We start from the raw sequence: 57269 nt of genomic DNA, 5'->3' as shown, positions 1-57269 counted from the left end.
GGGAAGATCCAGCGCCAGCTTGTCGGCACACAGCAGGATGGCCGACAGCGGCGTGCGCAGGTCGTGGGTCAGTACCGCGGCCATCGTTTCGTTGAGTTTGAGCGCGCGTTCCAGCGCCTCGTTGCGCGCCTTCAGCAGCTGCCGCTGCTGGTACAGCTCGATGAAGACATTGACCTTGCTCAGGATCACCTGCGGCGCCACCGGCTTGTGCAGGAAATCGACCGCGCCGCTCTCGTAGCCCTTGAACACGCGCAGGGGATCATCCGGGGAGGCGGTCAGGAAGATGATCGGCACGTCGCGGCTGCGATGCGAACCGCGCATCAGTTCGGCCAGGGTGAAGCCATCGATCTCCGGCATGTGCACGTCAAGCAGGGCCAATGCCACCTCGTGCTCGAGCAGCAGCTCCAGCGCCTGCGCACCCGAGCCGGCCAGCAGCAGGTTGACCCCTTCTCGCTGCAGCAGGGCCTGCATGGCTACCAGGTTCTGCGGCACGTCATCGACGATCAGCAGGTTGACCGGGGTCTGCGGCTGCGCAGGGTCCGGTGGCAACAGGTTCATGCAAACAACTCCTTCAGGCGGCGACACATCAGTTCAAGGGGCAGCACGGCATCGGCGCCGGCATGCTGCAGGGCGGAAGCCGGCATCATCGACGCCTCGGCCTCCTCGGGACATTGCAGCCAGGCACGGCCACCGGCGGCGCGCACCGCAGCCACGCCTTCACTGCCATCGCTGCTGGCACCGGTCAGCAGCAGGGCCAATACCTGCCCGCCGAACACTGCAGCAGCGGAGTCGAACAGTGGATCGATGGCCGGACGGGAAAACAGCACCGGCGCATCCACCGACAACGCCACCGATCCCTCGTCCTCCACCAGCAGGTGGTAATCCGGCGGCGCGAACGTCACCGTGCCCGGCTGCAACGGCTGCTTGTCTTCGGCTTCGCGCACCGGCAACGCGCAGTACGGCGCCAGCACCTCGGCGATGCGGCTGGTACGGTCACGCGGCAGGTGCAGCACGGCCAGCACCGGTACCGGCAGCGTGCCCGGCAGTGCACCAAGCACCGCCTGCAGGGCGGCCACGCCACCGGCGGACGCGCCGATCACCAGCACGGCTGGACGCGCCTGCAGCGTCATCAGGCCACCTTCCGGTACAGGCGGTGCTCGCGCGAACAGACCTCGAAGGCGTCATGGTGGCACCCGAACTGCAGCGACTCCTTGCTGCCCAGGCCAAGGAAGCCTCGATGCACCAGCGCCTCACGGAACAGGCCCACCGCGCGGTCCTGCAGATCGCGGTTGAAATAGATCAGCACATTGCGGCACGACACCAGGTGCACTTCAGAGAACACGGTATCGGTGGCCAGGCTGTGGTCGGCGAACACCACGTTGCGGCGCAGCTGGCGGTCGAACACCGCACCGTCGTACGCCGTGGCGTAATAGTCGGACAGCGACGCCGTGCCGCCGGCCGCCAGATAGTTGCGGCTGAACTGGGCCATCCGGTCAATGCCATAGGCACCCGCCTCGGCAGTGGCCAGCGCGGCCGGATTGATGTCGGTGGCATAGACGATGCTGCGATCAAGCAAGCCTTCCTCGTGCAGCAGGATCGCCAGCGACCACACTTCCTCGCCGGTGCTGCAACCGGCCACCCACAACTTCACCGAGGGATAGGTGCGCAGTACCGGCACCACCTGCTCGCGCAGCTCACGGAAGTACGCGGGGTCACGGAACATCTCCGAGACCTGCACGGTGAAGAACTGCATGGCCTGGGCGAACAGTTCCGGCTCGTGCAGCAGCCGGTACTGCAGGTCGACCAGCCGTTCGCACTCATAGCGCTGCATCGCCTGACGCATGCGCCGGCGCAGCGATGACACCGCATAACTGCGGAAATCGTAGTGGTAACGCTGGTACAGCGCCTCCAGCAGGACCTTCAGTTCCAGGTCGAACAGGGCCTGTTCGTTCATTGCCGCGAGCACCAGACCCGGCACAGCGAGACCAGCTTGTCGACGTCGATGGGCTTGGCGATGTAGTCGTTGGCACCGGCCTGCAGGCAGCGCTCACGATCATCGGGCATCGCCTTGGCGGTCAGCGCGATGATCGGCAGGTCCTGCAGGTGACGCTGCGCGCGGATCTCGCGCATCGCGGCCAGGCCATCCTTCTCCGGCATCATGATGTCCATCAGCACCAGGTCGACGTCGCGCTCGGCCAGGCGATCCACCGCTTCCTGGCCGTTGCGCGCGATCTCCAGCGTCACGCCCAGCGGCTCGAGCACGCTGGACAGCGCGAAGATGTTGCGCACGTCATCCTCGGCCAGCAGCACGGTGCGTCCATCGAGCACGGTGTCGCGACGGCGCGCCTCGCGCAGCAGGCGCTGCTGGTCGGTCGGCAGGCTGGCCTCGACGCTGTGCAGGAACAGGGTCACTTCATCCAGCAGGCGCTCAGGCGAACGGGCGCCCTTGATGATGATGCTCTTTGAATAGCGGCGCAGGCGCTGCTCTTCCTCGCGGCCGAGCGCGCGACCGGTATAGACGATCACCGGCGGGAAGCCGACGTCATCGTTGCCGGCCATGTGCTCGAGCAGGTCGTAGCCGCTGCCGTCGGGCAGCGACAGGTCCATCACCATGCAGTCGAACGTGACCGTGCTGAGCTGCTCCAGCGCACCGGCCAGAGTGCCCACCGCGACAATCTGCAGCTGATCACGGCCCAGCAGCAGTTCCAGGTTGTGGCGCAGCTCACTGTCGTCCTCGACGATCAGCAGACGCCGCACGTCGCGCTGGCTGGTCTGCTCCAGCTGCTCGATGGCCGACACCAGACGCTCGCGCGTGGTCGGCTTGATCGCGAAACCAATCGCGCCCAGCTCGCGCGCCACCTGGCTGCGGTCCATCGCCGAGACCACGTGCACCGGGATATGCCGGGTATCGGGGTTACGCTTCAGCCGCTCCAGCACGCTCAGGCCGGACACGTCCGGCAAGCCGATATCGAGCAGGATGCCGTTCGGGCGCAGTTCGCTGGCCAGGGTCAGCGCCTCTTCGGCGGTTCCGGCCACCACGCAGTCAAAGTCCAGTTCATGGGCCAGGGCCACCAGCGCTTCGGCGAACGTGGCGTCGTCCTCAACGGCCAGGATCAAGCGGCCAGCGCGTTGGCGACGACCGCGGTCATCGGCCACGCTGGGCACCGTCGTGGTCGGCGCCACCGCAGCCGTTGCAGGTACCGGCATCGCCGGCACAGCGGCCATGGCCGGCGCCGCCACGGGCGCCACGGAGTTGTCAGTGGCGTTCGATGCGGGCGCACCCTGCAACGGCAGTTCCAGGATGAAGCAGCTGCCGCGGCCCGGTTCACTGTCGACCTGGATGCTGCCGCCCATGCGCTCGGCCAGATCGCGCGAGATCGACAGCCCCAGGCCGGTGCCACCGTAGCGGCGGCGGGTGCTGCCATCGGCCTGGCGGAATGCCTCGAAGATGACCTGCAGCTGCTCTCGGGCAATGCCGATACCGCTGTCGCAGACCTCGAACCGGATGCGGCCCTGGCCGCCCGCACGCACGTGCAGGCTGACCTTTCCATGCTCGGTGAACTTCACCGCATTGGCCAGCAGGTTCTTCAGGATCTGCTGCAGGCGCTGGCTGTCGACCACCAGCTGGCTCGGCGCCAGCGCATCGGCCTCGATCTGCAGCACCAGGCCCTTCTGCCGCGCCATCGGCTCGAAGGTCTCGCGCAGGCGCTGCAGCACGCTGTCCGTCACCACCACTTCATCGGCCAGCTCGACGTGGCCGGCCTCGATGCGCGACAGGTCCAGGATGTCGTTGATCAACGCCAGCAGGTCGTTGTTGGACGAAAGGATCGCGCGCGCATACTTCACCTGTTCTTCGGTGAGCGTGCCGTCCTTGTTGTCGGCCAGCAGCTTGGCCAGGATCAGCGAGCTGTTCAGCGGCGTGCGTAGCTCGTGCGACATATTGGCCAGGAATTCGGACTTGTAGCGCGAGGTAGCGGCCAGCTCGTTGCTGTTGCGCACCAGCTGGCTCTGCGCGACCAGCAGCGCCTGCTTCTGCGCCTCCAGCTCGTGGGTTCGCTCTTCCAGCTGGACGTTGCTCTGTTCCAGCTCGGCCTGCTGTTCTTCCAGATGGCTCTGCGACTGCAGCAGGCTGCGGCTCTGCTCTTCCAGTTCCTCATTGGCCACGCGCAGCTCTTCCTGCTGGGCCTGCAGTTCCTCGCCCTGGCGCTGCGACTCTTCCAGCAGAACAACCAGCTGCGCGCGCAGCAGGGAGGCCCGCAGCGCCATGCCGATGGTCTCTGAACATCGCTCCAGCAGCTCGACATCGAGTCGATCCTGTTCGCCGGCACGGGTGCGTCCCAGCTCAATGATGCCCACGACCGCACCATCGCTGCTGATCGGCGCCAGGATGCGCTCGCGCACCGGCAAGCGCCCCAGGCTGGTCTGAAGTTCAAGCACCGCATCGTCGCCCCCGTGCAGGTGGCGGATGCGTTCATCCCGCGCCACCTGCCCGGCCACGCCCTCCTGCAATGCCAGCGACGCCGGCATGCCGGACGGCAATGCCAGCCCGCCGGTCAGCTGCAGCCGCCCGCCTTCCAGGCGGTAGACGGCGGCGACATCCGCCTGCAGCTGGGCCCCCAGGCTGGTTGCCGCGGCCTCGGCGATCTGCTCCGGACCCAGGTCACCGCGCAGGCTCATCGCCACCGCGTTCTCGGCTTCCTGCAGCCACAGCGCCCGCATCGCTTCGCGCCGCGCCTGGATGGCGCGGGAGACGATCAACGCGATCATCAGGAACGCACAGCCACCGATGCTTCGGTTGACGAACGAGAACGCCGAGTTGGAGCTGGCCGGAGCGACGTTGTAGCCAATGATCAACAGGACGCAGGCGACGACGGCCACGATGAACGGCGCGCGCGCACTGCGCTGGAACAGCGTGACGCCAACAGCGAGGAAGTACGCCAGCCAAACGGCATAGCCCAGCGGAACCACCAGTTCCAACGCGATGGTCGCTGCCAGCAGTACGGCGGAGGTCATCCAGATCCAGCGGTCACGCGTAGTCGCACCAGGACGCATGCAGGTCGGTTCCAGAACACAGAGGGTGGGTGATGGTACTCTGTGTCGCATTCAGCCGCACAGGACCATTGGCACGTGCCGCGCCTGCACGCACCCTTCACACTGCACTGCCTAGCTTCACGTCCCTCCCAGGGGTAATGCTCATTTCCACGTGGACGCAGCTGCTTCTACGACGTCCGTGCTGACGGACCCTTCCCGCCAACTGCGACTGCTGATCGACAGCGTGCGCGACCATGCGCTGTACCTGCTTGATCCTGATGGCGTCGTCTGCAGCTGGAACCCGGGTGCCGAGCGCATCAAGGGCTATTCAGCCGATGACGTGGTGGGCACGCACTTTGGCCGTTTCTATCTGGCTGCCGAACGCGAAGCCGGCGAACCGCAGCGCCTGCTCCGCCTCGCGGCGCAACATGGCCATGTCGCCAGTGAAGGTTGGCGGGTTCGCCGTGATGGCTCGTCGTTCCGAGCCAGCGTGGTCATCGAGCCGGTGGTCGAAGCGGGCGAGCTGCTCGGCTTCGTCAAGATCACACGCGACATCACCGAGCAGTGGCAGGCACAGCGGCTGCTGCGCGATGCCCAGCGTGCACTGCGCAATACCCAGCAGTTCGAGACCGTCGGCCGGCTCAGCCGCGGGCTGTCGCACGAGTTCAACAACCTGCTGACCACCATCGGCAACGCGCTGGACCTGCTGTCGCTGCGCGTGAACGGTGACGATGCACGCGCCGCCGAGCTGCTTGATGCGGCGCAGACTGCGACCGATCGTGGTGCGCTGCTGACCCGTCAGCTGTTGGCCTTCAGCACCGGCCAGACCCTGATCCGCGAACCACTGGATATCAATGCGCTGATACGGCAATGGCTGCCGGACCTGCAACGCGCCTGCCCGCCCACGGTGGTGCTGGATGCCCAACTGGCGCCGGGCCTGCCTGCCATCAACACCGATGCGCTGCAGCTGCAGACGGCGCTGGCCAATCTGGTCGCCAATGCCGCGGATGCTACCCTTGAAGGCGGCCGCATCCTGATCGGCACCGCGCTGGAGCATCGCCTCGACCCGGATGCGGACTCCACGCTGCAACGTGGCTATGTCACCCTCAGCGTCTGCGATGAAGGCCACGGCATGGCGGCCGACATCGCCGAACGGGCGACCGAGCCGTTCTTCACCACCAAGGACATCGGCAAAGGCAGCGGCCTGGGCCTGAGCCAGGTGTTCGGATTCACTACCCAGAGCGGCGGCTTCGTCGACGTGTCCACCACGCCCGGTGTCGGCACCACGGTCAGCCTGCTGCTCCCCGCAATGGAGGACCCTGCCGATGACCGATGACCCGATCCGCGTATTGATGGTGGAAGACCAGACCGATCTGCGTGAAATGATCGGCCTGGCCCTGCGCGACCTCGGCATCGACGTGGCCACGACCGCCGACGCGCATGAGGCCGCCGCCCTGCTGAAGGGCGAAGCACGTTTCGACGTGGTGTTCAGCGACGTCAGCATGCCCAACGGCATGTCCGGCATCGAGCTGAGCGAGCATGTGGCGCGCGAACAACCGCAGGCGCGGATGATCCTGTCGTCCGGTTATGCGCGCTCGCAGCTGCCGCCGCTGCCGGAACAGGTGGAGTTCCTGCCCAAGCCGTATCGGCTGCGCCAGCTGGTGCAGTTGTTGAAGCAGGCGTAAGCCACGGCGCCCCGGCCGCAAGCCCCTGCGGTCAATCCTTCATCGCCCCCCGCTGGAACGACGCGAGCAGCGTGGAGGCCGCCGCGGCCGGCGCCAGCCGACCACGTGCGAGTGACCAGGTGATGCCGTAGAAACAGGTCCAGTAGAAGTCCGCGAGCCACACTGCGGTGAAACCGACGTTGAACTCTCCGGCCGCCTGACCACGCAGGAAAAAGGCCTCGAAGCGCTCGCCGATCGGCGCCCAGCGCTCCGGCAGCAGATGCAGGTCGCCCTGGCGCTGCTGCTCTTCCATCATCCGCGCGAACAGCAGCGTCACCAGTTCCCAGTCCGCCAGCAGCGTGGCGGTGACCTGCTCCAGCACGTGGCGTGCATCACCGCCCTCGTCGAACCAGACCGCCGCCGCTTCCAGACGCTCGAAGCCTGCGGCGAACAGTGCTTCGTCTATCGCTTCACGTGTTGGTGCAAACCGATACAGCGTGGCCCGGCTGATGCCTGCCCCCTGCGCCAGTTCGCTGAGCGTGCAGCGCGGATGGCTGACCAGGGTGGCTGCCAGGGCGTGGTGCAGGTCGCGGCGGGTGCGTGCTGCGGCAGGTCGCATGAAAGCGCTGAGGTGTGGGTTCACCCTCACGCTAGCATGAATCATCAATTAATAAACTGAATCACGGATGATTCATCCGAATCACCAATGCGCTAAAACGGGTGTGCGTCCGGTGCGCCCGGGTCGGTGCGCGACAGGGAACGCGTCACAGGCATCGAAGGAGACAACGCCATGCTGCATCCACTACGCGATATCGCTGTACTGTTCGACGCCAGCGACACCGGGAACCGCGTTCTCAACATCGCCGCCCATCTGGCGCAGGCGCAGCAGGCGCATCTGGTCGCAGTCTCCACCGCCCAGCATCCCACCGACATCGCCAACGGCTTCGCGCGCGGCGCCGGCATCGCCGCCGCACTCGACCATGAGGCGCGCGCGGATGCCGCCTGCACCGCACAGCTGATGCAGAACCTGCGTGCCGTGTCCGAGCCGCTGCAGATCAGCACCGAACTGCGCATCGTCTCGGACTATCTGGGCGGCGCCGACCTGGCCCTGCAGTCGCTGTACTGCGACCTGATCATCGCCGGCTATCCGCGCACGCCCGGCGCCCCTTCTGGCTGGCACCCGCTGGGCACGCTGCGCCAGACCGGCGTGCCGATGCTGCTGGTGCCGCCGCATTGGCAAGGCGATCAGGTAGGCCATCGCATTGTGGTGGCCTGGAATGCCAGCAAGCAGGCACGTCGCGCGGTGGCCGATGCGCTGCCCCTGCTCGCACGTGCACAAGCGGTGCACCTGCTGATGGTCGACACGCCCAAGGCCGAGGCCACACCCGGCGCAGAGATGGCCCAGCATCTATCGCGGCATGGCGTTGAAGTGGAGATCCAGACGATCAGCTCGAGCCAGGGCGGCGTTGCCGCAGCCATCCGCCAGCACGTACTCGATGCCGACGCAGACCTGCTGGTGCTGGGCCCTTACAGCCGCAGCCGGGTGGTCGAGCGCGTGCTCGGCGGAGTCACCGAGGATCTGCTCGCCGAAGTACCGGCGCCGCTGTTCGTATCACATTAGTGCCGCCCTGCCCCGCCCGGCGGTAGCCAGTCAGCGATTGACCGGTATGCCGCCGGAAGTAGCGACACAGGTAGGACGCATCCTCGAAACACAGGCGCTCGGCGATGCGACCGATCGGCAATTCGCTGTAGGTGAGCAGTGCCTTGATCTCCAGCACCACCTGACGGTCGATCAACGCCTTCGGCGTCTCGTCGAAGCACTCGCGGGTCAGCTGCGAAAGATAGAACGGGGTGATGCACAGCGCCTCGGCGTAGGACTGCACGTCACGTTGGCGCGTGCTGCGCTGCCCGACCAGCTCCCAGAAGCTCCAGGCCAGGCGCTCGCGTCGGCTGACCTGCGCGGGCGCCCGCTTCTGCTTCGGCAGCAACGTGGCCATCTTCAGGAAGAAACTCTGCAGTAGATTGCGCAGCATCACGTGGCGATGCCGTCCACCGTTGTGCTGCGCGTCCATCATCAGCTGCAACCATCCCTGCAGCAACGGCACATCCAACGGTGGCGGCCGGCAGTGCGGCTGTTCGTGCAGGAACTGGAACAGCGCATTGGGCAACACATAGGCCACCTCCGATGCCAGCGCTTTGGGCATCAGGCAGACCATCGCCAGGAAGCCGCGCGAGCGATGCCGCAGCAGCGCCAGCGTGTCCTCTGCCAGCACCAGCACATCATGACGCTGCACCGCTACTTCGCGGAAATTCAGTGCAAAGCGCGCGCGCCCCGATACGCATACCAGCACCGCCAGATAGGCGTGACCGAACGACAACGGGACGCCCTGCCCTTCGGCCAACGTGCTGACCTCCAGTCGCATGGATTCGTCCTGGTCCAGAAGCTGCGGTACGCGGTCCATGGGCCGATCCGGCTGTATTCCAGGCCCCAGCATACCCGGGCTCGACCATCAGTTGTGAAAAGTACCGAAACCATCAAGGTCCCGCTCTGGGCCGGCCGCGCCTGGCGACCTAGCCTGTGCGCTCACTTTGTCTCCTTGGAATCCAAATGCAGCTGTACACCGAACGCTTGATTCTTCGCCCCTGGCGAGACACCGACGCCGCCGATCTGTACGAGTACGCCCGCGACCCGCGCGTGGGTCCGATCGCCGGTTGGCCGGTGCACACCAATGTCGAGGAAAGTACCGAAATCATCCGCACCGTCTTCAACCAGCCGGAGGTCTACGCACTGCAGAACCGCGAAGACGGCCGCGCCATCGGCTGTGTCGGCATCCTGATCGGCGCTGACAGCAACTTCGAGATCAGCGACCGCGAAGGCGAGATCGCCTACTGGATCGGCGTACCGTACTGGGGCCGCGGCTTGGTACCCGAAGCGGTGCGCGAAGTGATGCGGCATGCATTCCTGCAGCTGGAGCTGGAAGCGCTGTGGTGCGGCTACTTCGCTGACAACCTCCAATCACTCACCGCGCAGAGCAAATGCGGTTTCCAGCATCACCATACCGAAGTGAACAAGTTCAACAGCTTCCTTGGCGACTACCGTACCGAGCACATCAGCCGCATCACCCGGGAGCAATGGTGTGCCCTGCAGGCCGCCACACCTGCTTGAACAGGATTCAGCCCGACGTGCGCTGCATGAACAGAAGTTCCGGCGTTGAGGACGCTTCAACCTGCAGGAAACCGAGATCGCGGTACAGGGCCACGGCGGCCGTGTTGTCACGGTAGACGCGCAGAGTGAGGCGTTGGATACCGCTTTCGCGCAGCGCCTGTGCACTCAAGGACTGAACGAGCAGCCGGCCAAGGCCGCGCCCGCGTGCCAGTGGGGAAACAATGATGCGGCCCAGGTGCGCGGTGCCGGCGCCGGTCATCCAGTACTGACCGAATCCAACACAAACACCCTGCTCGTCCAGCAGCGCCCAGCCCGGGCGCACCTCGAGCTCAAGCACCTGCGCGAACCGCTCCGGCGGTAGTGGAAACGGCACACCCGGGCCTGCCCAGCGCTGGGTGGCCCCGGCGGATTCGGGCCAGCTGGCGACGGTGGCGTAGTTCGAAGGCTGGACGGGGCGAAGGTTGGGTTCCATGACATTCATGGTGCGCCATTTGCACCGGATAGACACGCTGCATGGCCGCACTTGAGCTTTGTCATAGGACAATAAACAATTCCAGACGTCCAGTCGTCACGCCCCAGGCGCGGTGGCACCCAACCCATCCCAGTCCCGGGAGATCCCATGTTCAATGGCCTCAGCGCGTTTCCCCTGACCCCGCTCTCTGAAGCCGGCATCGACTTTCGGGCATTTGCGCAACTGATCGAGCGCCTGGCTGATTCCGGTGTTGATTCAATGGGCGTCCTGGGCTCTACGGGCAGCTACGCCTATCTTGAAAAGCCCGAGCGCAAGCGGGTGCTGCGCGAAGCACTCGCGCATGCCGAGGGCGTACCGGTGAACGCCGGCATCGGTGCACTGCGTACCCGGGATGTGCTGGAACTAGCGCTGGATGCGGAGGATGCGGGTGCTGCTGGCCTGCTGCTAGCCCCGGTGTCCTACCAGCCCCTGAAGGATCATGAGGTGCAAGCGCTGTTCGAAACCGTATGCGCTGCGGTGCGCACACCGATCTGCGTCTACGACAATCCGGGCACCACGCATTTCCGCTTCACCGATGCGCTGCATGGCCGGATCGCCGCACTGCCCAACATCGCCTCGATCAAGATCCCGCGCCTTGCTGATGATCCGGTTGAGGTGGCCGCGCGCGTTGCTGCACTCCGTGCGTGCGTTCCTGCGCATGTGACGCTGGGCGTCAGTGGTGACACCTCGGCGGTGCGTGGACTGCTGGCGGGGTGCGATGGCTGGTATTTGGTGACAGCCGGACTGTTCCCCGAGGTTGCGCTGCAGATCGTGCGGGCCGTGGGAAACAGCGATGCCGAGGGCGCCATTGCCCTCTCTGCGCGACTGGCGCCGCTGTGGTCGTTGTATGACCGGTTTGGCGGGATTCGCGTCATGGCCTGCGCGGCGACCCTGCTGGGGCTGTGCGGCGAGAACTGCATGCCGTTGCCGTTGCAGGGGCTGCGTGGTGGCGAGCGCGAGGAGGTGGCGGCGGTGCTGGGCGGGCTGAGGCTGTTGTAGAAGCCCGGAGAGCGGTTGCCGTGCAGTGTGGCGGGTGGTGACCCCGGCCCGATTCGAACGGGCGACCTTCCCCTTAGGAGGGGGACGCTCTATCCAGCTGAGCTACGGGGCCATTGGCAGCGGGAAAGGATACCTCGTCTGGCTGAATGGACCAAGCGTGGGAGGCAGTGGAACGGAGCTGGTGTCGCTATGATCCCCTGCCCCTACCCATTCAAAATCAGATGCCTGACGTCTGGAAACTGCTATCGAGCCTGGGTGACAGCCGCTGGCTGCTGCCCATGATCGCCATCCTGCTGATCAGCCTTCCTCGCTCGGCATTCAAGTGGCGTGCACTGACGGCTATTGCCTTCACGGCGGCGCTGACCCTCGCAAGCAAGCTTGCCTACATGGGCTGGGGCCTGGGCATGGCCAGCATCGATTTCACCGGGTTTTCAGGGCATGCCGCGATGTCCAGCGCTATCTATCCGGTGGCCGGGGCCCTGTTGGCGGGAACCACAAGACCAGCGAGAACTGCGGGCTTTGCTGCAGGGGCAATCCTGGCACTGCTGATTGGCTCGTCCCGCATTCCATTGCATGCCCACAGTCTCTCGGAGGTGGTCGCAGGCCTGACCCTGGGCTTGAGCGCAGCGGCGTGGAGTCTGCGATCCAGCCCCCTTCCAGCGAGGCCGCATGCGTGGATTCTCGCTGCCGCTTTGGTCGCGGGGCTCGTGCTTCCAACGGCTGCGCCGCAGATGCAGACCCATCAGCTGGTCGTGGAACTCGCGAAGTGGCTCTCAGGGCGTACGGAAGTCATGCAACGTCACAGTTCGTAATGCCGACATTCAGATTTCTTGACATAACACCCTCCAATTGGCGACGATGGCTGCGGAAATTTCCCTCACGGAGTAGGAGACCCCGTAGATGAAGAAGATGATTGCCGCTCTGGCCCTGCTGGGTCTGTCCTCCCCGGTATTCGCTCAGGAAGCCCCGGCTGCCCAGCCGGCCGCCGAAGTTGCTGCCGGTGCTGAAGGCGCCGGCGCTGCCGCCACTGGCACCCTGACCACGGTTGCGACCGTTGGCATGGGTGTTGCTGCCGCCGCTGTTGTCTACAGCGTTGCCAGCGACAGCAGCAAGGACGATGCGGGTAACAACAATGGCGGTGGCACCACCCCGCCGACCGGCACCACCGGCACGACGGGTACCACCGGCACCACCGGCACCAACTGATCGGTCGACCGAAGATGTACCCCCGCCCCCGCCGGGCGTCAGTTCGGCGGGGGTTTTTTCATGCCCGTCAGGGCCAGGATGAATTCTCGATGGACTGCAAGCGTCTCGTTGCCATGACGGCAATCGCCTTTACCCTGTCAGGCTGCATGTGGGCTCCTGGCCAGCATATGCGCTCAAGCGTACTGGCCCGCGACGACCAGCCCCTCGGAAACGATCAAATCGAGTTGATTCCCATCACGCCGAAGCTGATCGCAATGGATCGCGCATCGGACACTACGCCAGCGCTGCCGACTGCGTTAACGCAGTTCCAGCCCGCCCCCTACCGCATTGGCGCCGGTGACGTCCTCTACATAACGGTTTGGGATCATCCCGAACTGACAGTGCCGGCCGGTGCGCAGCAGCAGCTCAATGCCGCCGGCCGCCCGGTGCAGACCGATGGGTCTCTGTTCTACCCTTACATCGGCAAGATCACTGCGGCAGGCAAGACCCCTGGCGAACTCCGCGAAGAGCTGACCTCCAAGCTCGCGCGCTACATTGAGGCACCGCAGGTCGATGTCTCGCTGCTGACGTATGCGAGTCAGCGCGTGTGGGTTACCGGCGCCTCGCGTCAGCCCGCTACAGTGCCCCTCACGGTCGTGCCCCTGACGTTGGGCGATGCCATTAGCCAAGCAGGCCTTGACCCGAACCAAGCAGACCTGTCTGGCGTACGCCTCACGCGCGATGGCACCACCTACACCATCGACCTGGATCGCCTGGGCCGCAACGGTGGTGGCGACACCAACGTATTTTTGGCCGCCGGCGATCATATCTACGTACCTTACCTGGATCGCAAGGAAGTGTTCGTGGTCGGAGAGGTCAATCAGCCCGGCGCACTGAGCTTCAAGACGGGCGACATCTCCCTCAGCCAGGCCTTGGGCCGCGCCCGCGGGCTCTTGCAGACCACTTCCAACGGCAACGCCGTGTATGTTATTCGCGGCTCCAATGATCTGCAGAACACGCCATCTCAGGTGTTCCATCTCGAAGCACGCTCGCCGGCAGCATTCGCCGTAGCAAGCCAGTTCAGCCTGCAGCCTGGCGATGTCGTCTTCGTCGGCGCCGCAGGTGTCACGCGGTGGAGCCGGTTCGTGAACCAGTTGCTGCCGTTCACCGCGATCATCAACAACGCCGCCAGCGTCAAGAACGACTTGGACAATTGACGAGGTTCACCATGCGCGGGAGCGCTTTGGCCAGTCTTGCCCGTTTCGCTGGACTCCAGCCCGCTTGGTTGCTGGCTGCATTGACCGTTCTGATGATGGCGGGCTGCGGCGTAGTCGGTCGCACTAGCATCAAGACGGTACAGCTAGCCATTCAGGGCAAGCCCGATGTAGAACCGACTGCAGCCGAGGTTGCGGCGACACGCTATCCGCAGATCAAGGTCACCGGCCCCACCGGCGGCGCAGTACTTGTGCTGGGTAACGTCGACGGTGAACGCCGCGCGTGGTACAGCGCTGATCGCAGCATCGTTTATCTGACCGATGGCTTGGTCGTCGGCACCTATCGCGGCGTGCCAGAGCTACAGAGGATGAATATTGAGGGCGCGTCCCCGTTCCGGGCACTCCATCAGGTACCGAATGGGACAACGGTACAACGGCGCTACGACGTGATGCCCGGCTACCGCTTCGGCATGGAAGTCACAGGCACGTTGAACACCCTGGGCCGCGAGAACGTTGAAATTCTTGGCAAATCAAGAGAATTGTTTCATGTTCGCGAGCAACTGCGTGGCAGCGGCTGGAGCCGCAACAACGACTACTGGGTAGACCCTTCCAATGGCTTCATCTGGAAGAGCGTGCAAGCCATTGCACCCGACACCAGCTTGGAAATCATTCAGCTCAAGCCCTATTCGCAGGATCTGAAAGCCCAATGATGCTGCGATTGACAGCGCTCATGCTTGGCATAGGCATGGGCTACGGCGCCAGTGCCGCTGCGCCCATTCACGTAGACGTCAGCGGTCATGTCCGCACCGGCGGCAGCCAAGCAATCCCAGCCGGAAGTCGCCTGAGCGTCGCCGCACTGGGCGCTACTCCCACCTCAGATGCGTATCTTCTGGGTGCCGCCCTGCTGCGCCAACGCGCCACACCGTCGCAGACTCGCCTAAAGGCCGGGCTACTGTTCGACCTGGAGATCGTCGCCGGACAACGAGAGTCAGCGGATCTTGCAAATGCTGCACGCGCGCTTAGCGACCAAATCGCCGATCTACCTATTACTGGTCGTGAAGTGCAATTGCTTGATCCACGCGCGCTCGAGGCAAACCCGCAAAAGGATCGCCCTGCGCTAGACGGGGACAAACTTGTCTACCCCACGCGCCCTGAGACTGTGACGGTAACAGGCGCAGTGACTCGCCCCTGCACGCTCCGACACAGCTTCCTCCGCGACGCACTCTCCTACCGAAACAGTTGCGAAGCTCTCCGCCGAGCGGCCAGTCGAGACTACCTGTACTTGATCCAGCCAGACGGCCGCGTACAGAAGCTGGGTATTGCCCTATGGAACCAGGACGCCCCTGCACATCTTGCACCAGGAGCCATAGTCTTCGTTCCATTGGACGAACACCAGATTAGCTCGATCGCCCCTGACATCAATGAAGAAGCAGCCAGCTTCCTCGCCACCCAGGTGCTTACGGCACCCAGAGCCAGCCACTAATGCAGCACCGCCGCCCACCCTTTACGCGCACGAGCATCGCGCTCATAAGCATCAGCATCAGCACTGCACTACATGCGCAGACGCCCCCAGCACCGACAGCGAGCGACTGGGGTGGCATCGGGCTACTGCAGACCCCAACTGCAAGAATGGCTGATGAGGGAGAGCTAAGCTTTACCGCAAGCTACACCACCCCTAACAGCCGATACAACGTTGTTCTTCAGCCACTCCCCTGGCTAGAGGGAGCCTTTCGCTACGTTTCCGTTTCCAACCGACGATACGGACCGGAATGGTTGAGCGGCAATCAGAGCAACAAAGACAAGTCAATCGACCTCAAACTCCGCCTTCTCCGGGAGTCCCGTTGGGTACCAGAAGTTGCAGCAGGCTTTCGCGACATTGGCGGCACCGGACTCTTTTCTAGCGAATACGTCGTCGCAAGTAAGCGTATTGGCGATTTTGACGCCAGCCTGGGATTGGCAACTGGCTATATCGGTAATAGGGGCGACTTCAGAAACCCCTTGGCCGCCATTGATGACAGGTTCGAGGAAAGGCGATCTGGTGTACAGGCGGGAAAGCTGAACAGTAAAAGCGTATTCCAAGGCCCCGTTGGTGTATTCGGTGGCATCGCGTATCAAACCCCTTGGGATCCGCTTCAGATTAAAGTTGAGTACGACGGCAATGACTACAAGCATGAGCCGCAGCAGAACAATTTTCGCCAGAGAAGCCCAATCAATATTGGTGCGAGTTACGCACTGAACAAGAACGTTCAGCTTCACCTCGGTTGGGAGCGAGGTGATACTGCCATGTTCGGTATAACCGTTCACGCAAACCTAGCCAATGCAACAGCAATGCCCAAGCTACTAGACCCGCTTCCGATAGACGGGGGCACCGGCGCGCGTGCAACAGCAGGAACACCGCCGGATGTCGGCATTGATTGGAATCGCATCACAGAGCAGCTAAGCGATAACGCAGGATTGCGCGTAGGCGAGATAAGCCGACGCGGCTCGGAACTTATCATTTCCGGCGAACAACGAAAATTCTTCTATCCCGCACAAGGTCTCGGCAGAGCCTCGCGCATTGTCGCCCAAAGCCTTCCTTCAGACATCAACTGGATCACGATACAGAACACTCGCCTGGGGCTTCCAATCGTAGAAACCAGCATGGAACTAAGCGCATTCCATGATTATCTCGACCATCGAATCGAACTCAATCAGCTAGCAGGCCACATCGAGCAAGCTCCGCCTGCGCAGCAACGACGGACGAATGTATATACGACTCCCATCCACCGATTTGATGGCGGATTTAATATAGGCTACCAACAGTCCCTAGGTGGCCCGGATGGATTCATTCTATTCCAGATCGCAGGGACTTATTCATCCACATTCTATTTCACGAGGAACACCTGGCTGAGCGGAACAGCCAGCTATAACGCGTACAATAATTACAACAAGTTTCGTTATGACGCGCCCAGCAATCTCCCGCGCGTCAGAACAAACGTGCGACAGTATCTGACGACCGCCGACCTTACGCTCCCCAACCTCCAAATTACTAGCACGCGGCAGCTCGGAAGCGACTTGTACGGAATGGCCTACGCGGGTCTTTTTGAATCGATGTATGGCGGCCTTGGGGCTGAAGTAATCTACAGGCCGCTCGGTGAACGATGGGCGATCGGCGCCGAGATGAACTGGGTAAAGCAACGCGATTTCGATCAAAGACTGAGCTTCAGGGATTACAGCGTCGCCACAGGTCACGCCACCTTCTATTACCAGCTGGGCAACGAAAGAAAGATTATATTTTCAACAAGTGCAGGCCGCTACCTGGCGAAAGACTGGGGCGCAACAGTTTCATTGTCGCGCGCGTTCAGCAATGGCGTGTCAATGGGCGCGTACGCAACCAAAACAAATGTCTCTTCTCAGGACTTCGGCGAAGGCAGTTTCGACAAGGGGATATACGTCTCCGTTCCATTTGACTTCATGCTACCCAGATCCACACGGGCGCGAGCAAACTTCCTATGGAATCCGCTATATCGCGATGGCGGAGCTCGACTCTCCCGAAGCTACAGCCTCTATCAAGCGACTTCAGAAAGAGATCCTGGCTTTTTCTTCGACAACCTAAACGCCATCGAAAAGTAACTATCTTGATGTGCAAACGGGCGGCATCCGCAAGGATGCCGCCCGAAGTCATAATTCAAGACCCATGAGCTCGAAGAGTTATACCTCTCGGAGCGAGCCCTGATTTTCCAAAAACCACTCATAGGTGGCAGCAACTCCTTCGCGCAGGCCGATCTTGGCCTTCCATCCCAGATCACTCAGTCGACTGACATCGAGCAATTTCCTGGGAGTACCATCAGGCTTAGTCAGATCATTCACGATACGCCCGGAGAATCCCGTAACTGCGCGGACAAGCTCAGCAAGCTCAAGAATGCTGATGTCCTCCCCCACCCCGACATTAACAATGTCCTCACCACTGTATGTCTCAGCCAAGAAAACAGACGCAGCAGCCATGTCGTCCACATGCAAAAACTCGCGACGAGGCGTGCCGGATCCCCACATGACAACCTCAGGAATCCCGGCGATCTTGGCATCGTGGAACTTTCGGATTAGAGCCGGAAGCACGTGAGAGTTCTGGAGATCAAAATTATCACCAGGGCCATATAGGTTCGTCGGCATCAGACTTATGGCATTGAATCCATACTGCCTCCTATATGCCTGACACATTTTAATTCCCGCAATTTTCGCCACAGCGTACCACTCATTCGTCGCCTCGAGCGAACCGGTCAATAATGATTCTTCGCGAATGGGCTGCTCAGCATGCTTGGGATAAATACAGGAGGAGCCAAGAAACGCAAGCTTCTCAACCCCGAAACGATACGCCCCATCTATAACATTATTCTGAATCTGTAAATTTTCAAACAGAAAATCTGCGGGATAGGTGCTATTCGCATGAATGCCGCCAACTTTTGCTGCAGCCAAGAATACAATTTCCGGCCTCTCACGCTCGAAAAAAGCATCTACTGACTGACGATCTCGAAGATCCAGGACATCTCTACTTGCAAGAATAAGGTTCCGGTAACCTAGCGAGGTCAGGCGACGGACTATTGCGCTACCAACAAGACCACGATGGCCTGCTACGAAAATGCGAGATTCAGGTGTCATGAATTTGCTTCAGAGGAGAGGTGCACGCGCACGGAAACGTCAAATGCAGCCATCGACCTCACCTTGTCAGCACCAGAGAGGTACCAAAGCGCCGCCGCTGCTTCCGTGCTCCTAACCCTCTCAAGCAACGAGAGGGCCTGCAAGTGTGCCATGAGCCGCGGACTAGGCCTACCCCATCCCGGCCCTTTCGGACGACCCTGCAGGTCTGGCAATCCCTGCCAGCAACACACAAGCGCACTCTTCACGCAACTTTGATATGATGACAGATTGCCACGAGGCGCCCTGCAGGAATCCCTGTGGCGATTCGAGGTCCAGCTCACGCGGATGCCCAGACCAGCGTAGATAAGCTGAGCAGACAGTGGCAGTTGCGCGCCATGGTACAGAAGGATCAGATAGATGTTATTGAACACATCAAGGCAGGAAGCCGACGCAGACCAGGACCATTTCGATTATAGGCAAATCCGCTCACTTGAATGCACTGCCACCTTATGCAGGAATTGCAGTCCAGTAAGCGCTACCAGTACGCGCGCGAGGCCGACTCAGCGACCACTCCAACGCAGCACTCGCCCCGCCAATTTTGAGTTGCGGACGGGCGGAAAAAAACTGCCGACCAGCATCCAGTGCCGTCACCTAAGAAACCCAGAGGCCCACGAATGGCTCGCGTTCTGATTGTTGGGATCAACTACGCCCCGGAGGACATCGGCACTGGCAAATATACAGGCGAGATGGCCACCTGGCTTGCGGCGAATGGCCATTCGGTTCGCGTAGTTACCGCTCCGCCATACTACCCGTCATGGAAAATATCAAACGGGTATCGTCGTTGGTGGTGGTCACGCGAATGGATATCAGGAGCAGAGGTTCTCCGTTGCCCTATCTGGGTCCCCGCCAAACCTCGAGGCCTAACGCGCCTGCTGCACCTCGCGTCCTTTGGCCTGACTTGTATCCCAGCACTCGCCGCATCACTCTTCTTCCGAGCCGAAGTAGTGGTAAACATCGCGCCGACAATGGCGAGCGCTCCAGCAGCTTGGCTTTATGCAAAAGTCACGGGCGCCAAGACCTGGCTGCACATTCAAGATTTTGAGCTTGACGCAGCATTGGAAATGGGCGTGATTCGAGCGAACGCCGGCCGCAAAATAGCCTTTGCAATTGAGCTCGCAATAATGCGTCGATTTGATCGCGTGTCGACAATATCCGATATGATGATTGCACGTCTATCCGCAAAGGGTGTCAAAGCAAGCTCACGCACACTCTTTCCAAACTGGGTGGACATTGGCGCAATACGCCCTCTCTCCGACTCAAGCCCTTACCGGAGATTGCTTAATATTTCAGACTCAGCAGTAGTGGCACTTTACTCTGGAAACATGGGCCTTAAACAGGGACTTGAAATTCTGGAGCAAGTCGCGCGCTCTCTGAAAGACATGGAACAACTTCACTTCGTCTTTGGCGGGCAAGGCCCCGGGAGATCGCTGCTAGAACAAAGTTGCGCGGATCTCCCGAATGTGCATTTTCTCGAGCTTCAACCGATCGACAAGCTTAATGATTGGCTGGGACTAGCGGACATACACTTACTACCACAACGAGCCGACGTGGCAGACCTCGTTATGCCATCAAAGTTAACAGGAATGCTTGCTAGTGGGCGTACGGTGGTCGCAACCGCAGCGCATGGCACGGGTGTAGCAAAGGCGCTAGCTCAGAGCGGAGTCGTCGTCCCGCCAGGCGATGCTCACGCAATGGCAAGCGCAATTCGTGAGTTATGCTCCCAACCTGACAGACGGAGAGTGTTAGGCGCCGCAGCTAGATATCAGGCGGAGCACACTCTCGGACTAGACGCGATTCTTGCCGGCTTCAACAGCAATCTTACTTCCATCCTAACGCCGAAAGAATCCAGCGTTTCCACCAACTAGAGACGGACCTAGCATGACCAAACGGGCACTCATTACTGGCATAACCGGCCAAGACGGATCCTACCTCGCAGAGCTATTGCTTGAGAAAGGATACGAAGTTCACGGCATCAAAAGGCGCGCATCATCGTTCAACACGCAACGCGTGGACCATATCTATCAAGATCCCCATGAAGCGGGGGCACGCATGCACCTCCACTACGGCGACCTCACGGATAGCAGCAACCTGACACGTATTATCGCAGAAGTGCAACCAGATGAGGTGTACAACCTCGGCGCACAAAGTCACGTGGCAGTGAGCTTTGAAGCACCCGAGTACACAGCAGACGTGGATGCCCTTGGCACCTTGCGTCTCCTCGAGGCAATACGATTCCTCAAACTCACTGATAAGACGCGCTTCTACCAAGCCTCTACAAGTGAACTTTACGGCCTAGTTCAGCAAGTACCCCAGACGGAGACAACCCCTTTCTACCCACGAAGCCCGTATGGTGTAGCAAAACTCTATGCTTACTGGATTGCCGTAAACTATCGCGAGTCATATGGAATCTACGCATGCAATGGAATCCTCTTTAATCACGAGAGCCCGCGCCGCGGCGAAACATTCGTAACGCGAAAAATCACCCGTGGACTTGCCAATATTGCGCAGGGGCTTGAGAGCTGCCTCTTTATGGGCAATCTAGACGCACTCCGCGACTGGGGTCACGCGAAAGACTATGTGCGTATGCAATGGATGATGCTTCAACAGGATGCCCCGAAGGACTACGTCATTGCGACAGGGGTGCAGTACAGCGTCCGCCAGTTCATTGAGATGGCTGCAAGAGAACTTGGGATAGAACTGAGCTTCATGGGAACCGGCGCTACTGAACACGCAATCGTCCAATCGGTGACCGGCGATAGGGCACCAGGAGTAACGGCTGGCGATGTCATCGTTAGAATCGATCCGCGCTACTTCCGCCCAGCCGAAGTTGAGACCCTACTGGGCGACCCAACATTGGCCAAAACCGACCTTGGATGGGTGCCTCAGATTTCCCTGAAAGACATGGTAAAGGAAATGATTGAGTGCGACTGGACCTTGGCAGCCAAACAGGTCGTACTCCGGGACAATGGCTACCCAATTACGCAAAGCAAAGAGTAACTGATCAGCATGACCTCTGGTAACGGCAGCGCGAGCTTTTCACTTTTTTCAAGGGTAGCTGCCGCTGCCTGCCAAGGAGTTTTCCTAATACTTTTGGCGAGAACGGCCAATCTGGCGCAGTTCGGTATTTATTCTACGACCTGCGCAATTGGAGCCATCCTAATTGGACTTCTTAGCGCTGGACTCCCCAACAGGGCATTGCAGATAACTGAACCCAAAAGTAGCATCGGTGGCAGCTACCTTGCTGCAGCGATCGTATTGTCGGCCACTGCCTTTCTCGCTACGCTTCTTGCAAGCGCCACTTCGCTGGGATCGCTTAGCTGGATAATGGTCTCGGCTGCCGCTTTCACGGCAGCTGAGCTACAAAACAATATCGCACAATCATATCTTTATGGACTAAAGAAGAACAAGGAGGCAGACATCTTCACCCTGCTTCGGAGAGCGCTTCCTCTGGCCGCGATAGCTGCCGCAAGCGTGTTGCGGCCCACCTGGGACAAATTCGCGATTATTAGCGGATGTTTTACCCTTGCCTGGCTCGCCGGCGCCATCCGCTTTCTCGGCCAGTACAACTTCAAGAGTCTACATAAGAATGCCCTGCGAGGGGGCTCCAATTATTGGCTTATCAATATTTGGACCATGCTACAGCAGCTAGATGTAATCTTGATAAATGCATTCCTCGGCTCGCACTTGTCAGGCCTGTATGCAAGTGCCGTACGCCTGGCCAGTCCCGTCCACATCATAACCTCACTCATAGCATCCAGACTGGTACCGAACCTACGACATGCAGAGTCATCGTCGGAAAGGCAGGCCATTTGGGAAAAGACATATAAGCCACTTAGACTAGCGCTTCTGCTCTTAGCAGCAACATCTCCTGCACTCTTCTGGATTGCGCCGATGCTTTTCAACGCTGACGCCTCCTCCCAGAATTTTGTTTATGTGGCCACATTTTGCGCAGCACTCCTGAGCTTACTCTGCCAAATATTGTCTGCATGCCTGTACACAAAAAACCAGGAAGCGGCTGTTCAACGTCTCACAAGACTCTCGGTCTTTACTGGCTTAGTAATTGTAAGTATCGGAAGCTACGCAGGCAGCTTCACAGTGGCAGCATTGGGCATTCTATGTTCGCAGCTAATTCTAGCTTGGTCCCTAACAAAGAGTAACGGCACGAATAGATGGACAGGAAAAGCAGAAGCGTCGTCGTGATCTTCTCCGACAGCGGCCTCGGCGGTACCAGCCGCAGTGCACTTACTTCTTGCGAGTGCTGGATCGCCCTAGGATACAATCCGATCATTCACGCGACGAAGGGCATCACCCCCTCCAGGCGTGCAGTATTTCAATCAAAAGGCCAGATTCTCGAGAACCTGACGGATCTAGACTGGGCAGAGGTGAGCGTAGTCCACTTCCACTACTCGAGCTACTCCGCAGGCCAGCACGCGGCAATTCAGCTACTTCAGCAGACTGTTCGCAGCCTCGGGCCTCACGCGCCGCACCTTATCGTCAACAACATTTTCGCAATCCAAGACAGCACCTTTGCATGGTGGCCGGGAAAATGGTGCACGGCCGTACTTGGTGAATGGGCAGCCATGCAGTATCGACTTTCAGGATTCCCATCCAACAAGGCGCCGTTTGTCATTGGAAACTGTCAGGATACCGACACATTCCGGCCACCAACGGCCGAAGAGCGTGAAGAGTCAAGGAACTCGTTGAACATCGCTGCATGCGACAACGTCATCCTTCGCGTTGGCTCCCCCCATGATGGGAAGTGGTCAAGCTCATATCTCAAGCTCGCTCAAATGATCAAAGGAACATCAACCAAGATGATTCTTATCGGCGCGCCTCAGTCCATATCTTTGAAACTTGAAGGCAATGAAAACTGCCATCTGATCGCCCGCGTAGACGATGATCACAAGCTTCGGCGCTACTACTGGGCTAGTGACTGCTTCGCACTTGATGCCGAGCGAGGGGAATCATTCGGCAACGTCATTCTTGAGTCCCTGGGCTCGGGACTCCCAGTGGTCTATCGAGCAAGAGAGTATCGTGACAACACCCCATGGGAGTTCACTTCTATGGAGGGGTTTTCCTATCAACGAAACGAGAGCACATTCTTAAGCAAAGCAATCTGCAACGCATCTGTCCGTGAGAGCCCAACTTGCACTCGAGCCCGGGAGACTCACAAGATCGTAGCTTCACGCTTTTCTACAGAGGCCACAGCCGCGAAGCTGGAGGCTGTGGTTCAAATTCTGGATAGCGCCAGTACTGATGGGAAAGTATGCAGCACCTCCAACTCAACCATACCAAAGCTTAGCTACGCAAAATCCTTCTTAAGGCACAATCCTCTGATCGCATACCTCAAGAAAGTACGCATGGAGGTTCGCGGATAGTGCAGACCCTGAATATTATTCTTGCCCTAATCACTACTACACTGTGCCTGGCAATGATCGTTCAGGTCGTGAGGAGGGAAACAATAACCTACTGGGCGGGCGTTCAGCTAGGATTTTCTTATTTTGTTGGAGCGCCTATATTCCTTTCCGCGGTCTTCGGCAGAATTCGACAAGTAGACATCCCCATCCCGAATATGACCATTGATGGGAGTCCAGGAGTGTACCTAGTGACCGCCGGAGTTGCGGCCATCATATTCCTAATCCCCAATCGGCATATCGGCCTCCCGAAGATAAAAATCAATCAAAATATAGTCCAGAACAAGAAACTTTTGCATTGGTACACGGCAACCTATCTTGCATTTTCTATCTACGGATTTATTTCCTCAGGGAAGCTCACAGGAGGGCACTGGTACAGCAGCCACGGCGAGTCTATGCAAGGAGATGCTGTTGCGGTTGCTCTCTTGCAGATACGAAATGTAATGCGTTTCACCCTGCCATTTCTGCTGCTCTTCTATAAGCGAAAGGAACTTATTACCACCAGAGCGTTCTGCATTGGCTTAATCTGCATAGCAGGTCTGGAGCTCATCATTTCCGGAAACAGAATTATCGCACTAACCTGCATAATATCTTACGCGCTCGCCTATAAATCGGTACCCAAGAAGGGCTATGCAATCCTACTCCTTGCCGCTCCAATCATAATTCAAGCCAACTCTATATTCCCAATTGTTCGCGGGATGATGTGGAGCAATGGCCTAAACCTCCAGCAAATGAGCTATGCGGTAGACACAGCAGCCCAGCACCTTGCCACATCCGAGGGGCAGGATATTCAGCTAATTCTTTCCTCCGCGTTTGAGGCGAGCAACCTGAATATGGCCAACATGGTCATCGAGAACTATCCGTCCAAGTATAGTTACTTAATGGGCGACACATTCATAGTTCGCCCACTAACATTCTATCTCCCCAAAGCGATCTGGCCGGGACGACCCGAGGGCTTTGGACTGACCCTCGGAAGACTGTCCGGGCTGGATGTGGATGGACTTGCACTGAATTCAACATACATCGGCGAGGCCTACGCAAACTTCGGGCCATTTTCCGTCTTAGCCCTCCCGTTAGTTCTCTGGGGGCTTTCAAATCTGTTTAGAATGTTTGACTCGAACTCAATTCAATACATGACCTTTGCAGTCGGCTTCGCTGGATGGAGATTTGATTTAGTTTTTTCCATTGTGGCAATAATCGTTATCCTAGCCATATGCACTGCGTCAAAGATACGATTTCGAAGTAAGCCAATAACGCAATAATACTTTCTCAGCGAGCGCAAATGAAGGTTTCCGTCATATACCATCAGTTTCCGCATTACAGGGCGCCCGTTCTGCGCGAACTATCTTTGAATGGACGCCATGAGTACGAATTCCACGCATCAAAAGATGAATTTGACGGAATAAAGCCGTATAAGGGCGAGCCCGGCGTGGTTATTAACGAACTCGCGGTCAAACGAACCGATCGCGGATTTAGCTTTAAGAACTACATTCGACTTGCGACTGATAGCTCGGTCGACGTACTATTAATCCTTGGCAACCCAAATATAATTGCGACTTGGGCTCTTGGCATCGTCGGCAGAGCGACCGGCAAGAAGGTAGTTTTCTGGGCCCACGGATGGCTCTCACAAGAGAGAAAAGCAAAGGCCTTGATCCGAAATTTTTACTATTCGATATCCCACCTACTGCTTGTTTACGGCGAGCGCTCCCGAGAAATGGGAATTAGACAGGGGTACCCAGAGTCAAAAATTAGAACCATTTACAACAGCTTGGACTTTGCCGCCTCCTCCTTAATTCTCGAGAGGATAGAGCGTGACGTTTCCCGCGCAGCCGGTCGAGCGCTATTCGAAAACCCGGACCGGCCGTTGATTATTTGCACGGCTCGACTTACGCAGATTTGTAGGCTGGACTTACTTCTTGATGCGGGCGAGCTACTGGGGAAGCGCGGGCTTCCAGTAAATATACTACTGATTGGTGATGGACCCGCCAGAAAGTCTCTGGAAGCGCAGGCCGCTCGCATTGGCGCAAGCGTGCACTTCTTTGGCGCTTGCTATGATGAAGAGATGGTTGGCAGGATGATTTATGATGCTGATGCATGCGTGTCACCCGGGAAAATTGGCTTGACGGCAATTCACAGCCTTACATACGGCACGCCAGCCTTTACCCATGGGGACTTCAGCAATCAGATGCCAGAATTTGAGGCAATTGAACCTGGACGAACCGGGAATTTCTTCGAAAGAGGAAGCTCTGAGAGCCTTGCCGATTGCTTAGAAGCCTGGATGGAACAGAAGCCCGATCGGGCGGAAGTTCGGAATAGATGCCGCGATGTAATTAGTAGGCGATGGAACCCTAGTGTTCAGCGCACCCTCATTGAAGACGCACTTGATGAGATCAGCAAAGAGAGGCGCATGTAATGGGAAGGCGTAATAGGGGTGAAGTTCCAACCGTCCCTGAGCCAGCACGCGTTGCTGGTTCAATCATCAGTATCTGCGGCTCAACCATCGACAGACCGATTAAGAAGATACTGAGGAAGCCAGTGAATTTTATAAAAGCGCTGCGACTTAACCTTGCGCAGGTCGGAGAAGGAGTCCAGTTTGGCCGGAATGTCGACATCCCCGCGGGCAGCAGACTAGGCCGCTACTGCTATGTCGGAGCTGGCTTCGAGTCTCCAAGTCCAGTTTCAGTGGGAGATCTGTGCATGATCTCGACTTCTGTACGCATCGTAGGGAATGATCACGGAATCGAAGATCCCCGTGTGCCAACGCGCCTAGCATTCCGATGGCGCCACTCCATTACCGTTTTTGGTGCGGATGTATGGATTGGTCATGGTGTCATCATCCGATCTGGTGTCCGCGTAGGAGATGGGTCGGTCGTGGCGGCTGGCTCCGTTATTGTGAAGGATGTCCCGGAGAACTCGGTCGTTGGAGGCAACCCGGCACGATTGATCAAGAACCGATTTTCAGATGAAGATTGGGAAATTTATCGTAGAAGCATCGGGTTAGACTGCAATGGAAAGCAATAGCACTCGCAAAGGGCATACCACCTACCCCCTTACTCACAGACTCTTCCGATTAGCGTGGTCATTAACGTGGGCCTTACTTGCCTCCTGGACTCCCACTCCGCTTCATCGATGGAGGGTCTTTTTGCTGAACATCGCGGGAGCACGAGTGCACCAATCCGCCCATGTCTATCCAACTGCCCGCATTTGGTACCCCCCAAATTTAATTATGGAAGAACACACCTGCCTCGGCCCCAAGGTAAACTGCTACAACATGGCAACGGTATTAATCGAGAAGAGGGCGACAGTAAGCCAAGGAGCCCACCTTTGTGCGGGCACTCATGACATCAACGACCCAACCCACCCCTTGGTAACCAGACCAATTTCAATTGGCCAGAGTGCGTGGATCGCAGCTGAAGCTTTTGTAGGTCCTGGAGTGACGATTGCAAGATCCACTGTTGTCGGCGCGAGAGCGGTCGTGTTCCGAGATACCGAGGAATTTGGGGTCTACACTGGAAACCCTGCAAAACTTGTAAAGCATAGGGACCGGGCTTCTGCGGAGTCGACAGATGGCTGAAATTTCGGTAGTGATCCTGACGTACAATGAAGAAATTCATATTGCCCGTGCAATTAAGTCTGTGAAGTCATTTGCAGCAGAAGTGATTGTTGTTGATTCATACTCAAACGACCGAACGACTGAAATTGCGGAGAGCCTTGGGGCCAGGATTTTTTTCAATAGGTTCGTAAATCAGGCAAATCAATTCCAATGGGCGATGGATCACTGCGAAATCCGTTCGCCATGGATCATGCGTCTGGACGCTGACGAGATCATCTATCCGGATCTCTCTGAGGAGATTAATTCCCACCTACCTCAACTTGACGAATCCATTTCTGGCATAAATCTTAAGCGACGACACATATTTATGAACCGCTGGATTAAGCACGGCGGCCGTTACCCCCTACTTATGCTTCGGATTTTTCGCAATGGAAAAGGCACAGTTGAGGATCGTTGGATGGATGAGCATATCCAAGTGTCGGAGGGACGCACGATAACGTTTACCGGAGGATTCGCCGATCACAATCTCTTCGACTTAAGCTATTTCATTGACAAACATAATCGATACGCGACTCGCGAAGCGATTGAAGTCATTAACTCCCGGCATGAACTTTTCTCTCGAGAAGCGCTCTCAGCTGAGGGAAGCTCCGGCCAAGCGTCATTTAAACGCTGGCTAAAAGAAAATGCTTATAACAAGGTACCCTTCACCGTAAGCTCCACTGCGTATTTCTTATGGCGCTACGTCGTTCAGGGCGGATTTCTTGATGGAAGAGAAGGATTGACCTATCACTTTCTCCAAGGATATTGGTATCGCTTCCTCGTGGGCGCAAAGGTCGTCGAACTGGAAGCTGCCATCGCTCATCTTGACGAGAAAGGACATAAAATCGACGAACTAAGTCGTTTAACTGGGCACAATTTAGCAGCAGGCAAACTTTAGCAGTTTGCTGTTGCACGCAAGAGCGCGATTGGTTCAGCCCAGGCCTAGTCCTCCCGAATCCAGAGTTGGGGACTCATAAGATTGGAGTTCCCGACAACTAGACGCCAACTGCCGAGCATGCGATAGCTAGCCGCGCTCTCTTTGCGGATTTTCCACTCGGTACACCCCCAGGGAACTGGTAGTTACCACACCCCTCCGAACCCTAAAGGGCCCGAATGAGGAACGCCAGAATTCTTTCTTCGCCGTCGACAGTTGAGCTCTTCTAGTTCGTCGAATTACCCTTGAGCACCTCCGGATCGAGGAGGCGACTCAGGCTTGCGGCGTACAAGTGTTCGCAAGGCAGCAAATGGCTCACCGGCTTCCAGGACTTCAAAGCGGTCGCCTTGCGAAATCGCGCTTTAACGTCCCCATACGAAGCACGCCGCTCTTAGATGAGCAGTTGAGCCGATCGAAGAGCATCGGCGTATGCTGCGAGCCTACCTCACTACCGGGATTCGGCCACCCTACGGGCCATAAACCAGTGCGCGCCCATGTTCTGAGTAGGCCCTTCCCACTTGAGTCGCCTGGTGATTCGTTACGATTGCGACCACCCAAGTGGCCCGCTGTGCCTAAGCATCAAGAAGCTGTGCAGCCCGTGGCAGCCGCGTCATAGGCACGACCCCACCTGCCACAACGGCGCTACCGGGAACCGATTACACCTGGCACAGATCACTCATTATCGTAGCGTCGCTGGCTTGGCGAAATAGCGACCATTAACGACCACCCACTACCCTACCGCTACCAAAGGCCCAAAGCATGCCGCAGCGGGCCAAGACAGGAAACGCAGCGAAATTGAACAGTTGCCTGAGACCAAAGTGCCTTCGAACAACCGCAAGCACCTTCCGAGCTGCCGTCGCCCGTAAGCATCTCAGGCGCTAGACCCACCAGCACCTTAACGTCCATCCACACTTACAACCGCGCCCTACTCAGCGTCTCCAGCACTTAGGTACTGGACTTGTACTCATAGTATCCATAGCTGTAGTAACCGGTAGCGCGCCGCTCGACAGCATTGAAAATCGCGCCCTTGATCCGGACGTTGTTCTGCTCAAATCTGCGCTTCGCCAAGGCCAACTCCTTGGCTTGATTCAAGCCAAAGCGCGCAACCATCAGACAGGTGCCGGCATGATGCGCAATAATTGCCGCGTCGGTCACAGCAAGAATCGGCGGCGTATCGACAATCACCAAATCGTACTGCGGCGACAGAGTTTCAAGAAGCTGCGTGAAGTTCGCATGCATCAACAACTCGGATGGATTTGGAGGAACGTCACCGCGGGTAATGAAACTGAGGCTGTCTATGCCCGGCAGCGTCCGAACTACGTGAGCCAGATCGGCCTTACCCACCAGAAGATCCGAAAGACCGGGCGACTGCACAGCACCCAACGCTTTATGCAGCGTCCCCTTTCGCATATCTGCATCGATGATGAGGACGCGCTGACCAGCCTGCGCGATCACTGCGGCGAGGTTCGACGAAACGAACGTCTTGCCGGCATTCGGGCTGGCACCAGAAATCAGAACGATGTTGTTCTTTGCTTCAAGGCGAGCGAAATGCAGGCTAGTACGGAGGCTGCGTACGGCCTCAATCGCCAGGTCGGCTGGATCCTTGACCGCCAGTAGATGCAACTTACCATCTGCACGGAACTTGCCACGGACAGAGTCGCTCTGCTGCTGCGCACTTACAGGAATCGAGGCATACACGGGCAGACCAAGTTCCTCAATCTGCGCCGGATCTTCCACGCCACGATTGAGCATCTGCTTCAGCAGAACCAGGGCAATGGAAAGGAAAGCGCCGAGAATAGCGCCAATGAGCACGACGAGCGTCTTACGGGGTCGAACAGGGGTGGTGGAATCAACTTCGGCCGCGTCAACAATACGAACATTACCGACAGTGCCCGCGCGCGCCACATCAAGCTGCTGCGCCTGGTTTAGCATCCCGGTATACATCTCATTGCTGACCTGTAAATCGCGGGTCAAACGAAGCAGTTCCTGTTGTGCTTCCGGCAACTGCTTCACCTGGCCCTGGAAACCACTCTTGCGCCCCTCAAGCTCCCCGATCTGCCGCATCAACGCCTGGTACGCAGGGTGGTCCCGCGTGAACTTGCGATCCATTTCAGCCTGCTGGAGGCGAAGCTGCTGGATACTGGTTTCAACGGCGACCTCCTGGTCGAGGAGTCCCTTGGTCTGCAGGCTCAGATCAACAGAGTTGGCACGGGTCTGGTAGGCCGCCAAGGCCTTTTGCGCTGCGTCCACCTGGTTACGCACGCTAGGCAGCTGCTCCTTGACGAAGGTCAACTGGGCAGAGGCTTCGGCAGAGTTCCGCTCAACATTCTGGCGAACATACGCCTGTGCGACCTGCTGCAGAAAGCGCTGCGCCAGCTCCGCATCAGCGTTCTCGTAGGCAAGCGTAAGAATCCCGGACTCCTTGCCGGACTCACTTACTGCAACCTTCTTCTGAAGCCCGCCAACCACTGTGAGATGACGCTGACGTGTCACTTCAAAGCGCATGCCAGGATGTGCACGCATCTCGGCAATCTGCATCACAACCCCCTTTCCGGAGGCGACCTTCCCAACCTGCCCCTTCAGCAGCTGGCTGCCGGAATCATCCACGAGCTCATACGCGCCCTTCTCACCTGCAATCAGGGTCAGGGGCTTAGCAACCAGATGACGCGGAACATCGAGCTGGAACACATCAAGCTTCTCACCACCCCAACCAAACCTGGACATTCCAAACCGCAGGTCGGCCAACCTCTCCGGGTCCGCACGTTCAGAATTACGGGCAAAATAGCCGCCAATAAGCGGAAATCGATTCGGCTCAACTTCAACATCCAGCTTCAGCGCATTAACAGCACTACCTACCACCGCGCGAGAAGTAATCAATGCGATCTCAGTGGTTGCTTCGGCAGCCCCCCCTCCCATACCAAGGGACTGACTGATATCGGAAAGACCCGGCAGGCTCGGCACCTTCGACTCCACCTGCACGATGGCATCAGCACGGTAGATCGGCGTGGAGAGCAGTGCATACGCCACGGCAACGGCAAAGAACGCGCCAGTGATGCCCGCAATCCACCACTTATGATCAATCAACGTGCCAAGCAACTGCCGCAGGTCGATTTCATCGCTATCGTCCTGCGCCGGATTACGGGTTTCGGTGGTCATCAGTAAAGGCTCTTCAATTGGGTACGGATTAGGGGACAGAGAGAATGCAGCAGCACTACAAGTGCCGCGCCCAACTCTCAACACCCTCAGCCATCAACTTGTATACGTGCTCAAACGCCGGCCGCTGCTGCCGGTACGGGTCAGGAATTTCCTGCTCTTGCTGCCACTTGCCTAGCAGAAACGTCTTGCCCGAGGCCTGCGGCGCGATTTCGGCAATTCGGCGCACGTGCTTGCGCTCCATGGTCAGCACCAGGTCGGCCGCTCCCAGGATGGCGTCATCGATCTGCCGGGCGCGGTGCGCTAGGCCATCCATGCCCTGCTCCGCCAGCAATTCCTGTGCCGTGGCATCAATGCCATGGCCGATCAGTGCCCCCAGTCCTGCGGAGGAGATCTGGATGCCCTTGCCGGCGACGGCCTGCCTCAGCATGACTTCGGCCGAGGGACTGCGGCAGATGTTGCCGACACATACGAATAGAACATTCTTGAACACTGACTTCGATCCTGTGGCATTCCATGCAGCGCCACGGCCCCTAAAGTGGGGCGGCAGCAGCCACACAGGATACCTTACGATGACGTTACACGCGATGAAATGGCCAGTAAATTCATGGCATTACGTCGCACTTCGCCGACCAGCGACGCGTCAATAAGCCGATTTCTGGCCCAGCACCTTGAATGCCGTCATCACGATGATGCGCACATCCAGCGTCGGGCTCCAACGACGGATGTAGTCGATGTCGTACTGCACGCGCTTCTTCATCGATCGCAGCTCGGGCGTCTCACCGCGCAACCCGTGCACCTGCGCCCAGCCAGTAATTCCCGGCTTGACGTAGTGGCGGTGCATGTAGCGCTCGATCACCCGCTCGTAGTGGTTGTTGTGCTGGATCGCGTGCGGCCGCGGCCCCACGACCGACATGTTCCCACCCAGTACATTGAAGAACTGCGGCAGCTCGTCCAGGCTGCTACGGCGCAGGAACGCGCCAAACCGCGTGACCCGTGGATCACCACGCGTTGCCTGGGTGACCTGCCCCTCCCCCTCCGCGTGCACACGCATGGAGCGGAACTTGAGCATCCAGAACTCTTTGCCGCCCAGCCCATGACGCTTCTGCCTGAACAACACCGGCCCCGGCGAGCTCAGCTTCACACCAACGGCCAGCACAGCAAACAACGGCGTCAGCAGGATCACCGCCGCACCCGCGACGACAATGTCCTCGACCCGCTTGAACACGCGGAAGCGATGATCCACCAGACCTTGACGTACGCCGATCATCGGCACATCACCCACCTGGTGCACGCCCGGATTAAGCGCCCCCAAACCCGTAGTATCGGGAATCAGGCGTACCGGCACCGGAAATCGCTCGATCTGTTTCAGCATGTCCTTGATCGCGGCCGCGTGCCCCATCGGCATCGACACCCAGACCTGATCGAATTCGCCGCGGTGCTGATCCATGTACTGCGGAACGTCCTCCAGTCGCCCCAGCCGGCACGGCGCATCACCACCGCGACGGGTGGCAATATCGCCCGCACTGGCGAAGTAGCCGATGACGTCTTTGCCAAGCTCTGGCTTTCCACGCAGAAGGCGATGCAGCCTCAAAGCAGGGGCCCGCAGTCCGACCAGCAGGATTCGCTCGTGGTCCATCCCTCGCGAGCGCAGGCGGTGCAACTGCACCCTCAGCAATACGCGCAGCACCGCCATTGAGGCCAGGCCAAAGGCATACCAGCCAATCAGCCATGTGGCGGGAACCGCATCAGCAAGTCCAACCACCACGGCGTAGAGCGAGAACAACGCAAAGGTGGCAGACCACGCCAACAACAGCAGCCAGAGGTCGGCCAGCAACCCGCGCATCCGCCAGTTCCGATACAGCGGCGCGACAGAGAAGCAGACGATGGCGCTGAGAATCACCGCACCGAACACGATTCGCTGGGAGGAATCCGGCACTGCCGCGCCATACAGAACGATGTGGGAGAGCACCGCCATACCCGGCAGCAGCAGCAGATCGCCCAGCCGCAACCCCAACTCCAGAGCAGCCCGGGCTTCGACGCGGCGGCGGCCTACCCGATTCCGCCCTGCGGAAAGATCTTCTACTGATCCATGTAGCAACGCACTTCTCCATTCTCGGCTCGGCGGGACGCGGAATTGCCTGCATCCACGTGCATGGACTCCCCAGCCGGCACGGAATCATCGAGGTTGTGTCAATCAAATGTGGACGAATTGTGAATGAAGATTGAGCCAAAAGATAGAAATTTCGACAGAGTGCGCGCCCACCCAATCACCCCAAAATAGCACTAACTTGCTGAAATCATTAATGAATTTTCATTTGTCAATTTGCATCGATATGAGTCATTTCACGTCAAAAAATGAACGTCACTGCGCACTTCATGTCGGTTCACTGGCGCTCAACACCACCCCGCACCGCACCATAGCCCAACCACCACCCTCTGCTACCATCGGCGGTTCTGTTCATCGCGTCCCCCACCTGCCCGCGATGGCGCCAAACAACGTAACGAAACACAGGAGTCTGCATGTCTTCCGAGCTGCTCAAGTCCCTTGGCCTGGACGCGATCAACGCTGGCACGTACCTGGGCAACGGGGAGTGGTCGAGCGCGACCAGTGGTGACCTGATCACCCCGGTCAACCCGACCACCGGCGAGCCGATCGCGCAGGTCCGCGCGACCACCGAGGCCGAGTACGAGACCGTCGTCGCCCGCGCCCAGGAAGCCTTCAAGATCTGGCGCACCACGCCGGCCCCGCGCCGCGGCGAAGCCGTGCGCCTGTGTGGCGAAGCACTGCGCAAGCACAAGGACGCGCTGGGTTCGCTGGTTGCCCTGGAAATGGGCAAGAGCAAGCCGGAAGGCGACGGCGAAGTGCAGGAGATGATCGACATCGCCGATTTCGCCGTGGGCCAGAGCCGCATGCTGTACGGCTACACCATGCATTCCGAGCGCCCCGGCCACCGCATGTACGAGCAGTACCATCCGCTGGGCCTGGTCGGCATCATCTCGGCCTTCAATTTCCCGGTCGCAGTGTGGAGCTGGAACTCGTTCCTGGCCGCCATCTGTGGCGACGTCTGCATCTGGAAGCCGTCCAACAAGACGCCGCTGACCGCCATCGCCTCGCTGAAGATCTGCAACGACGCCCTGCGCGAAGCCGGTTTCCCTGACATCTTCTTCCTGATCAACGATGCCGGCACCGCGCTGTCGGAGAAGATGGTCGATGACCGCCGCGTGCCGCTGATCAGCTTCACCGGCTCGACCCAGGTCGGCCGCACCGTCAACGAAAAGGTCGCGCGCCGCCTGGGCCGCTGCCTGCTGGAGCTGGGCGGCAACAACGCCATCATCTTGGACGAAACCGCCGACCTGAAGCTGGCCGTGCCGGGCATCGTGTTCGGCGCCGTCGGTACCGCCGGCCAGCGCTGCACCACCACCCGCCGCCTGATCGTGCACCGCTCGATCTACGCCGACGTGCTGGCCACCCTGGTCAAGGCCTACAAGCAGGTGGAAAGCAAGATCGGCGACCCGACTGATGCCGCCAACCTGATGGGCCCGCTGAACAGCGACGGCGCCGTGCAGCAGTTCCTCGATGCCATCGCCCAGGCCAAGGCGGCCGGCGGCACCATCGAGACCGGTGGCACCCGCATCGACCGCGCCGGCAACTTCGTGCTGCCGGCGATCGTCTCGGGCCTGAAGAACAGCGACGCCGTGGTCCAGCACGAGACCTTCGCACCGATCCTGTACGTGATGCCGTACGACAGCATCGACGAAGCCATCGACATGCAGAACGGCGTGCCGCAGGGCCTGTCCTCGTCGATCTTCACCCAGAACCTGAAGACCGCCGAGAAGTTCCTGTCGGCCGCCGGCAGCGACTGCGGCATCGCCAACATCAACATCGGCACGTCCGGTGCGGAGATCGGCGGCGCCTTCGGTGGCGAGAAGGACACCGGCGGTGGCCGCGAGTCCGGTTCGGATGCATGGAAGGTCTACATGCGCCGCCAGACCAACACCATCAACTATTCGGATTCGCTGCCGCTGGCCCAAGGCATCAAGTTCGACCTGTAACGCTATTTGTAGTGCCGGGCCATGCTCGGCAGGATGTGCCATGAACACCGCAGGAAATGCAGTCGAGCATGGCTCGGCTCTACAGGGTGGCAAGCCGGTGATTGATTTCACCGGCCGCCGCGTGCTCATCGCCGGCGGCAGCAAGGGCATTGGCCGTGAGATGGCGCTGGCGTTTGCCGGCGCCGGAGCGCAGGTATCAGTCTGCGCTCGCGGCCTGGCCGGCCTGGATGCCCTGCGTGCCGATGCAAAGGTACAGGGCGTCGAGTTGCACACGTTTCCTGCCGATCTGGGCGAGGCCAACCAGATCCAGGCCTGGCTGCAGGCTGCCGCCGATACACTTGGCGGCATCGATGTGCTGGTCAACAACGCCACCGGCTATGGCATGGCCGATGACGAGGACGGCTGGGCCGCCAGCCTGCAGATCGACCTGATGGCGGCGGTACGGGCCTCGCGCCTGGCACTGCCGTGGCTGCGCGCATCCAACGATGCCTGCATCCTCAACCTGTCCTCGATCGCCGCCCAGCAGCCGCGTCCCGGTGGCGCGCCCTACGCTGCCGCCAAGGCCGCGCTGTCGCACTACACCACCTCGCAGGCACTGGCGCTGGCCAAGGACCGGATCCGGGTCAATGCCATCGCCCCGGGCTCGATCGAGTTCGATGACGGCCTGTGGGATCGCCGCCGCACCGAAGATCCCGCGCTGTACCACGGCACCTTGGCGAAGATCCCGTTCGCCCGCTTCGGCCACCCGCGCGAGATTGCCGACGCCGCCCTGTTCCTGTGCTCGCCGCTGGCGCGCTGGATCACCGGTCATGTGCTCAACGTGGATGGCGGCCAGGTGTTGATGGGCTGAATTTGTAGAGCCGAGCCCATGCTCGGCTTGCGCGCAAGACGCGGTCGATCCCGCATCAGCCCAAGGGGGCAGCCGAGCATGGGCTCGGCTCTACAGGGCACTGCCCATGGGATTGCCCGGGCAGAGGCACTATCATGTGCACACTGCCAAGGAGGACCCCGATGAGCGTGGCACCCCGACAGACAAGCGCCCTGGCCGTGGTCAGCCTGGTCATGGGCATCGCCAGCTGGACCGTCCTGCCCTTCGTGGCCAGCATCGTGGCCATCATCACCGGCCACATGGCCCGCGCCGAGATCCGCCGCCGCCCGCATGAACTGGAAGGCGATGGCCTCGCCGTCACCGGCCTGGTGCTGGGCTGGGTGATGGTCGGCGCCGTGATCGCCGCCATCCTGGTCTTCATCCTGTTCTTCGGCGGCCTGGCCTGGCTCGCCGCGATGTCGAACTGATCATCATGACCACTTCCGACAGCACTGAACGCTTCAGCAGCCGCGTCGCCGACTATGTCCGCTACCGGCCCGATTACCCGCCCGCCCTGTTGGAGTGGCTGCATGGCCCGATGGGCGTCAGCCACGAGGCCGTGGTCGCCGACATCGGCGCCGGCACCGGTATTTCCAGTCGCCTGTTCCTGGCCAGCGGCCATCCAGTAGTCGCGGTTGAACCCAACGCCGCCATGCGGGGCGCGGCCGAGGAATGGCTGGCACCGCAGTACCCGCAGTTCCGTGCGGTGGACGGCCGCGCCGAGGCCACCACACTGGACGATGCCAGCATCGATCTGGTCAGCGTCGCGCAGGCCTTCCACTGGTTCGACACCGTGGCGGTGCGCGCCGAGTGGCAGCGCATCCTCCGCCCGGGTGGCCTGGCACTGATCTACTGGAACTCGCGCCTGCTCGACGCCAGCCCGTTCCTGATCGGCTACGAACAGCTGCTGCTGGACTACGGCACCGACTACACCGCCGTTGCCGAGCGCTACCAGGACGACGCCACCATGCAGGCCTGGTTCGGCCCCGGTCTGCGCGGCATGGTGGAGCTGCCGAACGTGCAGTATCTGGATTTCGACGCCCTGCGCGGGCGCCTGCTGTCCTCCTCCTACGCACCCCAAGCCGGTCATCCGCGCCATGCGCCGATGATCGCCGCCCTGCAGGACCTGTTCGCCGCCCACGCGGTCGACGGCCAGGTTGCTTTTGAATATCGAACCCGAGCCTTCCTCGGCACGCTGGACTGAACCGACGCATGTATTCGCTTGCCCGCCCCTTCCTGTTCTCGCTCGACGCCGAGCGCGCCCACGGCCTTGGCCTGTCCGCACTGGACCTGGCCTATCGCACCGGCACCACGCCGCTGCTGGCCGCACGCATCGCGCCGATGCCGAGCACCGTGTTCGGGCTGACCTTCCCCAATCCGGTCGGCCTGGCCGCCGGCCTGGACAAGAATGGCGAGCACATCGATGCATTGTTCGCGCTGGGTTTCGGCTTCGTCGAGATCGGCACCATCACCCCGCGTCCGCAGGCCGGCAATCCGCAGCCGCGCCTGTTCCGCCTGCCGAAGCACAACGCGATCATCAACCGCATGGGCTTCAACAATGCGGGCGTGGACGCGCTGGTGCGCAACGTCGAACGCGCGCGCAACCGTCGCGGCCTGCTCGGCATCAACATCGGCAAGAACAAGGACACCCCCAACGAACAGGCCGTGGACGATTACATCGCCTGCCTGGACAAGGTCTATCCGCTGGCCGACTACATCACCGTCAACATCTCCTCGCCCAACACCGCCGGCCTGCGTGAACTGCAGGAAGAAACCGCGCTACGACAGCTGGTCAGCCAGCTGCGTGACCGCCAGGAAGACCTTGCAGCCCGCCACGGCCGCCGCGTGCCGATGCTGGTGAAGGTGGCGCCGGACCTCAGCGAGCGCGACATCGATGCCGCTGCCCGCGTGCTGGGCGAGCTGCAGGTGGACGGCGTGATCGCCACCAACACCACCATCGACCACAGCAAGGTGGCCGGCGATCCGCTGGCCAACGAGGCCGGCGGCCTGTCCGGTGCGCCGGTGCTGGAGCAGTCCACGCTGGTGCTGCGCCGCCTGCGTTCGCGCCTGCCCGAATCGGTACCGCTGATCGGTGTCGGCGGCATCCTGTCCGGTGCCGATGCGGTGGCCAAGATGGCCGCCGGTGCGGCGCTGGTGCAGTGCTACAGCGGCCTGATCTTCCGTGGCCCGGCGCTGGTCTCCGAATGCGTGGAGGCGATCCGTCGCCGCCGCGAAGCACCGAGCCGCGGCGCGGTGGCCCCACTGTGAGCGCGCCCATGGATATCGTCGACGGCAACGCACCGCTGCGCTGGACGCTCACCCGCAATGCGCCGCTGCAGGCGCTGAACACCTTCCATGTGCAGGCCAGCGCAGCGCAGCTGCTGGAGCTGCACGATCCCGCGCTGCTGCCGGACGTGCTTGCTTTGCCCGAGGTGGCCAGCGGCCCGCTGTTGGTGCTGGGCAGCGGCAGCAACGTACTGATCGCCGAAGACCTGCCCGGCACCGTGCTGGTGTTCGGCAACCGTGACATCAATTTCCTGGAACACCGCGCCGACCATGCGGTGATCCGCGCCGGCGCCGGCGTGCCCTGGCATGGCCTGGTGATGTGGTCGCTGCAGGAAGGCCTGTCCGGCCTGGAAAACCTGGCCCTGATTCCCGGCACCGCCGGTGCCGCGCCGATCCAGAACATCGGTGCCTACGGCGCGCAGGTCGGCGAATTCATCCAGGCCGTCGAGGCCTGGGACTGCCAGGAGCAGGCTTGGGTGCGGCTGGACAACGAGCAGTGTGGCTTCGCCTACCGCGACAGCGTGTTCAAGCAACAGGCTGATCGCTACCTGATCACCGCCATCGAACTGAAGCTGCCACTGCTGCACGATCTGCGCATGGACTACGCCGGTATCCGCGAGGAACTGCAGGCACAGGGCGTGGAGCTGCCGAGCGCAGTGGACGTGGCCAATGCGGTGATCGCAATCCGCCGCCGCAAGCTGCCCGATCCGGATGTACTGGGCAACGCCGGCAGCTTCTTCAAGAACCCGGTGCTGCCGCTGGAACAGGTCGACGTGCTGCTGCAGCACTTCCCCGAACTGCCGGTGTTCCCGTCCGACCAGGACGGCAAGCGCAAGGTCTCGGCGGCATGGATGATCGAGTCCTGCGGTTGGAAGGGCTTCCGCGAAGGCGATGCCGGCGTGGCGCCAAGCCACGCACTCGTGCTGGTCAACCACGGCAACGCCACCGGTGCTGAACTGCTGGCGCTGGCGCGACGCATCTCCGCTTCGGTGCTGGAGAAGTTCGGCGTACCGATCGAACCGGAGCCCCGCCTGCTCGGCGCACAGTGGTGAACAGCCCCGCCCTCTCCCCCAGCGCCACCCCGATGCGGGCGGCGCTGCTGATGCTCGGCAGCACCATGGCATTTGGCCTGATGGCGGTGGCCATCCGCTATGCCACGCGCTACGTGCCGACCCAGGAAGTAGCGTTCTTCCGCAATGCCTTTGGCCTGCTCGCGTTGCTGCCGATGCTGCTGCGCCCCGGCCACGCGCCGCTGAAGACCCAGCAGCTGCCGCGCTATTTCGTGCGCAGTGCGATCGGCCTGGGCTCGATGCTATGCGCGTTCTGGGCGCTGGGCCACCTGCCGTTGGCGCAGGCGGTTTCGCTGTCGTACTCCACGCCGTTGTTCGTCACCATCGCCGCCGTGCTGTGGCTGGGCGAGACCGTGCGCGTGCGCCGCTGGGCCGCGGTGGTGGTTGGATTCATCGGCGTGCTGGTGATCGTCCGCCCGGGCACCGCCGGCTTCACGGCCGGCAGCCTGGTCGCTGTCGGTGCGGCCGTGCTCAGCTCGCTGGTGGCGATCCAGATCAAGCAGCTGACCCGTATCGACAGCGCCGATACCGTGGTGCTCTATACCTACGTGTTCTGGGTGCCGCTGTCGCTGCTGCCTGCCCTGTTCGTCTGGGTCTGGCCCACCGGCGTGGCGTGGCTGTGGCTGTTGGCCACCGGCGTGCTCGGCACGGTCGGCCAGCTGCTGTGGACGCGGGCGCTGCGCCTGGGCGAAGTCTCGGCGCTGACCCCGATCAGCTTCCTGCAGCTGCCGCTGGTGACGCTGTGCGGCTGGCTGCTGTTCAACGAAACGGTGGACCGCTGGACGATCATCGGCGCCGGCATCATCCTCGCCGCGAACGCCTACATCGCCCACCGCGAAGCCGTACTGTCGCGGCGGGCCGCAAGTGCAGCGGCCTCGGCAGCGGCCAAGCCCGCCGAGTAGATCCACGCCACACGTGGATGACGCTGCACTCCTCTGTAGAGCCGAGCCTACGCTCGGCTGCTCTTCGCGCCTCCACCGTTGACTGAGCGCGCAGGGTTCATCAACGCATGGCGTGGATCTACAGCGCGCGGTACACCCGCTCCGCCGCATCGAACACATTGCCCGGTGCGAACTGCTCGCCCAGGTAGTGCAGCGACTGCCTGCGCAGTTGCGGCGAACGCTCCTCACCGTCGCTGCCCAGCAGCACCTGCTGGAACTCGATCAGGTCCTGGAGAATGCGCCAGTGCCGGTACCAGGCGATCCAGCGCGGGTCGCCGCGGTCGCTGCCGTAGCCGTCCTCGAAGCCCAGCGGATTCTCGCGCCCCCAGCGCCCGCCGACAGCCGCACCGATGAACATCAAGTCGCGCTCGCGCGGTGCCAGCGACAGGCCATCCCAGTCAATCAGGTGCAGGCCCCCGTCATTGCCCATCAGCAGGTTGCCGGCATGCAGATCGGTGTGGCACAGATGCAGCTCTACCGGCACGTCCTGCAATGCCGCGAGCAGCTCCCGTGCCTGCGCATGCAGCGCCGCGATGCGCGCATGCTGCCGGTCCCATACCGAAACGAAGGCGCGGCCCAGCCCGTCCTTCGCGGCCGCCAGGCCCTCGCCAGCCAGCCATTGCCCAACGGTTTCCAGCGCCGCGGTTTCCAGCCGTACGATCGGCAGCGCTTGCTGCAGGTCCGCTGGCAGCTGCGCGCCGTGCAGACGCCGCAGCACCTCCCCCAGCCGTTTCCACTGCGTGCGGCTCAACGCCGCCTCGAACCCGGACTGGCCTTCCACATAAGGGAACAGGGTGAACTGCAATCCCCAACGCTGCACCGACGCACCACCGGTCAGTGCCGGCCACGGCGCGACGATCTCATCGATGCCCAGCGTGCCGCGCATCCAATGCAGGCTGTCCCACACTGCGGGGTCAACCTGGTAGGTGCGGCATTTCAACCACCACTGCCCGTGCCGCGCATCGACGCGATACACGCTGGCATTGGCGTCGGCACCCACCGGGCGTGGCACCACGGCGGTGGGGGTGATGCCATAAGATTGTTGCAGGACTTCGCCGAGATGCTGCGCCGAAGCGAATGACATGGGTGCAAGCGGAAAGTGTTACCTGCCGCCACTATCGCAGATGCACTCGCCACGACACAGACATGTCCGTCACAACATCGCCTCGGCACGACCAGAGAACTAGCCTGCGATGCGCCGCATCACCGCCTCCAGCGGGCCGCGTGCGAACTGCCACGACCACAGCCATGCCGCGCCGGTCGCCAGCATCAGGAACAGCAGTGCCCACAGCAGCACCGACGCCAGCGATGCACGGCCATCAAGCAGGCCCAGGCTTTCCAGCGTGCCCATGCCCAGCAGGATATGGCCGACATACAGGGTCAGGGTCATGCGCCCGGCCGCGGTGAACGGCTCCAGCCAGTCCCCCGGTCGCACACGCGTCAGCCACAGGCAGGCGGCAATGACACTGCACGCCGCGCCCGCACCCGTGAGTACGTAGGCCGGTCCCGGCGGCATCGGCTGCGTTCCCAGCCACGCCTGCCAGGGCGTTCCCTGCGCAAGCTGCTGCACGCCATGTCCAGCCGCGATCAGCAGCAGGCCCAGCACCAGCAGCGCGCGCTGGACCCGCGGCTGCGACAGTTGCAGGCGTGCCAGCAGCATCCCCAGCAGGAAGAAGCACAGCCACGGCAGCAGCGGATGGAAGCCGTTGAACAGCAGGTTGCGGGCCGCGCCCGGCCATTGCCACAGACCGGTGTATTCCAGCGCCTGCCAGTTCCATCCCTGGCTGTAGTCCCAGTGCAGCAACGCCCAGAACGAACAGGCCGCCAGGCCCACGATGCTGGCCAGCAACACCTGCGGCGAGGCACGCAGCCACAGCACGGCCAACGCGAAATACACCGCGTAGTAGTGCAGGATATCGGCTGGGAACAGGGTCAGGTTGAGTAGGCCCAGCACCATCAGGAACAGTGCGCGCCGCCAGGTCTGCACACTGGCCGGCCACCACCCTTGCCGCTGCGTGGCCAGCACCAGGCCAAGGCCGGCCAGCGTGACGAAGGTCGCCGAGGCCTTGCCTTCCAGCAGATGGAAGAACCCTGCCAGCCAACCCTCACCCTCTGCGGGCACGGCCATCGCCAGGCGGAAGTTGACCAGCACCATGCCGGCCAGCGCCAGATAGCGCGCCAGATCCAGCCCGTGCAACCGCCGATCAACAGCGCTCATGCGCGTGCCCCGAGCAGCAGCGCGAGCAGGCCAAGATCCAGCGATGCCTCATCGGTGCCACCGGCTTCGCCCAGCCCCCGACGCAGCGCGTCGCTTTCGATGGCATCCAGCAGCACCTGCGCCTGCAGTGGCGCTGCAAGCACGGGGCGCCGCCGCTCGCGTTGCGCCACCTGCTGCAGGGCTTCGGCCAGCGTCGCCTGCAATTGCCTGCGATTGGCCGCAAATGCCTCGGCCACGGCCGGATTGCGTGCGCTCTCGGCCAGCACTTCGACGGCAAGCGTCGCCCATTCCGGCTGGCGGCACAGTGCGTGGAAGTCCTGAAGGAAAACCAGTACCTGTGCACGCTCGCCATCGGACGCGGCCAGTCGCTGCAGCAACGGTGCCAGTTCTTCGCTCTCGGCCACCGCCACTGCAAGGATGATCGCTTCCTTGCCCTGGAAGTGGTTGTAGAGATTGCCCAGGCTGACACCGGCCGCCTGCGCGATGTCACGCATGCTGGTCTGGTGGAATCCCTTTGCGACGAAGCACTGCAGTGCCGCCTGCAGGATCAGGGTCACGCGCTGCTCATTGCGGTCGATTCTGCTCATGCCACGAATAGTGAACGAACGTTCGTCCATTTTGAAGATCGTAACCCGGCCACCACCGGGCTTCGTTCAGGCAGCCTTGACCTCAACCGCTGTTGAGGCCCGATGCTGCCCGCCCCGCCCAACGCTCAACCCGGAGTTGCTGCATGCCACGGATGATCTCCACCCTGCTCGACAGCCGCGTGCTGTGGTTCCTCGCCCGACTGCTGCTGGCCGTGGTGTTCCTGTCCTCGGGTCTGGCCAAGCTGCTGGCGTGGGACAACAGCGTGGCCGAAATGCAGGCGGCCGGGCTGCAACCGCCTGCGCTGTTCAACATCGCCAGCGCCGTGGTGCTGCTGGGCGGCTCACTGTGCCTGCTGCTTGATCGCCTGCTATGGCTGGGCAGCGGCGCGCTGGCGGTGTTCATGCTGCTGACCATCGTCATCGTGCATACCTTCTGGACCAAGCACGGCGCGGAACAGCAGCTGGCGCTGTTCTTCGCGCTGGAACACCTGAGCGTGGTCGGTGGCCTGATCTGCGCGGCCATCGCCAGCCATGCGCGGGCTCAGAAGAACTCGTCGAGCAACCGGTAGAACGCCAGCCGGCGCTCATCAGCCACCACGCCATAGCGCCGGAACAGCGGCGCGACCCAGCACGTGTCGCCGAAATTGTGAACCAGGCTGCGCGCGGCCAGCGCCAGGTCCTGGTAGCGGTCGGCCACGCCCAGCCGCCCACAGTCGATGAAACCACTGAAACGCCCCTCGACCGCCATCAGGTTCGGCAGGCACGCATCGCCATGGCTGACCACCAGATCTTCATGATCGGGCCGGGTGCTGCACAGTTCGGCGAACACCTGCTGTGCGCTCTGCCCCAGGCGCTCGTCATCGAAGTCATCGGCGTCGACCAGGCCCGCCTCCACCCTTGCCTGCGCGGCCTGCAGGCGCGAGGCCAATCGCTGGTCGAACGGACAGGCTGCCACCGGCAACGCATGCAGGCCGCGCAGCGCGTCGGCCAGCAGTTCCACCAGCTGCTGCGGCGCGAGTTCCGGCGACGAGGCCAGATCACGGCCGGGCAGCGCACTCATCAGCAACCAGCGCCGGCCCGCTTCTTCGGCGGTGGCAATCACCGTTGGCGCCGGCAGTCCCTGTGCCTGCAGCCAGCGCAGGCGCGCGATCTCATCGCCCAGCTCACTGAAGGCGTCGATCACTTCCGACTTCAGGAAGGCGTCGGCCTGCCCGGGACGATGCATCCGCGCGACATCCGCACGCGACACGCCGATCGACTGCCGCTCGATGCGGGCATCGGCCAAGCCCTGCTGCCACGCTCGCGGCAAAGGCATGCCGTGGTTACCTGCGTGGATTGCATCCATTGCTGAGTGTTCCTGTTGTCTGTGGCCCCACGGATTCTCGCTCATCCGGCCTTGGCCATGGCCCACAGGCATGCCGAAAGGTACATGCCCAGCCCGAACACCGAATGTGCGAGCAGGCTGCGCAGGCGAGCCTTGACCGGTGCCGGCGTCCTGGACGCGGCAATGCCTGCGCCCATGCCGGGCTGCATGATGAAGAACGGCGCGACAATGCTCAGAATGCCGAACAACAGTGCCGGCAACGGCGTTGGCGACCGCACCCAGCCATCGCCGACGAACGCGAGCAGTGCCGCCGCGAAGATCACGCCGATCAGATAGTGCGCCGACCAACCCAGCACATGCTCCCCCTTTACCGGCGCGGCCCGGCCAATCGCCTCGTGGCGGAAGCGCCCGCGTGGCAGATGGCCGAGCCAGCGGCCGACCATCCCGAAGTCCAGCGTGGGAATGCCGAACACCCGGCGTTGCAGCACCGACCACAGGTCCAGCACGGCGGTGGCGCCAACGCCGATCACCAGCGCGTCCGCCAGGAATGCCGCAGATCCGTTCATGATGAATACCATCAATTATTTGCTTGAATGATAGAGCGATGGTAGCGTGCTGATCATGAACGCTACAAGTCACCTGCCGCCGTCGGCGCTGGAGGCGCTGGCCGAGATCGCCCGCACACTCGGCCATGCCCATCGGCTCGCGCTGCTGGAGCACGTCGCCCAGGGCGAACGCGCAGTGGAACGCCTGGCCGAGCTGACCGGGCTCTCGGTGGCCAACACCTCCCAGCATCTGCAGCAGCTGCGCCGCGCCGGCCTGGTGCAGACCCGCCGCGATGGCAAGCGCATCCTCTACCGCAGTGGTGACGGCCCGCTGGGCAATCTGCTGGCCGCACTGCGCGACTATGCCGACCATCAGCGCAGCGAGATGCACGGCGTGATCGCCGACAGCGTGCATCGCCGCGACACGCTGGAAGGGCTGACCGTTGAGCAGCTGCTGGCGCAGCGAAGCGACGTGGTGCTGCTGGATGTGCGTCCGCGCGAAGAATTCGATCTGGGCCACCTGCCCGGCGCGCTGAACATTCCCGCTACGGAACTGCACGAACGGATGGACGAACTGCCGCGCGACGTCCACATTGTCGCGTACTGCCGCGGCCCCTACTGCGTGCTTTCAAGCGCTGCCGTAACGCAGCTGCGCGACGCCGGACTGACCGCGCAGCGCCTCGCTGCCGGCTATCCGGAATGGAAGGCGGCCGGACTGCAGGTGGATCTGCCCGCACACTGAGCGAGACTTTGTCATGGATGATGCCTTCTCCCCGTTGATCCATGCCGCTTGGCAGGGCGTGTTCGCCGGGGCTCGCACGTTGCAGAACGATCGGATGCTGCGCCTGGCGTGCAGTGATGATCTCGACGAGGGCGAGGACGGCATGCTGCTGCAGCCAGTCGCGGGCCCCGCACGCGCACTGTTGCGCCCTGCACTGGCGGCTCGCCTGCACCTGCACGCGCAACCGCACTGGACGCTGGCGCAGCTGCAACAGCGCCTGCAGCAGCTCGGCCAGCGCACGCATGGTGCGGATCGCGTCTTCTATTTCCCTGCCGCAGAACTTGCAGCCCTGGCCGAGCGCCAGGCACCGCCACACATTCGCCGTCTCGACCCGGCCGACGCCGCCGCGTTCGACGTGTTCCAGGCCAGCGCCAGCGAAGAGGATCTGGATGCGGCCTGGGTTGAACTTGACCACTGGCAGGTGTTCGGCGCCTTCGACGGCGAGCGACTAGTTGCCGCGGGAAGCATGTACCCGTGGAGCCTGGATCCAGCCCTGGCCGACATGGGCGTGCTGACCCTGCCCGAGGCCCGCGGCCGCGGGCACGCGCGCCAGCTGGTACACGCCATGGCCGTGTCCGCACGGACGGCCGGGCTGCAGCCTCAGTACCGCAGCCAGCTCGACAACACCGCCTCGATCATTACCGCCGAACGCAGCAACCTGCGTGCGTTCGCCGACTGGGACACCGTTCTGGCAGTCGATTGAGGCTGCCGCAGTACAACAAGGAAGCAACATGAAATTGATGGTCATCGGCGCCAGCAGGGGCCTGGGTCGGGCGTTCGTGGAAGGCCTGTGCAGTGCGGGCGACACCGTCATCGGCGTTTCGCGCAAGCGTCCACGCGATCTTGAATGCCCCGAGGGTGTCACTCTGCAGTGGATCGAGGCCGATCTGTCCCAACCCACCTTGGCTGCCAATCACATCGCAGCGCAGGCACCGGCCGATCTGGATGTGCTGATCCACAACCTGGGCATCTGGGAAGAGACCGCCTTCAGCGACGAGTACGCCTTCCTCGAAGAGAGCGATGCCGCGCTCACCCAACTGGTCGACGTCAACATCACCGCCACCTTGGTGCTGCTGCAGCGCCTGCTGCCGCGAGTGCTCGGCGCACCACGCCCGCAGCTGGTGCTGACCGGATCAACCTCGGCACTGCCGCGCAGTGGCCGCCCGGAAGTGGCGTTCGGCGCATCCAAGTTCGCACTCAACGGCATCGCCGATGCACTGCGCGAGGGCTTCCGCGATCGCCGCCTGGCGGTGACCAGCCTGCAGCTGGGCTACCTCAACACCGACGATGCACTGTCGGTGCCGGTTGCAGAGGCTGCAGCGCGCGGCGACGGCGAATTAGTGCCCGTGCATGACGTCGTTGCGATGGTGCGCGCGTTGCTGCAGTTGTCAGCGTCCGGCTTCGTGCGCGAACTGGTGCTGCCGGCCATCGCCGACCCGCGCTACTGACCGCCCCTGCGTGGGCCGGACTCAACCTCCTCGCGCAACAAGTACCCAAGCACGATGGCGGTCAGCACGGTTGCCATCGCCAGGACACACAACTGGCCACGGACGGCCTCCATGTACGCCTGGGCCAGCACCGTTCTCGAAACGCCGGGCAACGCCTCCACCGCTCCGCCAAGGTCGCCCATGGACAGCCTGTGCACGGCGGCACGGGCCACGACGCCGGCCTCCAGCATCATGTTCCCGCCAATCCGGGCCGAGAGCATGATGCCGACAAGCGCAAGGGCAATGGAATCACCTGCCAGTCGCATCGCATTGAAGATGCCAGCGGCCATGCCTGCCTGCTCCTTGCCGACCACGCTGACCGCCAGGCCATCCATGATCCCCCAGGGCAAGCCGATGCCGATTCCGATGACCAGCATCGGCATCCAGCGCACCGACGGGATCTGGAACACCTGCGCCAACCATGCCAGCCCAAGTGCACCGATCAGCAGGCCCGCACAGCACAGCGTCCGCGCCGGTATCCAGCGCAGCAGGTAACCGGCAACCAGGGGAACAACCAGCAATGGCGCAGACAGTGCTGCCATCGCCAGTCCAGCCTCGGTGGGTCGCAGTCCTTCAACACCGATGAAGCCAGCCGGCAGCACGACCAGAAGGACGACGTAGGAGAACGCAGGGGCAGCGGCGAGAATCTGCACGCCAACAAAACGCCGGTTGCGGAACAGCCCGAGATCCAGCAGCGGCGTTCGATGGGAGCGCTCGACGGCAATGAACAGGCCCAGCAACACCACCGTGAGCGCCAGCAGCACCAGCGTCTGCGGATGCAACAGGCCACGTTCCGGCAGCACGATCATGGCGTAGGTGAGTGAGCCCAGCGCCAGCATGAAAGTGATGGCCCCCAGCCAATCCAGGCGCGGCGAACCGGCGTTTCTCGATTCCACGGATGACATGGCGACCAGCGGTAGGGTCAGCGCCGCCAGCAACGCAGGCAGGAAGAACACCCATTCCCAGCCCAGCGCATCGATCAACCCGCCCGCCAGCAGCGGACCGCCTGCGGCCCCTGCACCAAAGGTGGTGCCGATCAGGCTGAAAACCCTTGCCCGCGCCTGGCCGTCGAACACCTGCGCCAACGACGCCATCGCACCCGCAAACGCTGCCGACGCGGCCATCCCCTGAAGCAGTCGCAGGGCATTGATCCACGCCACATTGGGCATCAAGGGAATCAGGCCGGTGACGAGCGCAAACAACGCGCCGCCCAGAATCCAGATCCGGCGCCTGCCATGCAGATCGGCCAGCCCACCAGCCACCAACGTGGTGCAGCCGTAGGTCAACAGGTAGGCGTTGATGATCCAGGACAACGCCGCAGGGGAACCGCCCAGTGCATCCCGGATGGCAGGAATGCCCACGGCGGGGCTGGCAATGCTCAAGGGAATGGTGAGCGCCGTCAGACAGCCCGCCAGCACCACGCCAAAGCGTGATGATCCGGCCGTCTCAGCAGAGGCAACAGACATGTCGATGAAGCTCCAGCGTGGCCAAGCGCCACCGCATTGATGCTATCGACGACGCTATTGCAGAAGAATCCATCATTCGGTCCATGCTTTAATGACAAAAACGTCATCAATGGCCAGGTCATGGACAGCTTTGCCGGTCTCAGCCTCTTCGTTCTGGTTGCCGAGGCACGCAGCTTCGCGGCCGCAGCACGACAGCGTGGCATCACCCCTTCGGCAGCAAGCAAGACCGTCGCCCGGCTGGAAGAGCGCCTGGGCGCCCGCCTGCTGAATCGCAATACCCGCAGTGTCAGCCTCACTGCCGAAGGTGAGCAGTTCCTTGAACGCTGCCGTCGCATCATGCTCGAGGTTGCTGCGGCAGAGCGCGAGCTGACCGACGCCCACGCCGCGCCCAGCGGTCGCCTGAAGGTCAGTCTTCCACTCGCCAGCGGGCTGATGCTGCCGGTGCTTTCGGCGTTTGCACACCGCTTTCCCGCCATCGAACTCGACCTGCACTTCAGCGACCGCCTGGTCGATGTCATCGAGGAAGGCTTCGATGCCGTTGTCCGCACCGGCAGCCCCGCCGACTCCCGGCTGCACGGCCGCAACCTCGGCAGCACCCGCCTGCTATGCGTCGGGGCACCGGCCTACTTCGCCAGACGCGGTAAGCCTCAGCACCCGGATGACCTGAGCGGCCACGCCTGCCTTCTCCATCGCTTTCCCGGCACCGGCCTGATCGAACGCTGGCCACTACCCGCGCAGCAGGGAGGCACTGAGCCGCGGCTGACTGCCGCAATGACCGCCAATCATCTTGAGACGATCCTGCACATGGCCATCGATGGCCATGGCATTGCGTGCCTGCCCGACTTTGCCACGCGTGATGCGCTGGACCGCGGCGCGCTCGTCAGCGTTCTGGACCCATGGAGCACCGAGCGAAGCACTTTCTGGGCCCTCTGGCCAAGCCATCGCCATCAGCAGCCACGTGTACGCGCCTTCGTGGATTTCATGGCCGAACACCTCCTGCCCGAACGCAGCCCGTGCAATTGAACCTGCGCCCTGCTGCGACTACGCTGCGGGTCACTGGCCGTCGGTCACAGGCGGGAACCTGCTATGGATGCGCTTTCACGGGTCTCGGCCCAGGTCCTGGACAGCGCCCTGCCCAGCCTGCCGCTGTACCTGCTGCAGGCCACGGCGGTGATCGGCATGATCGGCGTGCTGCTGATCGCCACCCGTCGCGCTGGCCATGCCATTGAGGGCCGCCGCCTGTACGTGGGCGTGGCGCTGGGCCTGATCTATCTGTTCAACGCCTGGTTCGTGGCCCGCTACACCCAGGGCGTGGTCAAGCTGCACCTCGGCTTCGACATCCTGCTGGTCAGTGGACTGCTCGGCGGCTGGCGCGGCGGCCTGGCCTGCCTGGGTGCCAGCCTGCTGGCCCGCTACCAGTTCGCCGGCACCCAGTATTTCCTGCCGGCCGGCCTTGAGGCCACGCTGCAGATGCTGGCAGGCGTCTGGCTGCGCAGGCGCCTGCACCCGCGCATGCTCAATGAACTCTCGCTGCGCATGATCCTGCAGGCCTGGGGCGTGCGTATCGTCGTCACTGCGTTGGGCCTGGCACTGGGCGTCGCAATCATCGGCGCCCATCAGCTGCCCGTGGAGGAGTTGGCAATCCAGCGCCTGCTGGCACTGCCGCTGTCACTGCTGATGCTGGGCGCAGTGTTCGCACTGGTCTACAACGATGCGCAGATCGATGCACAGCGCCAGCGCGAACACGCCTGGCTGCGCATCGATCCGATCAGTGGCCTGCCCAACATGCGTGCGCTCGGCGAACGCCTGCAGCATTACTGGCGCGACAACGACGGCATCGGCAAGGCCTGCCTGATCGTGGCCGAGATGGGCAACCTGCGCGACCTGCGCCTGCGCTACGGTCCGCTGCAGGACAACGGCCTGTGGCAGCGCGACAGCACCGAAGAGGTGCATCGGCTGCTGCCCTCGCTGCCGGCCGGCCAGCTGGAGATCTACCAGTTCGGCGATGCCGCGCTGGCGATCCTGGTGCGCGACTTGACCTTGTCCGAACTGCGCACGCAGCCGCAGATCACCGAGCTGGCCAGCAACCTGGCCGATCGGGTCGGCCGCGATTGGCCCGGCTTCCGGCCGCTGTTCCGCTGCGCGGTAGTCGAACTGAAGCCACCGGCCGCGGCAGACGATGGCCACCTGCCCTTCCGCGCAATCACCGTGGCGCTGAGTGCGATCGAATCCGGCGTCGTGTTCTTCGACGACCCGATCCAGCGCGACAGCGAGATCGACGCCCTGATTGAAGTCGCCCTTGATCGCTGGCTGCAGCAGGGCGACGCCCCGCTGTGCTACCAGCCCAAGCATCGCCTGCAGGATCGCCAGCTGGTCGGCGCCGAAGCACTGCTGCGCATGCGCGACGGCGAGGGTCGGCTGATCGCGCCGATGCGGGTGATCTCGCTGCTGCGCCGGCAGGGGCGGCTGGCTGAACTGGAATGGGCCACGCTGCAGTCGGCCATCCGCTTCCTGCAGCAGTGCCGACGCGATGGCACGCAGCTGAAAATCGCCGTGAATGTTTCGGCCGAGTCACTGCGCCTGCCCGGCTTCGGCCTGCGCCTGCAGGAACTGCTGCAGCTGCACGATGTGCCCGGCGTGATGCTGCGCCTGGAGATCGTCGAATGGACCGAGATCGTCGAGCGCGACGTAGTCGATGCCAACATCGCACAGCTGCTGGCGGCGGAGGTCACGTTGTCACTGGATGATTTCGGTGCCGGCTATTCAACCCTGATCCTGCTCTCGCAGCTGGCCATCGCCGAGGTCAAGATCGAGCAGGCCCTGATCGCCACCCTGTCCGACGCCAAGTCGCAGTCGATCGTGCGCTTCATCGTCGAAGTCGCGCACCGCTGCGGCGCCATCGTGGTGGCCGAAGGTACCGAGACCCTGGCGCAGGAACAGCAACTGCGCGCACTGGGTGTGGATGTCGGCCAGGGCTATCTGTACTCGGCGGCGCTGCCGGCCGACGAGTTCCGCCGCTTCGCTGCCGGCTAGGCCGCGTAGAAACCCAGGAACATCGCCACCGCTGATTCGGCAACGCGTGCACGCTCCTGTGCGCTCAACGGTGCCTGCCCCATCGTCACCTGTGGCCAGAACGCGAAGCTCTTCACCAGCCCGTGCAGCTGGTGGCCGGCGAACTCCGGATCGACCTCGCGCAGTCGGCCATCGGCGATGGCCGCGCGGATCCAGGCACTCTCGCCGCTTTCCTTTTCGCCCATGCGGCAGACGATGGCCTGCGCGCGCTCCGGCGAATGAATGATCTCGGCCATCGCCACCCGCGCCAGGTCAATGAAGTTGGCATCGCTGAGCAGTTCCAGCTTCTGGCCGAGCAACTGCAGCAGCTGCGCCTGCAGCGGCTGGTCGGCGCGGTACGGCAACGCGTCGCTGGCCACGCTGCGTTCCCACAGCTCCTCCAGGATCATCGAGAACAACGCTTCCTTGCTTGGGAAGTGGTTGTAGACGGTGCGCTTGGAGACCCCGGCCGCCTCGGCGATCCGGTCCATGCTGGTTGCCTCGTAGCCCGAAGCACGGAACTCCTCCACCGCTGCGCGCACGATGGCGTCGCGTTTACGGTCGGTCAGGCGTTGCGGGGCACGGGGCATGGCGGAAACCGGATAACTGAACGGATGCCCACATTTTACACCCGACAGTGTACTTTTCAAAAACACGAAACTACACTGTGCAGTGTACCCAGCGGACGTCACCCATGAAGCGCCTGCTCCTTGTCCTTTTGCTTGGAATCCTCGCCGTGACCGCCTACACCTTCTGCAAGTCCTGGTCCCTCCCCGACTTCCCCGATTCGCCGCAGTACCGCGACGGCAAGTTCCGCAATGCCCTGCCCCGTCCGGCGATGGGCCTGCGCGACGGTGCGGAGATCTGGTGGACGTTCCTCTTCAACAAACCCAAGGGCACCGTGCCCGCGCACCCGATTCCGGTGCTGCCGCTGGACCGTGCCACCCTCGACGCCGCGCCGGACCGCAGCCTGTTCCGGCTTGGGCACTCCACGATCCTGCTGAAGCTGCGCGGCCAGTACTGGCTGACCGACCCGGTCTTCTCCGAGCGCGCCTCGCCGGTGCAGTGGATGGGCCCGGCCCGCTTCCACGCGCCGCCGATCAGCATCGACGAGCTGCCGCCGATCGCTGGCGTGATCCTCTCGCACAACCACTACGACCACCTGGATCATGCCGCCGTGATGCAGCTGGCCGGCAAGACCGCACGCTTCATCGCCCCGCTCGGCGTGGGCGACCAGCTGATTGCATGGGGCGTGGACGCCAGCAAGGTCGAACAGCTGGACTGGTGGCAATCGACCGAGGCCAGTGGGCTGCGCCTGACCGCCACCCCGGGCCAGCATTTCTCCGGCCGCGGCCTGGGCGACAGTGATCGCAGCCTGTGGGCGTCGTGGGTGATCCAGGACGGCGACTTCCGCATCTTCTTCAGCGGCGACACCGGCTACTTCGACGGCTTCAAGGCCATCGGCGAGAAGTACGGACCATTCGACCTGACCATGATCGAGACCGGCGCCTACGATCCGCGCTGGGCGTTCGTGCACATGCAACCGGAACAGACGCTGCAGGCGCACCTGGACCTGCGCGGCAAGTGGCTGCTGCCGATCCACAACGGCACCTTCGACCTGGCCCTGCACGCATGGCAGCAGCCGTTCGAGCGCATCACCGCATTGGCGGCCGCAAAGAATGTGCCGGTGTCCACGCCGATGATGGGCGAAGCACTGGACATGCAGGCGCCACAGGCGGGTACGCGCTGGTGGGAGACGGTGGAGCTGTAGCGTGCGGTGCGCTTGACCTGCCGGAGACCATGTAGAGCCGAGCCATGCTCGGCTGCGTCAACCACAGAAGCGACCTGCGACGCTGCAGCGCGTCATGTAACCGATTACATCCCTTGCTAGCGTAGCGCTCGCCCGATTCCGGTCGAACCTGCGAGGCTGTCCGTAATGACGTTGCGCGCCGAACGCTCCAAGGTCTCCACACCGCTTTTCCCGTTGCGCCCTGCCGCTGCCCTGCTGTTGGCCGCCCTCGCCGCTGCCGCACAGGCACAGCCCCTTCCCCCGCGCAGCCAATGGCAGGCCAGCAGTTCCTCGCAGCAGGTGCCGGCGATGGCGATCAGCCACCTGATCGACGGCGACCCGAAGACCGTCACCGGCGGCGCCTTCAGCCCCGGCCACTGGTTCCAGATCGATCTGGGCACGCCAACCCTGCTGGCTGGTGCACGACTCACCTGGGATGTCTCCAACCCGGAAGGCTATTCACTGCAGACCTCAATGGATGGCACGCAGTGGCAGACCGCGTACACGATGGCCGATTCACTGGGCGATGTGGAAACGCTGTACTTCGCGCCGCGGCAGGCACGCTACCTGCGGCTGGCGAGTCCGCAGCGCACCTCCGACTGGGGTGTGTCGATCTTCGAAATGGAGCCGCTGGACAGCACGCTCAGTGCACGCATCGACGGTGTGGATGCAGCGCAGGCAGCCGCGCTCTGGCAAGGCGGCGGCACCGTTGCGGTTCCGGCCGGAAAAGGTGGATCCCATGCGCTCGAGATCACGCTGCCGCAGGCTCAATCCACGGCTGGCCTGGTGGTCGACTGGGCCGATGGCGCGCGCGGCGCTGCTCGATTGCAGGCGCAGGACGCGCAAGGCCGCTGGCAGGATCTCGCACACGATGCACAGGCGGCCAGCCATCGGCAAAGCTGGTTGGCCGCTGACACGGCACAACCCCTGCGTGCGTTCCGGCTGAGCGTAGACGGCCCCGCACCGCAGGTCGCGCGACTGCGCCTGCTCGGGCCAAAGGCGGTAATGACGCCGATGAAGCGGTACCAGATCACCGCCAGCGGCGCGCAGCGTGCGTTGTTCCCGGCGTCGCTGCAGATGCAGCAGACCTTCTGGACCGCCGTCGGTGTGCACGCAGGACGACAGAAATCAATCTTCGACGAGTACGGCAATCTGGAAGCTTTCAAGGGCGCGCCGCTGGTGCAGCCGATCTGGCGTGGCGCTGACGGGCGTGCCGCGGGCGCGGCAGGACAGCCGATACAGCACGCGTTGCGGGATGGCTGGAAGCCGATGCCCTCCGCTACGTGGTCACCGCAGCCCGGCCTGGAGCTGCGCAGCGAGGTATTCGCCATCGAGCGCGACGGCCAGCCGGTAACGTTCTTGCGGCATCGCCTGCACAACACGGGCAGCGCCAGGATCGAAGGCACGCTCAGCCTGGTCGTGCGCCCGATGCAGATGAATCCGCCGTGGCAGAACGGCGGGCTGTCACCGATCCGCAATGTGACCATCGATGGGCAGGCGGTGCGCATCAATGGACGCACGCTGCTGCAGTCGCTCACGCCGGTGGCTGCGTCCGGCGCGGCGCCATTCGGCAAGGATGGCGCAACGGAAATCACCGCGACCCTCGCTGCCGGCCAGCTGCCCTCCACGCAACAGGCGCGCGACGACGAGGGTCTTGCCTCGGCTGCGTTGAACTACCGCGTATCACTGGCACCGGGGGCCAGCGATGCCATCGTGGTCGCGTTCCCGCTGGGTACTACCGCCGCCGATACCAAGGGCGCACTGCCCGAAGCGCCTGCGCTCGATCTAGCCACGCTGCCCCGCGATGCCAATGCGGCGTTCGATTCACTGGCCGCGCAGGCCTCCGCGGACTGGCAGGCACGGCTGGGCCAGGTCGGCCTGCGCCTGCCCGATCCCTCACTGGTCGACATGCTGCGCGCGCAGGCCGCCTACATGCTGATCAACCAGACCGGCCCGGCGATGCAGCCCGGCCCGCGCAACTACAACCGCTCCTTCATCCGCGACGGCATGGCCACCTCGGCGGTGCTGCTGCGCATGGGCGAAGCCAAGGTCGCGCGCGACTACCTGGCCTGGTACAGCGAACACGGCGTGCATGCCAACGGCCTGGTCTCGCCGATCCTCAACGACGATGGCAGCGTCAACACCGGCTTCGGTTCGGATATCGAGTACGACAGCCAGGGCCAGTACGTGGCGCTGGTGGCCGATGTCGCGCGCCTCGATGGCGGACCCGAATCGGTACGTGCCTATCTGCCGAAAGTGAAGGCAGCGCTGCGCTTCCTGCAGGAACTGCGCGAACGCACGCTGGCGCCCGGCTACAAGGCCGACCAGCCAGCGCCGGAGCGCTTCGCGGGCATTCTTGCGCCGTCGATCAGCCATGAGGGTTATCCGTCTCCCACCCACAGCTACTGGGACGACTATTGGGGCCTCAAAGGGTGGCACGACGGCGCGTGGCTGGCCGAATCGCTGGGCGACCACGAGACCGCAGCGTGGGCACGCGAACAGTACAAACTGCTTTACGACGCGCTGCATGCCTCGATCCGGGCGACGATGGCGTGGAAGGGCATCGACTTCATTCCCTCCTCGGCCGACCTGGGCGATGGCGATCCCACCGGCGTTTCGATCGCACTGGACCCGACCGGCGCACAGAGCGTGCTGCCCGCCGAGGCGCTGCGGACCACCTTCGCGCGCTATCTGGACGATGTGCGCAAGCGCAGTCAGCCTGGTGCGTTGTACGCGTACACACCGTACGAGATCCGCAATGTGCTGAGCTATGTGCACCTGGGCCAGCCGCAGGTGGCCGATGAGCTGCTGCAGGGACTGCTGCATGATCGGCGCCCGCTTGAGTGGCAGGTGCTGGCCGAGGTCGTGCACTCACGCCTGCGTTTCCCACGCTATCTGGGCGACATGCCGCATACCTGGATTGGTGCCGAGTACGGCCGCACGCTGTTCGGCATGCTGATGCGCGAAGACGATGATGCCCTCTCACTGCTGCCGGGCACGCCGCCCTCGTGGGTGGCAGGCGATGGATTGGCGGTGGAGCGGTTGCCGACAGCGTATGGCACGTTGCAGATGCAGGCGCGGCAACGCGACGGCGTGCTGACGGTGGCGCTTGGTGAGGGGCTGCGCGGCGGGACGGTGGTGAAGGTCTGGTGGCCGGCGCGCACCATGCCGAAGACCGTGCGTGTGGATGGGCGTAGCGTTTCCGACTTCGATGCCGAGGGTGTGCGGTTGTCGAAGCCGTTCCGGACACTGGAGGCGCGTTG

52 protein-coding genes and 1 tRNA gene (1 of these 53 running past the window's edge) are annotated in these 57269 nt (G+C 62.1%); 34 read left to right on the top strand and 19 right to left on the bottom strand.

What is annotated here, in order from left to right:
- The 4 genes in view from N5D20_RS15210 to N5D20_RS15195 are tightly spaced (each overlapping or abutting the next) and all read right to left on the bottom strand, a layout consistent with a single transcriptional unit that may run on beyond the window.
- Positions 1 to 558: the 5' portion of a hybrid sensor histidine kinase/response regulator gene (locus tag N5D20_RS15210; protein ID WP_010482609.1), read on the bottom strand. It extends 576 nt beyond the left edge of the window; only the first 558 of its 1134 coding nucleotides appear in the window; the start codon lies at positions 556 to 558; its stop codon lies off the left edge, out of view.
- Positions 555 to 1130, bottom strand: a complete 576-nt coding sequence (locus tag N5D20_RS15205; protein ID WP_197578787.1) for a chemotaxis protein CheB — start codon at positions 1128 to 1130, stop codon at positions 555 to 557. Before N5D20_RS15205 ends, N5D20_RS15210 begins: the two co-directional genes overlap by 4 nt.
- Positions 1130 to 1954, bottom strand: a complete 825-nt coding sequence (locus tag N5D20_RS15200) for a CheR family methyltransferase (protein ID WP_032127427.1) — start codon at positions 1952 to 1954, stop codon at positions 1130 to 1132. Before N5D20_RS15200 ends, N5D20_RS15205 begins: the two co-directional genes overlap by 1 nt.
- Positions 1951 to 5052 carry a response regulator gene (locus N5D20_RS15195; RefSeq protein ID WP_197578786.1) on the bottom strand — a complete coding sequence of 1034 codons (3102 nt, stop codon included), beginning with the start codon at positions 5050 to 5052 and terminating at the stop codon, positions 1951 to 1953. Before N5D20_RS15195 ends, N5D20_RS15200 begins: the two co-directional genes overlap by 4 nt.
- Before the next feature lie 178 nt (positions 5053 to 5230).
- Here N5D20_RS15195 and N5D20_RS15190 point away from each other — a divergent pair, with 178 nt between their 5' ends.
- Both N5D20_RS15190 and N5D20_RS15185 read left to right on the top strand, forming a co-directional pair.
- The gene (locus N5D20_RS15190; RefSeq protein ID WP_049436274.1) at positions 5231 to 6367 is read left to right on the top strand and encodes a PAS domain-containing sensor histidine kinase; all 1137 of its coding nucleotides are present in this window, start codon (positions 5231 to 5233) and stop codon (positions 6365 to 6367) included.
- Entirely contained in the window at positions 6357 to 6716 is a 360-nt protein-coding gene (locus tag N5D20_RS15185) for a response regulator (RefSeq protein WP_010482617.1), read from the top strand. Before N5D20_RS15190 ends, N5D20_RS15185 begins: the two co-directional genes overlap by 11 nt.
- Before the next feature lie 31 nt (positions 6717 to 6747).
- Here the strand turns inward: N5D20_RS15185 and N5D20_RS15180 are convergent, their stop codons facing one another.
- Entirely contained in the window at positions 6748 to 7314 is a 567-nt protein-coding gene (locus N5D20_RS15180; protein ID WP_049453152.1) for a transcriptional regulator, read from the bottom strand.
- Between the two features lie 171 nt (positions 7315 to 7485).
- Between N5D20_RS15180 and N5D20_RS15175 the strand changes: the two genes are divergently transcribed.
- A complete protein-coding gene (locus N5D20_RS15175; RefSeq protein ID WP_197578785.1) occupies positions 7486 to 8316 on the top strand; it encodes a universal stress protein in 831 nt (276 codons plus the stop codon).
- Here N5D20_RS15175 and N5D20_RS15170 read toward each other — a convergent pair.
- Positions 8264 to 9157: a helix-turn-helix domain-containing protein gene (locus N5D20_RS15170; RefSeq protein ID WP_197578784.1), complete on the bottom strand. Its 894-nt coding sequence runs from the start codon at positions 9155 to 9157 to the stop codon at positions 8264 to 8266. The two genes, N5D20_RS15175 and N5D20_RS15170, sit on opposite strands and share 53 nt — an antisense overlap.
- Positions 9158 to 9303: 146 nt before the next feature.
- Here N5D20_RS15170 and N5D20_RS15165 point away from each other — a divergent pair, with 146 nt between their 5' ends.
- Entirely contained in the window at positions 9304 to 9861 is a 558-nt protein-coding gene (locus N5D20_RS15165; protein ID WP_197578783.1) for a GNAT family N-acetyltransferase, read from the top strand.
- A 7-nt stretch (positions 9862 to 9868) separates the two neighbouring features.
- On the opposite strand, the gene N5D20_RS15160 is transcribed toward N5D20_RS15165, so the two are convergent.
- Positions 9869 to 10333: a GNAT family N-acetyltransferase gene (locus N5D20_RS15160; RefSeq protein ID WP_197578806.1), complete on the bottom strand. Its 465-nt coding sequence runs from the start codon at positions 10331 to 10333 to the stop codon at positions 9869 to 9871.
- 147 nt (positions 10334 to 10480) lie between these two features.
- Between N5D20_RS15160 and N5D20_RS15155 the strand changes: the two genes are divergently transcribed.
- Positions 10481 to 11371, top strand: coding sequence for a dihydrodipicolinate synthase family protein (locus tag N5D20_RS15155; RefSeq protein ID WP_197578782.1), 891 nt, complete (start codon positions 10481 to 10483; stop codon positions 11369 to 11371).
- A gap of 35 nt (positions 11372 to 11406) precedes the next feature.
- Here N5D20_RS15155 and N5D20_RS15150 read toward each other — a convergent pair.
- Positions 11407 to 11483, bottom strand: a tRNA-Arg gene (locus N5D20_RS15150).
- Positions 11484 to 11592: 109 nt separating this feature from the next.
- Between N5D20_RS15150 and N5D20_RS15145 the strand changes: the two genes are divergently transcribed.
- The 6 genes from N5D20_RS15145 (at position 11593) to N5D20_RS15120 (ending at position 17382) form a co-directional block, all read left to right on the top strand.
- The gene (locus tag N5D20_RS15145) at positions 11593 to 12183 is read left to right on the top strand and encodes a phosphatase PAP2 family protein (RefSeq protein WP_197578781.1); all 591 of its coding nucleotides are present in this window, start codon (positions 11593 to 11595) and stop codon (positions 12181 to 12183) included.
- 88 nt (positions 12184 to 12271) lie between these two features.
- Positions 12272 to 12577, top strand: a complete 306-nt coding sequence (locus tag N5D20_RS15140) for a hypothetical protein (protein ID WP_197578780.1) — start codon at positions 12272 to 12274, stop codon at positions 12575 to 12577.
- 89 nt (positions 12578 to 12666) lie between these two features.
- A complete protein-coding gene (locus N5D20_RS15135; protein WP_197578779.1) occupies positions 12667 to 13773 on the top strand; it encodes a polysaccharide biosynthesis/export family protein in 1107 nt (368 codons plus the stop codon).
- Positions 13774 to 13784: 11 nt separating this feature from the next.
- A complete protein-coding gene (locus tag N5D20_RS15130; protein WP_279914701.1) occupies positions 13785 to 14480 on the top strand; it encodes a YjbF family lipoprotein in 696 nt (231 codons plus the stop codon).
- The gene (locus N5D20_RS15125; protein ID WP_197578778.1) at positions 14477 to 15253 is read left to right on the top strand and encodes a capsule biosynthesis GfcC family protein; all 777 of its coding nucleotides are present in this window, start codon (positions 14477 to 14479) and stop codon (positions 15251 to 15253) included. The genes N5D20_RS15130 and N5D20_RS15125 overlap by 4 nt, the downstream gene beginning before the upstream one ends.
- Positions 15253 to 17382: a YjbH domain-containing protein gene (locus tag N5D20_RS15120; RefSeq protein WP_197578777.1), complete on the top strand. Its 2130-nt coding sequence runs from the start codon at positions 15253 to 15255 to the stop codon at positions 17380 to 17382. Before N5D20_RS15125 ends, N5D20_RS15120 begins: the two co-directional genes overlap by 1 nt.
- Before the next feature lie 78 nt (positions 17383 to 17460).
- Here the strand turns inward: N5D20_RS15120 and N5D20_RS15115 are convergent, their stop codons facing one another.
- Positions 17461 to 18405, bottom strand: a complete 945-nt coding sequence (locus N5D20_RS15115; RefSeq protein WP_197578776.1) for a GDP-L-fucose synthase — start codon at positions 18403 to 18405, stop codon at positions 17461 to 17463.
- Positions 18406 to 19058: 653 nt separating this feature from the next.
- Between N5D20_RS15115 and N5D20_RS15110 the strand changes: the two genes are divergently transcribed.
- The 8 genes from N5D20_RS15110 (at position 19059) to N5D20_RS15070 (ending at position 28348) form a co-directional block, all read left to right on the top strand.
- The gene (locus N5D20_RS15110; RefSeq protein ID WP_197578775.1) at positions 19059 to 20309 is read left to right on the top strand and encodes a glycosyltransferase WbuB; all 1251 of its coding nucleotides are present in this window, start codon (positions 19059 to 19061) and stop codon (positions 20307 to 20309) included.
- 13 nt (positions 20310 to 20322) lie between these two features.
- On the top strand, positions 20323 to 21441 hold the full coding sequence (gene gmd, locus N5D20_RS15105; protein WP_197578774.1) for a GDP-mannose 4,6-dehydratase: 1119 nt from the start codon (positions 20323 to 20325) through the stop codon (positions 21439 to 21441).
- Positions 21442 to 21450: 9 nt separating this feature from the next.
- The gene (locus N5D20_RS15100) at positions 21451 to 22644 is read left to right on the top strand and encodes a hypothetical protein (RefSeq protein WP_197578773.1); all 1194 of its coding nucleotides are present in this window, start codon (positions 21451 to 21453) and stop codon (positions 22642 to 22644) included.
- Positions 22641 to 23822: a glycosyltransferase gene (locus N5D20_RS15095; protein ID WP_197578772.1), complete on the top strand. Its 1182-nt coding sequence runs from the start codon at positions 22641 to 22643 to the stop codon at positions 23820 to 23822. Before N5D20_RS15100 ends, N5D20_RS15095 begins: the two co-directional genes overlap by 4 nt.
- Entirely contained in the window at positions 23822 to 25120 is a 1299-nt protein-coding gene (locus tag N5D20_RS15090) for a hypothetical protein (RefSeq protein ID WP_197578771.1), read from the top strand. The genes N5D20_RS15095 and N5D20_RS15090 overlap by 1 nt, the downstream gene beginning before the upstream one ends.
- Before the next feature lie 20 nt (positions 25121 to 25140).
- Complete coding sequence (locus N5D20_RS15085) at positions 25141 to 26271, top strand: glycosyltransferase family 4 protein (protein ID WP_197578770.1); 1131 nt, start codon at positions 25141 to 25143, stop codon at positions 26269 to 26271.
- Positions 26271 to 26879: a DapH/DapD/GlmU-related protein gene (locus N5D20_RS24730; RefSeq protein WP_197578769.1), complete on the top strand. Its 609-nt coding sequence runs from the start codon at positions 26271 to 26273 to the stop codon at positions 26877 to 26879. The genes N5D20_RS15085 and N5D20_RS24730 overlap by 1 nt, the downstream gene beginning before the upstream one ends.
- 545 nt (positions 26880 to 27424) lie before the next feature.
- Positions 27425 to 28348, top strand: a complete 924-nt coding sequence (locus N5D20_RS15070; RefSeq protein ID WP_197578767.1) for a glycosyltransferase family 2 protein — start codon at positions 27425 to 27427, stop codon at positions 28346 to 28348.
- Between the two features lie 981 nt (positions 28349 to 29329).
- On the opposite strand, the gene N5D20_RS15065 is transcribed toward N5D20_RS15070, so the two are convergent.
- The 3 genes from N5D20_RS15065 to N5D20_RS15055 all read right to left on the bottom strand — a co-directional run bounded on the left by N5D20_RS15065 (position 29330) and on the right by N5D20_RS15055 (position 33638).
- Positions 29330 to 31540, bottom strand: a complete 2211-nt coding sequence (locus N5D20_RS15065) for a polysaccharide biosynthesis tyrosine autokinase (protein WP_197578766.1) — start codon at positions 31538 to 31540, stop codon at positions 29330 to 29332.
- 55 nt (positions 31541 to 31595) lie between these two features.
- A complete protein-coding gene (locus N5D20_RS15060; RefSeq protein WP_134951083.1) occupies positions 31596 to 32030 on the bottom strand; it encodes a low molecular weight protein-tyrosine-phosphatase in 435 nt (144 codons plus the stop codon).
- A 150-nt stretch (positions 32031 to 32180) separates the two neighbouring features.
- Positions 32181 to 33638, bottom strand: a complete 1458-nt coding sequence (locus tag N5D20_RS15055; protein ID WP_197578765.1) for an undecaprenyl-phosphate glucose phosphotransferase — start codon at positions 33636 to 33638, stop codon at positions 32181 to 32183.
- Between the two features lie 422 nt (positions 33639 to 34060).
- On the opposite strand from N5D20_RS15055, the gene N5D20_RS15050 reads away from it, so the two are divergent.
- The 7 genes from N5D20_RS15050 (at position 34061) to N5D20_RS15020 (ending at position 40719) form a co-directional block, all read left to right on the top strand.
- Positions 34061 to 35593 (top strand): aldehyde dehydrogenase family protein, encoded by a 1533-nt coding sequence (locus N5D20_RS15050; RefSeq protein ID WP_197578764.1) that lies wholly within the window; start codon positions 34061 to 34063, stop codon positions 35591 to 35593.
- A 40-nt stretch (positions 35594 to 35633) separates the two neighbouring features.
- Entirely contained in the window at positions 35634 to 36443 is an 810-nt protein-coding gene (locus N5D20_RS15045) for an SDR family oxidoreductase (RefSeq protein WP_197578763.1), read from the top strand.
- Between the two features lie 161 nt (positions 36444 to 36604).
- Positions 36605 to 36889, top strand: coding sequence for a DUF4190 domain-containing protein (locus N5D20_RS15040; RefSeq protein WP_010484694.1), 285 nt, complete (start codon positions 36605 to 36607; stop codon positions 36887 to 36889).
- Between the two features lie 5 nt (positions 36890 to 36894).
- On the top strand, positions 36895 to 37665 hold the full coding sequence (locus N5D20_RS15035; protein WP_099589761.1) for a class I SAM-dependent methyltransferase: 771 nt from the start codon (positions 36895 to 36897) through the stop codon (positions 37663 to 37665).
- Positions 37666 to 37673: 8 nt separating this feature from the next.
- Positions 37674 to 38729 carry a quinone-dependent dihydroorotate dehydrogenase gene (locus N5D20_RS15030; RefSeq protein ID WP_054171568.1) on the top strand — a complete coding sequence of 352 codons (1056 nt, stop codon included), beginning with the start codon at positions 37674 to 37676 and terminating at the stop codon, positions 38727 to 38729.
- 8 nt (positions 38730 to 38737) lie between these two features.
- Positions 38738 to 39799 carry a UDP-N-acetylmuramate dehydrogenase gene (gene murB, locus N5D20_RS15025; protein ID WP_197578762.1) on the top strand — a complete coding sequence of 354 codons (1062 nt, stop codon included), beginning with the start codon at positions 38738 to 38740 and terminating at the stop codon, positions 39797 to 39799.
- A gap of 32 nt (positions 39800 to 39831) precedes the next feature.
- Positions 39832 to 40719: a DMT family transporter gene (locus tag N5D20_RS15020; protein WP_197578804.1), complete on the top strand. Its 888-nt coding sequence runs from the start codon at positions 39832 to 39834 to the stop codon at positions 40717 to 40719.
- A 118-nt stretch (positions 40720 to 40837) separates the two neighbouring features.
- Here N5D20_RS15020 and N5D20_RS15015 read toward each other — a convergent pair whose 3' ends face one another.
- The 3 genes from N5D20_RS15015 to N5D20_RS15005 all read right to left on the bottom strand — a co-directional run bounded on the left by N5D20_RS15015 (position 40838) and on the right by N5D20_RS15005 (position 43563).
- Positions 40838 to 41842, bottom strand: coding sequence for an aminoglycoside phosphotransferase family protein (locus tag N5D20_RS15015; RefSeq protein WP_197578761.1), 1005 nt, complete (start codon positions 41840 to 41842; stop codon positions 40838 to 40840).
- Between the two features lie 99 nt (positions 41843 to 41941).
- On the bottom strand, positions 41942 to 42976 hold the full coding sequence (locus N5D20_RS15010; RefSeq protein WP_197578760.1) for a heparan-alpha-glucosaminide N-acetyltransferase domain-containing protein: 1035 nt from the start codon (positions 42974 to 42976) through the stop codon (positions 41942 to 41944).
- Positions 42973 to 43563 (bottom strand): TetR/AcrR family transcriptional regulator, encoded by a 591-nt coding sequence (locus N5D20_RS15005; protein WP_197578759.1) that lies wholly within the window; start codon positions 43561 to 43563, stop codon positions 42973 to 42975. Before N5D20_RS15005 ends, N5D20_RS15010 begins: the two co-directional genes overlap by 4 nt.
- A 143-nt stretch (positions 43564 to 43706) precedes the next feature.
- Between N5D20_RS15005 and N5D20_RS15000 the strand changes: the two genes are divergently transcribed.
- Positions 43707 to 44132, top strand: a complete 426-nt coding sequence (locus N5D20_RS15000; protein ID WP_049436298.1) for a DoxX family protein — start codon at positions 43707 to 43709, stop codon at positions 44130 to 44132.
- Here N5D20_RS15000 and N5D20_RS14995 read toward each other — a convergent pair.
- Both N5D20_RS14995 and N5D20_RS14990 read right to left on the bottom strand, forming a co-directional pair.
- The gene (locus N5D20_RS14995; RefSeq protein ID WP_197578758.1) at positions 44105 to 44908 is read right to left on the bottom strand and encodes an APH(3')-II family aminoglycoside O-phosphotransferase; all 804 of its coding nucleotides are present in this window, start codon (positions 44906 to 44908) and stop codon (positions 44105 to 44107) included. The genes N5D20_RS15000 and N5D20_RS14995 overlap by 28 nt on opposite strands.
- A gap of 41 nt (positions 44909 to 44949) precedes the next feature.
- Entirely contained in the window at positions 44950 to 45453 is a 504-nt protein-coding gene (locus tag N5D20_RS14990; RefSeq protein ID WP_197578757.1) for a DUF2938 domain-containing protein, read from the bottom strand.
- Positions 45454 to 45508: 55 nt separating this feature from the next.
- On the opposite strand from N5D20_RS14990, the gene N5D20_RS14985 reads away from it, so the two are divergent.
- Genes N5D20_RS14985 through N5D20_RS14975 form a run of 3 tightly spaced genes read left to right on the top strand, consistent with a single transcriptional unit; the run spans position 45509 to position 47661 of the window.
- A complete protein-coding gene (locus tag N5D20_RS14985) occupies positions 45509 to 46174 on the top strand; it encodes a metalloregulator ArsR/SmtB family transcription factor (RefSeq protein WP_197578756.1) in 666 nt (221 codons plus the stop codon).
- 13 nt (positions 46175 to 46187) lie between these two features.
- Positions 46188 to 46916: a GNAT family N-acetyltransferase gene (locus tag N5D20_RS14980; protein ID WP_197578755.1), complete on the top strand. Its 729-nt coding sequence runs from the start codon at positions 46188 to 46190 to the stop codon at positions 46914 to 46916.
- Positions 46917 to 46944: 28 nt separating this feature from the next.
- A complete protein-coding gene (locus tag N5D20_RS14975; protein WP_197578754.1) occupies positions 46945 to 47661 on the top strand; it encodes an SDR family oxidoreductase in 717 nt (238 codons plus the stop codon).
- On the opposite strand, the gene N5D20_RS14970 is transcribed toward N5D20_RS14975, so the two are convergent.
- Positions 47655 to 49166 (bottom strand): MFS transporter, encoded by a 1512-nt coding sequence (locus N5D20_RS14970; RefSeq protein WP_197578753.1) that lies wholly within the window; start codon positions 49164 to 49166, stop codon positions 47655 to 47657. The two genes, N5D20_RS14975 and N5D20_RS14970, sit on opposite strands and share 7 nt — an antisense overlap.
- Positions 49167 to 49286: 120 nt before the next feature.
- Between N5D20_RS14970 and N5D20_RS14965 the strand changes: the two genes are divergently transcribed.
- Positions 49287 to 50189: a LysR substrate-binding domain-containing protein gene (locus tag N5D20_RS14965; protein WP_197578803.1), complete on the top strand. Its 903-nt coding sequence runs from the start codon at positions 49287 to 49289 to the stop codon at positions 50187 to 50189.
- A gap of 63 nt (positions 50190 to 50252) precedes the next feature.
- Positions 50253 to 52199 (top strand): EAL domain-containing protein, encoded by a 1947-nt coding sequence (locus N5D20_RS14960; RefSeq protein ID WP_197578752.1) that lies wholly within the window; start codon positions 50253 to 50255, stop codon positions 52197 to 52199.
- Here N5D20_RS14960 and N5D20_RS14955 read toward each other — a convergent pair.
- Positions 52196 to 52807 carry a TetR/AcrR family transcriptional regulator gene (locus N5D20_RS14955; protein WP_100448428.1) on the bottom strand — a complete coding sequence of 204 codons (612 nt, stop codon included), beginning with the start codon at positions 52805 to 52807 and terminating at the stop codon, positions 52196 to 52198. The genes N5D20_RS14960 and N5D20_RS14955 overlap by 4 nt on opposite strands.
- Positions 52808 to 52911: 104 nt before the next feature.
- Between N5D20_RS14955 and N5D20_RS14950 the strand changes: the two genes are divergently transcribed.
- Together N5D20_RS14950 and N5D20_RS14945 are read left to right on the top strand one after the other, a co-directional pair.
- Complete coding sequence (locus N5D20_RS14950; RefSeq protein ID WP_197578751.1) at positions 52912 to 53988, top strand: MBL fold metallo-hydrolase; 1077 nt, start codon at positions 52912 to 52914, stop codon at positions 53986 to 53988.
- Positions 53989 to 54153: 165 nt separating this feature from the next.
- Positions 54154 to 57269: discoidin domain-containing protein (locus tag N5D20_RS14945; protein ID WP_197578750.1), on the top strand; the 3116-nt coding region annotated here is incomplete at its 3' end.

It is taken from the genome of Stenotrophomonas sp. GD03877, from assembly GCF_029840555.1.
GTDB lineage: Bacteria > Pseudomonadota > Gammaproteobacteria > Xanthomonadales > Xanthomonadaceae > Stenotrophomonas > Stenotrophomonas geniculata.
Note: the sequence above shows the minus strand (reverse complement) of the source record. Positions and strands in the feature narration are given on the sequence as shown.

Excerpts from the sequence above, each read along its gene's own strand:
- N5D20_RS15205 (WP_197578787.1), bottom strand. The coding sequence starts at position 1,130 with ATGACGCTGCAGGCGCGTCCAGCCGTGCTGGTGATCGGCGCGTCCGCC.
- N5D20_RS15200 (WP_032127427.1), bottom strand. The coding sequence starts at position 1,954 with ATGAACGAACAGGCCCTGTTCGACCTGGAACTGAAGGTCCTGCTGGAG.
- N5D20_RS15195 (WP_197578786.1), bottom strand. The coding sequence starts at position 5,052 with ATGCGTCCTGGTGCGACTACGCGTGACCGCTGGATCTGGATGACCTCC.
- N5D20_RS15185 (WP_010482617.1), top strand. The coding sequence starts at position 6,357 with ATGACCGATGACCCGATCCGCGTATTGATGGTGGAAGACCAGACCGAT.
- N5D20_RS15180 (WP_049453152.1), bottom strand. The coding sequence starts at position 7,314 with ATGCGACCTGCCGCAGCACGCACCCGCCGCGACCTGCACCACGCCCTG.
- N5D20_RS15175 (WP_197578785.1), top strand. The coding sequence starts at position 7,486 with ATGCTGCATCCACTACGCGATATCGCTGTACTGTTCGACGCCAGCGAC.
- N5D20_RS15170 (WP_197578784.1), bottom strand. The coding sequence starts at position 9,157 with ATGGACCGCGTACCGCAGCTTCTGGACCAGGACGAATCCATGCGACTG.
- N5D20_RS15165 (WP_197578783.1), top strand. The coding sequence starts at position 9,304 with ATGCAGCTGTACACCGAACGCTTGATTCTTCGCCCCTGGCGAGACACC.
- N5D20_RS15160 (WP_197578806.1), bottom strand. The coding sequence starts at position 10,333 with ATGGAACCCAACCTTCGCCCCGTCCAGCCTTCGAACTACGCCACCGTC.
- N5D20_RS15155 (WP_197578782.1), top strand. The coding sequence starts at position 10,481 with ATGTTCAATGGCCTCAGCGCGTTTCCCCTGACCCCGCTCTCTGAAGCC.
- N5D20_RS15145 (WP_197578781.1), top strand. The coding sequence starts at position 11,593 with ATGCCTGACGTCTGGAAACTGCTATCGAGCCTGGGTGACAGCCGCTGG.
- N5D20_RS15140 (WP_197578780.1), top strand. The coding sequence starts at position 12,272 with ATGAAGAAGATGATTGCCGCTCTGGCCCTGCTGGGTCTGTCCTCCCCG.
- N5D20_RS15135 (WP_197578779.1), top strand. The coding sequence starts at position 12,667 with ATGGACTGCAAGCGTCTCGTTGCCATGACGGCAATCGCCTTTACCCTG.
- N5D20_RS15130 (WP_279914701.1), top strand. The coding sequence starts at position 13,785 with ATGCGCGGGAGCGCTTTGGCCAGTCTTGCCCGTTTCGCTGGACTCCAG.
- N5D20_RS15125 (WP_197578778.1), top strand. The coding sequence starts at position 14,477 with ATGATGCTGCGATTGACAGCGCTCATGCTTGGCATAGGCATGGGCTAC.
- N5D20_RS15120 (WP_197578777.1), top strand. The coding sequence starts at position 15,253 with ATGCAGCACCGCCGCCCACCCTTTACGCGCACGAGCATCGCGCTCATA.
- N5D20_RS15115 (WP_197578776.1), bottom strand. The coding sequence starts at position 18,405 with ATGACACCTGAATCTCGCATTTTCGTAGCAGGCCATCGTGGTCTTGTT.
- N5D20_RS15110 (WP_197578775.1), top strand. The coding sequence starts at position 19,059 with ATGGCTCGCGTTCTGATTGTTGGGATCAACTACGCCCCGGAGGACATC.
- gmd (WP_197578774.1), top strand. The coding sequence starts at position 20,323 with ATGACCAAACGGGCACTCATTACTGGCATAACCGGCCAAGACGGATCC.
- N5D20_RS15100 (WP_197578773.1), top strand. The coding sequence starts at position 21,451 with ATGACCTCTGGTAACGGCAGCGCGAGCTTTTCACTTTTTTCAAGGGTA.
- N5D20_RS15085 (WP_197578770.1), top strand. The coding sequence starts at position 25,141 with ATGAAGGTTTCCGTCATATACCATCAGTTTCCGCATTACAGGGCGCCC.
- N5D20_RS24730 (WP_197578769.1), top strand. The coding sequence starts at position 26,271 with ATGGGAAGGCGTAATAGGGGTGAAGTTCCAACCGTCCCTGAGCCAGCA.
- N5D20_RS15070 (WP_197578767.1), top strand. The coding sequence starts at position 27,425 with ATGGCTGAAATTTCGGTAGTGATCCTGACGTACAATGAAGAAATTCAT.
- N5D20_RS15065 (WP_197578766.1), bottom strand. The coding sequence starts at position 31,540 with ATGACCACCGAAACCCGTAATCCGGCGCAGGACGATAGCGATGAAATC.
- N5D20_RS15050 (WP_197578764.1), top strand. The coding sequence starts at position 34,061 with ATGTCTTCCGAGCTGCTCAAGTCCCTTGGCCTGGACGCGATCAACGCT.
- N5D20_RS15045 (WP_197578763.1), top strand. The coding sequence starts at position 35,634 with ATGAACACCGCAGGAAATGCAGTCGAGCATGGCTCGGCTCTACAGGGT.
- N5D20_RS15040 (WP_010484694.1), top strand. The coding sequence starts at position 36,605 with ATGAGCGTGGCACCCCGACAGACAAGCGCCCTGGCCGTGGTCAGCCTG.
- N5D20_RS15035 (WP_099589761.1), top strand. The coding sequence starts at position 36,895 with ATGACCACTTCCGACAGCACTGAACGCTTCAGCAGCCGCGTCGCCGAC.
- N5D20_RS15030 (WP_054171568.1), top strand. The coding sequence starts at position 37,674 with ATGTATTCGCTTGCCCGCCCCTTCCTGTTCTCGCTCGACGCCGAGCGC.
- murB (WP_197578762.1), top strand. The coding sequence starts at position 38,738 with ATGGATATCGTCGACGGCAACGCACCGCTGCGCTGGACGCTCACCCGC.
- N5D20_RS15020 (WP_197578804.1), top strand. The coding sequence starts at position 39,832 with ATGCGGGCGGCGCTGCTGATGCTCGGCAGCACCATGGCATTTGGCCTG.
- N5D20_RS15015 (WP_197578761.1), bottom strand. The coding sequence starts at position 41,842 with ATGTCATTCGCTTCGGCGCAGCATCTCGGCGAAGTCCTGCAACAATCT.
- N5D20_RS15010 (WP_197578760.1), bottom strand. The coding sequence starts at position 42,976 with ATGAGCGCTGTTGATCGGCGGTTGCACGGGCTGGATCTGGCGCGCTAT.
- N5D20_RS15005 (WP_197578759.1), bottom strand. The coding sequence starts at position 43,563 with ATGAGCAGAATCGACCGCAATGAGCAGCGCGTGACCCTGATCCTGCAG.
- N5D20_RS15000 (WP_049436298.1), top strand. The coding sequence starts at position 43,707 with ATGCCACGGATGATCTCCACCCTGCTCGACAGCCGCGTGCTGTGGTTC.
- N5D20_RS14995 (WP_197578758.1), bottom strand. The coding sequence starts at position 44,908 with ATGGATGCAATCCACGCAGGTAACCACGGCATGCCTTTGCCGCGAGCG.
- N5D20_RS14990 (WP_197578757.1), bottom strand. The coding sequence starts at position 45,453 with ATGAACGGATCTGCGGCATTCCTGGCGGACGCGCTGGTGATCGGCGTT.
- N5D20_RS14985 (WP_197578756.1), top strand. The coding sequence starts at position 45,509 with ATGAACGCTACAAGTCACCTGCCGCCGTCGGCGCTGGAGGCGCTGGCC.
- N5D20_RS14980 (WP_197578755.1), top strand. The coding sequence starts at position 46,188 with ATGGATGATGCCTTCTCCCCGTTGATCCATGCCGCTTGGCAGGGCGTG.
- N5D20_RS14975 (WP_197578754.1), top strand. The coding sequence starts at position 46,945 with ATGAAATTGATGGTCATCGGCGCCAGCAGGGGCCTGGGTCGGGCGTTC.
- N5D20_RS14970 (WP_197578753.1), bottom strand. The coding sequence starts at position 49,166 with ATGTCTGTTGCCTCTGCTGAGACGGCCGGATCATCACGCTTTGGCGTG.
- N5D20_RS14965 (WP_197578803.1), top strand. The coding sequence starts at position 49,287 with ATGGACAGCTTTGCCGGTCTCAGCCTCTTCGTTCTGGTTGCCGAGGCA.
- N5D20_RS14960 (WP_197578752.1), top strand. The coding sequence starts at position 50,253 with ATGGATGCGCTTTCACGGGTCTCGGCCCAGGTCCTGGACAGCGCCCTG.
- N5D20_RS14955 (WP_100448428.1), bottom strand. The coding sequence starts at position 52,807 with ATGCCCCGTGCCCCGCAACGCCTGACCGACCGTAAACGCGACGCCATC.
- N5D20_RS14950 (WP_197578751.1), top strand. The coding sequence starts at position 52,912 with ATGAAGCGCCTGCTCCTTGTCCTTTTGCTTGGAATCCTCGCCGTGACC.